This is a genomic window from Bradyrhizobium sp. i1.15.2, from assembly GCF_040548425.1.
Taxonomy (GTDB): domain Bacteria; phylum Pseudomonadota; class Alphaproteobacteria; order Rhizobiales; family Xanthobacteraceae; genus Bradyrhizobium; species Bradyrhizobium canariense.
The window spans coordinates 54,270-109,230 of record NZ_JBEPRQ010000014.1 but is presented as its reverse complement, the minus strand read 5'-3'; the positions used below and the strand labels follow the sequence as shown (position 1 = coordinate 109,230).

Annotated in this window: 56 protein-coding genes and 1 pseudogene (1 of these 57 running past the window's edge); 20 read left to right on the top strand and 37 right to left on the bottom strand. The window is 64.5% G+C overall.

The annotated features are described in order from the left end of the window. On the bottom strand, positions 1-695 hold the 5' portion of the coding sequence (locus ABIB80_RS24020) for an AzlC family ABC transporter permease (RefSeq protein ID WP_035994751.1). The gene continues 46 nt to the left of window position 1, outside the view; only the first 695 of its 741 coding nucleotides appear in the window; its start codon is at positions 693-695; its stop codon lies off the left edge, out of view. A 117-nt stretch (positions 696-812) separates the two neighbouring features. Continuing rightward, positions 813-1,760, bottom strand: coding sequence for a lytic transglycosylase domain-containing protein (locus ABIB80_RS24015; protein WP_007603254.1), 948 nt, complete (start codon positions 1,758-1,760; stop codon positions 813-815). Positions 1,761-1,874: 114 nt separating this feature from the next. On the opposite strand from ABIB80_RS24015, the gene ABIB80_RS24010 reads away from it, so the two are divergent. Then, complete coding sequence (locus ABIB80_RS24010; RefSeq protein WP_354128547.1) at positions 1,875-2,915, top strand: TRAP transporter substrate-binding protein; 1,041 nt, start codon at positions 1,875-1,877, stop codon at positions 2,913-2,915. 47 nt (positions 2,916-2,962) lie between these two features. Here ABIB80_RS24010 and ABIB80_RS24005 read toward each other — a convergent pair whose 3' ends face one another. Further along, the gene (locus ABIB80_RS24005; RefSeq protein WP_354128546.1) at positions 2,963-3,172 is read right to left on the bottom strand and encodes a hypothetical protein; all 210 of its coding nucleotides are present in this window, start codon (positions 3,170-3,172) and stop codon (positions 2,963-2,965) included. A gap of 606 nt (positions 3,173-3,778) precedes the next feature. Between ABIB80_RS24005 and ABIB80_RS24000 the strand changes: the two genes are divergently transcribed. Next, positions 3,779-4,417 carry an HAD family hydrolase gene (locus ABIB80_RS24000; RefSeq protein WP_354128545.1) on the top strand — a complete coding sequence of 213 codons (639 nt, stop codon included), beginning with the start codon at positions 3,779-3,781 and terminating at the stop codon, positions 4,415-4,417. 5 nt (positions 4,418-4,422) lie between these two features. On the opposite strand, the gene ABIB80_RS23995 is transcribed toward ABIB80_RS24000, so the two are convergent. Together ABIB80_RS23995 and ABIB80_RS23990 are read right to left on the bottom strand one after the other, a co-directional pair. After that, positions 4,423-5,463 (bottom strand): phenylacetaldoxime dehydratase family protein, encoded by a 1,041-nt coding sequence (locus ABIB80_RS23995; RefSeq protein ID WP_219684920.1) that lies wholly within the window; start codon positions 5,461-5,463, stop codon positions 4,423-4,425. 26 nt (positions 5,464-5,489) lie between these two features. Further along, positions 5,490-6,506 carry a carbon-nitrogen hydrolase family protein gene (locus ABIB80_RS23990; RefSeq protein ID WP_007603247.1) on the bottom strand — a complete coding sequence of 339 codons (1,017 nt, stop codon included), beginning with the start codon at positions 6,504-6,506 and terminating at the stop codon, positions 5,490-5,492. A 196-nt stretch (positions 6,507-6,702) separates the two neighbouring features. Here ABIB80_RS23990 and ABIB80_RS23985 point away from each other — a divergent pair, with 196 nt between their 5' ends. Then, a complete protein-coding gene (locus ABIB80_RS23985) occupies positions 6,703-7,659 on the top strand; it encodes an AraC-like ligand-binding domain-containing protein (protein WP_354128544.1) in 957 nt (318 codons plus the stop codon). 24 nt (positions 7,660-7,683) lie between these two features. Here the strand turns inward: ABIB80_RS23985 and ABIB80_RS23980 are convergent, their stop codons facing one another. Both ABIB80_RS23980 and ABIB80_RS23975 read right to left on the bottom strand, forming a co-directional pair. Next, positions 7,684-8,586 (bottom strand): amino acid ABC transporter substrate-binding protein, encoded by a 903-nt coding sequence (locus ABIB80_RS23980; protein WP_219684917.1) that lies wholly within the window; start codon positions 8,584-8,586, stop codon positions 7,684-7,686. Between the two features lie 19 nt (positions 8,587-8,605). Further along, on the bottom strand, positions 8,606-9,928 hold the full coding sequence (locus ABIB80_RS23975) for an aspartate aminotransferase family protein (protein ID WP_354128543.1): 1,323 nt from the start codon (positions 9,926-9,928) through the stop codon (positions 8,606-8,608). On the opposite strand from ABIB80_RS23975, the pseudogene ABIB80_RS23970 reads away from it, so the two are divergent. From ABIB80_RS23970 to ABIB80_RS23945, 6 genes and pseudogenes are all read left to right on the top strand, one after another. Further along, positions 9,927-10,276 (top strand): annotated as a pseudogene (locus tag ABIB80_RS23970) (LysR family transcriptional regulator); the annotation flags it as partial. The gene ABIB80_RS23975 and the pseudogene ABIB80_RS23970 sit on opposite strands and share 2 nt — an antisense overlap. A 93-nt stretch (positions 10,277-10,369) precedes the next feature. Next, the gene (locus tag ABIB80_RS23965; RefSeq protein WP_354128569.1) at positions 10,370-11,053 is read left to right on the top strand and encodes a LysR substrate-binding domain-containing protein; all 684 of its coding nucleotides are present in this window, start codon (positions 10,370-10,372) and stop codon (positions 11,051-11,053) included. A gap of 117 nt (positions 11,054-11,170) precedes the next feature. Continuing rightward, on the top strand, positions 11,171-12,196 hold the full coding sequence (locus ABIB80_RS23960) for an aldo/keto reductase (RefSeq protein ID WP_219684914.1): 1,026 nt from the start codon (positions 11,171-11,173) through the stop codon (positions 12,194-12,196). A gap of 86 nt (positions 12,197-12,282) precedes the next feature. Beyond that, positions 12,283-12,444 carry a hypothetical protein gene (locus ABIB80_RS23955; RefSeq protein ID WP_197031132.1) on the top strand — a complete coding sequence of 54 codons (162 nt, stop codon included), beginning with the start codon at positions 12,283-12,285 and terminating at the stop codon, positions 12,442-12,444. A 147-nt stretch (positions 12,445-12,591) separates the two neighbouring features. After that, complete coding sequence (locus ABIB80_RS23950) at positions 12,592-14,013, top strand: MFS transporter (protein WP_354128542.1); 1,422 nt, start codon at positions 12,592-12,594, stop codon at positions 14,011-14,013. 129 nt (positions 14,014-14,142) lie between these two features. Then, positions 14,143-14,592 (top strand): PEGA domain-containing protein, encoded by a 450-nt coding sequence (locus tag ABIB80_RS23945; RefSeq protein WP_354128541.1) that lies wholly within the window; start codon positions 14,143-14,145, stop codon positions 14,590-14,592. Between the two features lie 122 nt (positions 14,593-14,714). Here ABIB80_RS23945 and clpA read toward each other — a convergent pair whose 3' ends face one another. Together clpA and clpS are read right to left on the bottom strand one after the other, a co-directional pair. Then, positions 14,715-17,120, bottom strand: coding sequence for an ATP-dependent Clp protease ATP-binding subunit ClpA (gene clpA, locus ABIB80_RS23940; protein WP_007603241.1), 2,406 nt, complete (start codon positions 17,118-17,120; stop codon positions 14,715-14,717). 285 nt (positions 17,121-17,405) lie between these two features. Continuing rightward, entirely contained in the window at positions 17,406-17,738 is a 333-nt protein-coding gene (gene clpS, locus ABIB80_RS23935; RefSeq protein ID WP_018455182.1) for an ATP-dependent Clp protease adapter ClpS, read from the bottom strand. A 493-nt stretch (positions 17,739-18,231) separates the two neighbouring features. Here clpS and ABIB80_RS23930 point away from each other — a divergent pair, with 493 nt between their 5' ends. Next, positions 18,232-19,533, top strand: coding sequence for a vWA domain-containing protein (locus ABIB80_RS23930; RefSeq protein WP_354128540.1), 1,302 nt, complete (start codon positions 18,232-18,234; stop codon positions 19,531-19,533). Positions 19,534-19,608: 75 nt separating this feature from the next. Here the strand turns inward: ABIB80_RS23930 and ABIB80_RS23925 are convergent, their stop codons facing one another. Next, the gene (locus ABIB80_RS23925) at positions 19,609-19,947 is read right to left on the bottom strand and encodes a phasin family protein (protein WP_219684910.1); all 339 of its coding nucleotides are present in this window, start codon (positions 19,945-19,947) and stop codon (positions 19,609-19,611) included. 387 nt (positions 19,948-20,334) lie between these two features. Here ABIB80_RS23925 and ABIB80_RS23920 point away from each other — a divergent pair, with 387 nt between their 5' ends. Then, positions 20,335-22,182 carry a serine hydrolase gene (locus ABIB80_RS23920; RefSeq protein WP_354128539.1) on the top strand — a complete coding sequence of 616 codons (1,848 nt, stop codon included), beginning with the start codon at positions 20,335-20,337 and terminating at the stop codon, positions 22,180-22,182. A 224-nt stretch (positions 22,183-22,406) separates the two neighbouring features. Here the strand turns inward: ABIB80_RS23920 and ABIB80_RS23915 are convergent, their stop codons facing one another. The 4 genes from ABIB80_RS23915 to ABIB80_RS23900 form a co-directional block, all read right to left on the bottom strand. Continuing rightward, positions 22,407-23,132: a DnaJ domain-containing protein gene (locus tag ABIB80_RS23915; protein ID WP_007603236.1), complete on the bottom strand. Its 726-nt coding sequence runs from the start codon at positions 23,130-23,132 to the stop codon at positions 22,407-22,409. 70 nt (positions 23,133-23,202) lie between these two features. After that, positions 23,203-23,952 carry a vWA domain-containing protein gene (locus ABIB80_RS23910; RefSeq protein WP_007603235.1) on the bottom strand — a complete coding sequence of 250 codons (750 nt, stop codon included), beginning with the start codon at positions 23,950-23,952 and terminating at the stop codon, positions 23,203-23,205. Between the two features lie 120 nt (positions 23,953-24,072). Beyond that, complete coding sequence (locus tag ABIB80_RS23905) at positions 24,073-24,933, bottom strand: alpha/beta fold hydrolase (protein ID WP_007603233.1); 861 nt, start codon at positions 24,931-24,933, stop codon at positions 24,073-24,075. A gap of 343 nt (positions 24,934-25,276) precedes the next feature. After that, positions 25,277-26,200 (bottom strand): division plane positioning ATPase MipZ, encoded by a 924-nt coding sequence (locus tag ABIB80_RS23900; RefSeq protein ID WP_007603231.1) that lies wholly within the window; start codon positions 26,198-26,200, stop codon positions 25,277-25,279. A 282-nt stretch (positions 26,201-26,482) separates the two neighbouring features. On the opposite strand from ABIB80_RS23900, the gene panC reads away from it, so the two are divergent. Continuing rightward, positions 26,483-27,334, top strand: a complete 852-nt coding sequence (panC, locus tag ABIB80_RS23895; RefSeq protein ID WP_354128538.1) for a pantoate--beta-alanine ligase — start codon at positions 26,483-26,485, stop codon at positions 27,332-27,334. On the opposite strand, the gene ABIB80_RS23890 is transcribed toward panC, so the two are convergent. The 5 genes from ABIB80_RS23890 to ABIB80_RS23870 form a co-directional block, all read right to left on the bottom strand. Beyond that, positions 27,331-27,771: a DUF1489 family protein gene (locus ABIB80_RS23890; RefSeq protein WP_354128537.1), complete on the bottom strand. Its 441-nt coding sequence runs from the start codon at positions 27,769-27,771 to the stop codon at positions 27,331-27,333. The two genes, panC and ABIB80_RS23890, sit on opposite strands and share 4 nt — an antisense overlap. Positions 27,772-27,813: 42 nt before the next feature. Beyond that, the gene (locus ABIB80_RS23885; RefSeq protein WP_007603228.1) at positions 27,814-28,779 is read right to left on the bottom strand and encodes a hypothetical protein; all 966 of its coding nucleotides are present in this window, start codon (positions 28,777-28,779) and stop codon (positions 27,814-27,816) included. A gap of 159 nt (positions 28,780-28,938) precedes the next feature. Then, positions 28,939-29,142 carry a hypothetical protein gene (locus ABIB80_RS23880; protein ID WP_007603227.1) on the bottom strand — a complete coding sequence of 68 codons (204 nt, stop codon included), beginning with the start codon at positions 29,140-29,142 and terminating at the stop codon, positions 28,939-28,941. Between the two features lie 178 nt (positions 29,143-29,320). Beyond that, positions 29,321-29,689 carry a YidB family protein gene (locus ABIB80_RS23875; protein ID WP_354128536.1) on the bottom strand — a complete coding sequence of 123 codons (369 nt, stop codon included), beginning with the start codon at positions 29,687-29,689 and terminating at the stop codon, positions 29,321-29,323. A gap of 87 nt (positions 29,690-29,776) precedes the next feature. Then, positions 29,777-30,439 (bottom strand): glutathione S-transferase family protein, encoded by a 663-nt coding sequence (locus ABIB80_RS23870; protein WP_354128535.1) that lies wholly within the window; start codon positions 30,437-30,439, stop codon positions 29,777-29,779. 124 nt (positions 30,440-30,563) lie between these two features. Between ABIB80_RS23870 and ABIB80_RS23865 the strand changes: the two genes are divergently transcribed. Next, positions 30,564-31,277 (top strand): DUF599 domain-containing protein, encoded by a 714-nt coding sequence (locus ABIB80_RS23865; RefSeq protein ID WP_219684903.1) that lies wholly within the window; start codon positions 30,564-30,566, stop codon positions 31,275-31,277. Between the two features lie 929 nt (positions 31,278-32,206). Here ABIB80_RS23865 and tolA read toward each other — a convergent pair. The 4 genes from tolA to mgtE form a co-directional block, all read right to left on the bottom strand. Further along, positions 32,207-33,223: a cell envelope integrity protein TolA gene (gene tolA, locus ABIB80_RS23860; RefSeq protein ID WP_354128534.1), complete on the bottom strand. Its 1,017-nt coding sequence runs from the start codon at positions 33,221-33,223 to the stop codon at positions 32,207-32,209. Between the two features lie 49 nt (positions 33,224-33,272). Next, on the bottom strand, positions 33,273-34,091 hold the full coding sequence (locus tag ABIB80_RS23855; protein ID WP_007603220.1) for an aldo/keto reductase: 819 nt from the start codon (positions 34,089-34,091) through the stop codon (positions 33,273-33,275). Between the two features lie 172 nt (positions 34,092-34,263). Next, positions 34,264-34,611 carry a helix-turn-helix domain-containing protein gene (locus ABIB80_RS23850; RefSeq protein WP_035994747.1) on the bottom strand — a complete coding sequence of 116 codons (348 nt, stop codon included), beginning with the start codon at positions 34,609-34,611 and terminating at the stop codon, positions 34,264-34,266. Between the two features lie 163 nt (positions 34,612-34,774). Beyond that, entirely contained in the window at positions 34,775-36,196 is a 1,422-nt protein-coding gene (gene mgtE, locus ABIB80_RS23845; RefSeq protein ID WP_007603218.1) for a magnesium transporter, read from the bottom strand. A 116-nt stretch (positions 36,197-36,312) separates the two neighbouring features. Between mgtE and ABIB80_RS23840 the strand changes: the two genes are divergently transcribed. Both ABIB80_RS23840 and ABIB80_RS23835 read left to right on the top strand, forming a co-directional pair. Continuing rightward, the gene (locus ABIB80_RS23840) at positions 36,313-37,086 is read left to right on the top strand and encodes a polysaccharide deacetylase family protein (protein WP_219685664.1); all 774 of its coding nucleotides are present in this window, start codon (positions 36,313-36,315) and stop codon (positions 37,084-37,086) included. A 191-nt stretch (positions 37,087-37,277) separates the two neighbouring features. Further along, positions 37,278-38,597 carry a polysaccharide deacetylase family protein gene (locus ABIB80_RS23835; protein ID WP_219685665.1) on the top strand — a complete coding sequence of 440 codons (1,320 nt, stop codon included), beginning with the start codon at positions 37,278-37,280 and terminating at the stop codon, positions 38,595-38,597. Positions 38,598-38,600: 3 nt separating this feature from the next. Here the strand turns inward: ABIB80_RS23835 and ABIB80_RS23830 are convergent, their stop codons facing one another. After that, the gene (locus ABIB80_RS23830) at positions 38,601-38,975 is read right to left on the bottom strand and encodes a hypothetical protein (protein WP_007603215.1); all 375 of its coding nucleotides are present in this window, start codon (positions 38,973-38,975) and stop codon (positions 38,601-38,603) included. Between the two features lie 286 nt (positions 38,976-39,261). Here ABIB80_RS23830 and ABIB80_RS23825 point away from each other — a divergent pair, with 286 nt between their 5' ends. Beyond that, positions 39,262-39,519: a hypothetical protein gene (locus ABIB80_RS23825; RefSeq protein WP_007603214.1), complete on the top strand. Its 258-nt coding sequence runs from the start codon at positions 39,262-39,264 to the stop codon at positions 39,517-39,519. A gap of 20 nt (positions 39,520-39,539) precedes the next feature. Here ABIB80_RS23825 and ABIB80_RS23820 read toward each other — a convergent pair whose 3' ends face one another. The 12 genes from ABIB80_RS23820 to ABIB80_RS23765 all read right to left on the bottom strand — a co-directional run bounded on the left by ABIB80_RS23820 (position 39,540) and on the right by ABIB80_RS23765 (position 49,677). After that, entirely contained in the window at positions 39,540-39,728 is a 189-nt protein-coding gene (locus tag ABIB80_RS23820; RefSeq protein ID WP_219685666.1) for a hypothetical protein, read from the bottom strand. A gap of 11 nt (positions 39,729-39,739) precedes the next feature. After that, a complete protein-coding gene (locus ABIB80_RS23815; protein WP_007611368.1) occupies positions 39,740-40,069 on the bottom strand; it encodes a four-helix bundle copper-binding protein in 330 nt (109 codons plus the stop codon). Positions 40,070-40,170: 101 nt separating this feature from the next. Further along, on the bottom strand, positions 40,171-41,115 hold the full coding sequence (locus tag ABIB80_RS23810) for a cation diffusion facilitator family transporter (protein WP_219685667.1): 945 nt from the start codon (positions 41,113-41,115) through the stop codon (positions 40,171-40,173). An 18-nt stretch (positions 41,116-41,133) separates the two neighbouring features. Next, entirely contained in the window at positions 41,134-42,039 is a 906-nt protein-coding gene (locus ABIB80_RS23805; RefSeq protein WP_354128533.1) for an NAD(P)/FAD-dependent oxidoreductase, read from the bottom strand. Further along, positions 42,036-43,112: a flavodoxin family protein gene (locus ABIB80_RS23800; protein ID WP_354128532.1), complete on the bottom strand. Its 1,077-nt coding sequence runs from the start codon at positions 43,110-43,112 to the stop codon at positions 42,036-42,038. The genes ABIB80_RS23805 and ABIB80_RS23800 overlap by 4 nt, the downstream gene beginning before the upstream one ends. 80 nt (positions 43,113-43,192) lie before the next feature. Then, a complete protein-coding gene (locus ABIB80_RS23795; protein WP_007603207.1) occupies positions 43,193-43,393 on the bottom strand; it encodes a hypothetical protein in 201 nt (66 codons plus the stop codon). Between the two features lie 2 nt (positions 43,394-43,395). Beyond that, positions 43,396-43,602 (bottom strand): hypothetical protein, encoded by a 207-nt coding sequence (locus ABIB80_RS23790; protein WP_007603205.1) that lies wholly within the window; start codon positions 43,600-43,602, stop codon positions 43,396-43,398. Positions 43,603-43,960: 358 nt separating this feature from the next. After that, entirely contained in the window at positions 43,961-44,173 is a 213-nt protein-coding gene (locus tag ABIB80_RS23785; protein WP_007603203.1) for a hypothetical protein, read from the bottom strand. A gap of 135 nt (positions 44,174-44,308) precedes the next feature. Beyond that, positions 44,309-45,055, bottom strand: a complete 747-nt coding sequence (locus ABIB80_RS23780) for a Crp/Fnr family transcriptional regulator (protein WP_007603201.1) — start codon at positions 45,053-45,055, stop codon at positions 44,309-44,311. Further along, on the bottom strand, positions 45,055-48,222 hold the full coding sequence (locus ABIB80_RS23775) for a CheR family methyltransferase (protein WP_219685670.1): 3,168 nt from the start codon (positions 48,220-48,222) through the stop codon (positions 45,055-45,057). Before ABIB80_RS23775 ends, ABIB80_RS23780 begins: the two co-directional genes overlap by 1 nt. A gap of 170 nt (positions 48,223-48,392) precedes the next feature. Further along, positions 48,393-48,659: a hypothetical protein gene (locus ABIB80_RS23770; RefSeq protein WP_219685671.1), complete on the bottom strand. Its 267-nt coding sequence runs from the start codon at positions 48,657-48,659 to the stop codon at positions 48,393-48,395. Between the two features lie 10 nt (positions 48,660-48,669). Continuing rightward, positions 48,670-49,677: a chemotaxis protein CheB gene (locus ABIB80_RS23765; RefSeq protein ID WP_219685672.1), complete on the bottom strand. Its 1,008-nt coding sequence runs from the start codon at positions 49,675-49,677 to the stop codon at positions 48,670-48,672. 82 nt (positions 49,678-49,759) lie between these two features. Here ABIB80_RS23765 and ABIB80_RS23760 point away from each other — a divergent pair, with 82 nt between their 5' ends. Continuing rightward, positions 49,760-50,164 carry a response regulator gene (locus ABIB80_RS23760; RefSeq protein ID WP_219685673.1) on the top strand — a complete coding sequence of 135 codons (405 nt, stop codon included), beginning with the start codon at positions 49,760-49,762 and terminating at the stop codon, positions 50,162-50,164. Between the two features lie 346 nt (positions 50,165-50,510). Here the strand turns inward: ABIB80_RS23760 and ABIB80_RS23755 are convergent, their stop codons facing one another. Continuing rightward, on the bottom strand, positions 50,511-51,293 hold the full coding sequence (locus tag ABIB80_RS23755) for an SDR family NAD(P)-dependent oxidoreductase (protein ID WP_007603189.1): 783 nt from the start codon (positions 51,291-51,293) through the stop codon (positions 50,511-50,513). Positions 51,294-51,494: 201 nt separating this feature from the next. Between ABIB80_RS23755 and ABIB80_RS23750 the strand changes: the two genes are divergently transcribed. The 3 genes from ABIB80_RS23750 to ABIB80_RS23740 are packed head-to-tail and all read left to right on the top strand — an operon-like array spanning position 51,495 to position 54,870. After that, positions 51,495-52,670 (top strand): zinc-dependent alcohol dehydrogenase, encoded by a 1,176-nt coding sequence (locus ABIB80_RS23750; RefSeq protein ID WP_219683989.1) that lies wholly within the window; start codon positions 51,495-51,497, stop codon positions 52,668-52,670. A gap of 12 nt (positions 52,671-52,682) precedes the next feature. Beyond that, complete coding sequence (locus ABIB80_RS23745; protein WP_219683990.1) at positions 52,683-53,225, top strand: hypothetical protein; 543 nt, start codon at positions 52,683-52,685, stop codon at positions 53,223-53,225. 40 nt (positions 53,226-53,265) lie between these two features. Then, positions 53,266-54,870, top strand: a complete 1,605-nt coding sequence (locus ABIB80_RS23740) for an alpha-amylase family glycosyl hydrolase (protein WP_219683991.1) — start codon at positions 53,266-53,268, stop codon at positions 54,868-54,870. Positions 54,871-54,961 lie beyond the last annotated feature (91 nt).

The window sequence follows — 54,961 nt, the reverse complement described above, 5'->3', positions numbered from 1 at the left end:
CCGGCCACGAGGCCGCTGACGAGGATGTCGAGTCCGGAGTTCATTTTCGCGGCCAGCGGATACAGCAGAACCCCTAGCGCAAGTGCGACGACATCGGCGACCTCGCGGCTGTTGCGTGCGGTCGAGAACAGGAAGGACAGCGGCGTCAGCAAAAGGATCGCCGCCCCAAGCGTCTGGGTCAGATTCGCAGCAAGGAAATAGCCGACCGTGTTGGCGGTGAGACACACCGAGACAAGACCGAAGCCAAGTCCGTTGACGAAGGCGATCCGGCGTTCACGCGGCACCTGCGGCAGGAAGCGATGGCATTCGACCCACAGTGTCACTGCAGTGAGATGCGCCGCGAAAAACAGCTCGCGCCGTTTCGTCGTCGGCGTGCGCATCAGCGGCAGCACCGAGACCACCATCGGAAACAGGCGAATGGCGCTGACGGTGACCGCGATCGCCGACTGGATGACCGTCGCGCCGGAGCCGAGCGTGGTGATCAGGATGATCTGCGCCGGACCTGCCCAGACGAACAGCGTCGAGCAGAGCGCCCAGAGCAGGCTGAAATGGGTGTCGTGGGCGAGCGCGCCAATGCCGAGATAGGTCGCGAACAGGACGAGGGTGAGGATCGTCTGCGTGATCGAGCGCAGTCCCCACGCAAAGGCGCGCCAGGGACTTTGCCATTGAGGTGAATCGAGCGGAGGAAGCGCCACGGGAGTCTTGGCCGGGTGAGGAATCGTGCCTGCATAACGGGCAATACGGCGGCGGGCGTCAAGAAAGCGCGCGGCGGGGCTGGCATGCACGCGTGGTTGCCATTCGGGGCGCGTCCCCTACCCGCTCACACCGCGGTTCTTCAGCACGAAGCATGCCCCGCCCGCCTTGCGGATGCGACCGCAGAGTTCATCCGCCTCGCTCCGCGTATCGGCGCCGATGCGCACCTGGTAGAAGGCGCGCGTGCCTCGGCTGCGCATCACTGAGCTCAGCAGGCTCGGATCACGTTCGCCGATCACGGCGCCCAGCCGCGTGACCGCGCGGGAATACATAGCCAGTGCCCGGTTGCGGTCAAAGCCCGCGGCGAGCTGCACGCCCCAGATTTTTGCGGCCGCCAGCTCCACATGCTGTTCGAGCTCGGCGACGAAAGCATTTGGCGCGCGCTTCAAAAGCGCCATCAGATCGCGGCAGCTCGTCGGTGGCGCGCTCGGCGGACCCTTGCCCGTTGCGCCTGCCTTGGCCCAGGCATCGATGCTGGTGCCAGTGATGGCAAGAACGTAATTGCGGGTCTGCTCCGGCATGCTGCCGGTGCCGGCGAGCCATTCCTGCACCCGGCGCGGCCCGGCATTGTAGGCGGCCGCCGCCAGGCCGAGATTGCCGAACTGGTTGCGCAGCTCGTTCAGGAATTCCGCCGACTTCGGCAGCGCCTGCACCGGATTGAAGGGATTGAGCAGCCCGCGCTCGCTCGCGGTGCCCGGCATGAATTGCGCGATCCCCTGCGCGTGTTCGCCGCTGCGCGTCATGGGCCCCACCGCATCGGCCTGGAAGCGGCTCTCCTGCCAGATCACGCGGGCGAAGAACTCCAGCGGCAGATTGGCATCGCGCGCCGCGGCCTCGACGATCAGGCAGATCGATTCCCGCGTATCGCTCTCGCGCGCATCCGCGGGCTTCGCCGGCTGCACAGCGAGTTCTTCGACGCTGGGGACGGCGACGTCGGTTTTGGCGGGCGAACTGTCCCACGCAACAACCTGTGTCGCCGAGACAAGCAGCGCGGGGATGATGCACATCGCAATCTGCACCCATCGCGTGCAGACATGACGGTGGCGCGCCTCGGCGCGGCATGCGACAGTGTGATCTGCCATGTTGTGGCATCGTGCCATGGTTCGACGAGTTGCCAATATATGCTGCCTGACCTGCTTCTCCCAATGCGTTACCCCGCCAAACGGATCCGCGCGATCCTTGTCCTCGCCGCATTCATCCTGGGCGTCGCGCCAGCCGCCGCGCAGGTGACGTCCCAAGTCACCTCTCAAGTCAATTGGCGGATGACCACGGAATACCCTGAGAATAACATCTCCGGGATTGGACTCGCGACCTTCGCAAGCCGCGTCTCCGACCGTACCCACGGTTTCGTGACCGTGACGAACGCCTTCGATAACCAACTCAAGATCAACTCGGGCGAGATGCCGCGCGCGGCGCTGGACGGCCGGATCGCGGGCGGCGATGCCTTCGCGGGCGCGCTCTCGGGCCTCGACCCTGTGTTCGGATTGTCCACCCTGCCCTTTCTCGTGCAATCGGTCGACATCGCCCGCGTCACCAATCTGCGGGCGCGCCCGCTCTACGAAAAAGCACTCGCTGCGCGCGGCCTCAAGCTGCTCTATGTGACGATCTGGCCGGCCACGGGCCTGTGGTCGGAACGGTGGCTCGAAGGTGCCGACGACCTGCCGAAACTGAACTTGCGAACCTATGATGCCAATTCCACCGAGGTCATGCGCGCGGCCGGCGCGAACGCGCAATTCCTGCCGATGGACGCGGCGCTCGCCGGACTGAGGGAACACCGGCTGAATGCCTTCCTCACCTCCGGCGACGGCGGTGCGGGGCGCAAATTGTGGGACTTTCTGCCGCATTTCACGGCCATCAACTACGCGATGCCGATCTCGATCGCCTTCGTCCGCAGCGACGCCTTTGCCGAACTGTCCGAACCGATGCAGCGCGAGGTGCTGGCCGCGGCGGCCGAGACAGAACAGAGCCAGCTCGCGCTACTGACCCACCGCACCATCGAGAACTATGCGCGCATGCGCGACAATGGCGTCCATATCGCCGAGCCGGCGCCCGCGTTCCTTGTCACGGAGCTGCGGAAGGCAGCAAAGGACGCGATCGCCGCCTGGGGAACCCGGGCAGGCGCGGAGGCGACCGCAATCGTCGAATGGGCGAGACAGCAATGAGGGAGTGGTAGCGGAATCTGCAATCAACGTCCTGCCGGTGTCGCTGCCTACCGCCCTAGTTCTTGACCGGACCCGGGGATTTCGCCCCGGATGGCGCGGTCGAGGGCATCGATCAGCGCCTGGATCTCGATGAACTTGTTGCGCGCTCGCTCGGCCGTGTCGCGCACAAACGGAGCGGCCAGCACTTTCGCATGCGCATCCCTGTCCTCGATCATGCGATCACGGGCCTTCTTCAGAGTTTCAAGTCGCTCGCTCATCCGGCCTCTCCTGAAAAAAATCGTCCCGATCTCTCGTCCGGATTCGCCATTAACAAGACGCGGCGAACGAGCAACCCTCAACAGCCGCGGCAGATGTTCTTCAGCTTCGCTGCGGTTCTGGCCTCTTCCGCCACGAACGGGTCCTTGTAAGCACCACGGGACCCATCGTTCTCCGCAGCAGCGGGCTTTCTTTCCTTTGGAGGAAACGCAGCATCGTAGCAGGCGAGACGTCCGCTCGTGCTTTCGATCGCCCGGCAGTCCGGCCCTGCCGCGACAGCGCCTTGCGAAAGTGTGCCAAGTATCAATATGGCAAGCATCAATGCGACGAGAAGCGCTCTCCGGCGGATCCAGTCGACCAGACGAAATCGAGTCATACACGCTCCTGCTTAGTCGGCGGGAGCGCTGGTGACCCTCAGTCACCGGTCGATGCCAATGGAAGGCGGTGATGGCGCGACTCTACGCTTCCCTCCCGCGAATAGCGAGCTTTAAGGGATACGCGGTATCAAGAAGGCGATTTTCGGCCTGACAATGGTTGCGCGTTTGCCTTGGTCCGTGGCCTCGTTTAGGTCAAGCAATAGGCGGCGGTATCAACACAGGCGTGGCGACATGGTTACAATCTATTTCGATCTCGACGGCACGCTGACCGACCCGAAGCCCGGGATCACGCGCTCGATCCAGTATGCCCTGGAGCGGCTCAACGTCGCGGTGCCGAGCGAGGACGAGCTGACCTGGTGCATCGGCCCGCCGCTGCATGCCAGCCTGCAAAAGCTCACGGGCAGCGCGGAACTCGCCGACCGGGCGCTGCTGCTCTATCGCGAGCGCTTCAGCGATGTCGGCCTGTTCGAGAACGAAGCCTATGCCGGCATCGTGGACACGCTGACAACGCTTGCCGCGACAACACCGCGCATGTTCGTGGCGACCAGCAAGCCCGCGGTCTACGCCACCCGTATCGTCGAGCATTTTGGCCTGAAACCGTATTTCGAGCGCGTGTTCGGTTCCGAGCTCGACGGCACGCGCGTCGACAAGCGCGACCTGCTGCGCTACGCGCTCGACGAAACCAGGGTCGATCCCGCCAGCGCGATCATGATCGGCGACCGCAGCCATGACGTGGTCGGCGCCCGCACCAACGGCATGACCGCGATCGGCGTGCTCTATGGCTACGGCAGCGAGGCCGAGCTGCGGGACGCCGGCGCGCATCACATCTGCGCCGCGCATTCGGAGCTGCTCGGTCACTGCGTGGTCTAGGTCCATCAAGCGCTGACGGTCTCTACCGCCGCCAGCATGCCGGTCCTGGTGTGACAGTTCAGATACTCGAAGAACTGCTCGTCTGCAGCCGCCACAGTGACCTCGTGATAGAGCCGCAGTTTTGCTGAAGGGCCGAGCGTCGACAGGTACTTCATCGCGGCGCCGAATATCCTGACGTGGGTCGGATGCGATTCCGCCCACCGCTCCAGCGCCGCCAGGCTCTTCCACCAGCTTTGACCATAGGACTTTTCACTCGCGCTCCCGTCGGCTGCCAGCACGCCCATGTAACGGTTGGCGTAGCAGCCGATGCCGAGGCCCTCATCGCGCAGGAAATCCATGCCCTCGCGCAACACCGGTTCGACGTCGTCGAGATAGAGCTTTCGCTCCGAGGTCTCGGTATCGCTCCAATCCTGGCCTGATCGGATCAGGCAGAGATTGTCGTGCGCCTGCACGCGCAGCCGCGCGCCGTCGCGGATCAATTCGGGATTGCCGCCCGGCGACATTGGATCAGTCTGCGACAGCGGGATGCGATCACGCATGCCGCCCCAATAGGCGTGCTCCTGCACCTCGCCGCTCATGCCGCCGGCGATAGCGGCGACGCCCTCCGGCCGGCCGAGCGAGGAAAACAGCGTCTCGTGCCGCGCCACCGTGGGGCGCAGCACCTCGATGAAAGTGCCGATGCCCTCGCGCTGCGTTCCGGTCCAGGCCTCGCGCGCCGGTGCAAACCATTTGTCGAACCGCGCAATGTCGTCCCAATAGGCCACCGAGACGACGTTCTCGTAACCGGCCTGATCAACGTATTGCGCGCGGTCCCAATGCGAGGGCCTGCCTTCCGCGGCAAACCGTTCCGCGATGTCGGCGAGCGCGTCGGTCGCAGCCGCCGGCGCCGTGCCGCGATATTGAAGGCCGAAATAGGCCATCACGACCCGGTTCACCGCAGGCTTATAGCGCGCCACGAAGGACGGGTATGGCGGCTGGTAATCGTCCGGCACGCGCTTGTGGCGCGTGCGCGGGGTCTCGAGATGCAGAGGAATTGCGGATTCCATGAGCGTGCCTCCCTCGATTCCGGCGATCAGCTCGCCGCCGCGGCGATGTCCGTGGGCTCGACGGTGTCGACCGGCAGCGCAAACTGCTCGACGCGCTGGTAGCGCTTCTTGTTGAGCAGGAGCCGCGTCACGTCGGGGCGCGAATAATGCCCGGCTGGATCAGCGGCGTTCTTGGCGACACCGATGGCGCCAAGATCGATCTCGGCGATCAAGAGGCCCTCCTGGTCCGGCGCGAGCTTATCGCCGATCTGGCTGCCGTCGGGACCATAGATCGCAGCGAAGCCACCGCCGGCATGCAACAGCGCATGCTTGTCCGGTCGATCACACAGCTCGTCGATCATCGCTTGCGAGACCGTTGCGCAAGGGGCAAGCACGAAGCAGGAGCCCTCCACGGCATAGACGCGCGAGGCGGCGTTATTCACCTCGGCGCCGAGCGCCGGCGCGAACGGATCGTAGAGCGAAAAGCTCGGCCAGGCCGCCACATGGACCTGCTCGTTCTGGGCATACATCGCGTATTTCGACAGCGGCTGGAGATGCTCCCAGCAGCACAGTGCGCCGATGCGGCCGATGTCGGGCCGCGCATGCACGGCGAGATCGCTGCCGTCGCCCTCGCCATAGACCGTGCGCTCGGCATGGGTCGGCCGCAGCTTGCGGCGCTTTGCGATGGTCTCGCCATCCGGCCCGATCAGCCATTGCGCCAGATAAAGACTGCCGCCGTCGCGCTCGGACAGGCCGAGCACGGCAGTGAGCTTGGCCTTGTGCACGGCGTCGCGCAGCCGCTCGGCCTGCGGACTGTCATAAGACAACGAATTGTCGAAATAGCGCTGCACGAAGCCGCGGCCGATCGCCCAGGCCGGGGAATCCATCCAGATGTGCCAGGGGTAGCCGGGGATGAAGGCTTCCGGAAAGGCGATCAGCTTTGCGCCCTTCTCGGCGGCGTCCCTGATCAGGGCGATCGACTTGTCGATCGAGGCGTCGAGATCGAGCCAGGCAGGCGCCGCCTGCACCACCGCGACCTTGTATTTCGGATGTTCGATGCCCATTCCCACCTCCCTTGCCGGTTGATCGGAAGCCAGGTCCGATGCAGTCTATTTGACCAAGCCGGGACGGCGGGCGCTCGACCGCGGCGGAACAAAAACTCGACCGGACGGGATTCGCCGACCCGGTACGGGATTTGCCTTTCAGGCGGGACCTGCGCCGACACGCGATATTGCGGGATGTGAAAGGGAGGCTTTGCAGATGCCGATCCAGTTCACCACAGACGACAGCCCAGGCCACCGCCGCCTTGCGCTCTGGCAGGATATTGTCTGCGACGTCTTTGTCGGGCTCGACTGCAAGTCCGATCTTGGCAGCGCCTTTCGCGGCTCGGTCACCCGGGCGCCACTGGGCAAGGCGGAATGCTCCGAGGTCTGTTCCGACCGTCAGCACGTGTTGCGCACGCCCTCGCGCATCGCGCGCTCGGATCAGGATTTCATCCTGATCGCGCTCGGCAATCGCGGCACCGGCGGCGTGGTGCAGGACGGCCGCGAGGCCGTGGTGCACCCGGGAGAGTTTGCGCTCTATGACACCACCCGGCCCTACGAGCTGAAATTCGACGGCATCTTCACGCAGACCATCTTCAAGGTGCCGCGCGAGATGCTGCAGCGCCGGCTCGGCGCGACCGAAACCCTAACCGCCAGCGCTTTCGGACCAGACTCGGCACTGCAGAGGATCGCCTACGATTTCATCTACCGGCTTTGCCAGAGCGCGGATCAGATCGATCCGCACCACGCCGCCGCGCTGTCGGAACAGGCCGTCGATGTCCTGGCGATGGCGCTGGGCGAGCGGCTAGGCAAGACGCCGCTGCCGTCCTCGACCCATCGCTCCGCCCTGCTCTACCGATTGAAGGCGCATATCCGGGCTCATCTTGCCGATCCCGACCTCTCGCTGTCCGAGACCGCAGCGGCGCTCGGCATTTCGTCCCGCTATGTCAACGATCTCCTCGCCGACGAGGAAACCTCGTTCCAGCGCTACGTCCTCGGTGAGCGCCTCGCTCAATGCAGACGCGATCTCGTCTCCCCCGTGCTCGCTCACCGCCACATCAGCGAGATCGCCTTCGCCTGGGGCTTCAACGACCTCTCGCATTTCGGCCGCGTCTTCCGCGAGCATTTCGGGATGTCACCGCGCGACTACCGGCAGAGCCAGTCGCGGCATTGACGTAAGGTCTACCGAGAGCGTCGCCTACGGCACAAGCGCATCGCTGGGAGATGCGACGCGGGCCTTCATCGCTTCGCTCATGGGAAGCTGGAGGTTCTCCCCTTTCGGCGGAATCGGCGACTCGAACCACTTCGCGTAGAGCCTCCCGAATTCACCGGACGCCATCTTCTCCTTGATCGCGGCATCGACGACGGCCTTGAACTCGGGATCTTCCCTGCGGGTCACTAGCCCATAGTAAGAAGGCGCATAGGTGGCCGCCAACATCCGGAAAGCCCTGGGATCCGAGGCGTTCGCGACGAGACCGGCAACCAGGATATCGTCCTCGAACCACGCCGTGGCGCGACCCGTTCCCAGCATGAGGAGCGACTCGGCGTGGTCCTTGGCCTGCACGATCGTCACATTCAGCTTCTGGTCATCGAGGAGCTTCTTGGCGACCCCGAAATTCAGCGAGCCCTGCGTGATGACGACCGTCTGCCCGTCAAGTCCTTTCGGCTCCATCAGCTGCGACGAGGCCGACACCAGCCAGCGCGGCGATGCCACATAGGTCGCAACGGAGAACGCCACCTGCTTTTGCCGTTCGGCCGTATTGGTCGTGCTGCCGCACTCGACGTCGATGGTACTGTTCTGGAGCAGCGGGATGCGATTGGACGCATTCACCGGAACGTATTCGACCTCCAGCTCAAGCCGCTGCAACATGACCTTGACCTTGTCGGCCACTGCGGCACAGAGGTCGAGCGAGAGCCCGGTCGGTTTCTGATCTGCTCCGAGATAGGCGAACGGAATCGACGCCTCGCGGTAGCCGAAGCTGATCTTGCCGACCTCCCTGATCTTTTCCAAAGTCTGACTCGCCGCTTGCGCGGCCCCCATCTCGAGTAGCGCCAGTGATGCGGCGGCAATGGCGAGCTTCGGCGCGTGTACGCGGATCATGTCAGCCTCCAACCAGTTGCTAAGCAGTGGGATTTCGCGACAGCTCGTCGAGACTTTCTCTCAAAGCCCGATCAAGGATCTCAACGGCGCGGTCGATCTCCTCGGTCGAGACGGTCAACGGCGGCGCGATACGCCACACCGATCCGCGCTCGGGGCGGCGGCGGATGTTCATGCTCAGCCCGTACTCGAAGCACTTCTTCGTGGTGAGGCCGCCAAGCTGGTGGGCTGGGCGTCGGCTGTTGCAATCGCTGACCAGCTCGACGCCAAGCAGAAGGCCCATGCCTCTGATGTCGCCGATCTGCTCGTATTTCTGCTGGAGCCCTTCGAACCGGCCTCGCAGGTAGGCTCCCATCTCGTTGGCGCGTGCGACAAGTTTCTCCTCAGTGATCACGCGCAGCACCGCGAGCCCGACCTCGGCAAGCAAGGGATCGGACACGTGGCTGGTGTAATAGGTAAAGTGATCCTCGTGGAGCTTGCTCTCGATCGCCTCGGTGGTCGACACCGCCGCAAGCGGAAGCCCACCGCCGAGCGTCTTCGACATAGTCATGATGTCCGGAACGACCCCGAAATATTCGGATCCGGTCTTCTTTCCGATACGCCCGAAAGCAGTCTGGGCCTCGTCGAAGATCAGCAGCATGCCGCGCTCATCGGCCGCCTTTCGCAGGGCCTCCATGAACGCCTTCGGCGGCACCAGCACGCCGCCGGCGCTGATCACGGGCTCCGCGATGATCGCAGCACCCCTCCCGCTCGACTGCATGTCGAACATTTTCAGGGCGAGTTCGAGATTGGCGAGCGCAGACTCGTCATCGCTGCCCTTCGAGATGTAGGGCCGGTAGGCGTTCGGCTCCGGGATAACGAACACGCCGGGCGGCGGCACGCCATATCCCTTGCGGTCGCTCGCCATCGAGACCGAGGCCGCTCCGCCGGTGATGCCGTGCCACGAGCCGCCGAGAACGAGCACCTCGTAGCCGCCCGTGTACATCTTGGCCATCCGGAGCGCGACTTCGGTTGCTTCTGAACCGGTATTGATGAAGATCGAGCGTTTGAGATCGCCGGGCAGCCAATCCCTCGCCAGCACCTGGGCGAGCTCGGCGACCACTTCGGGGATCATCCCGCTGAAGAGATGGAAGGCCTTCTTTCCCGCGTTCTCCACCGCCGCGACGATGGCTGGATGGTTGTGGCCGATGGTGGCGCACATCTGGCCCGAGGTGAAATCGAGATAGTCGCGCCCATCGCTGTCGGTCACGATCGTCCCCTTCGCCGAGGTGAAGAGGTTCGGAAACACGTCTCCGCCATAGCGGACGAGGAATTCGTCGGCGGCCTGTTTCAGCGCTGAAGTCATGGGTTCTCCTCGGGCAAGCGGCAACGCCGCACAGCCGTGCGGTGTGGCGATGCACTCGCCGTTGTCGGGTCGGTCTTTTGGGGCACGAAGCTGTTGCTTCAGGGCGTTTGCGGTACAAGAATTGCCTGAGCAACAGATAAATTCGTACCGGGCAGACATGATGGGCGCCAGTTCAAAAAACTCAGCAGCCGATGAAGCGGGGTCAACACCGCGGTCGAGAATGCCGCCGCTCAAGGCGCTGTCGGCATTCGAAGCCGCTTCGCGCCACGGCAGCTTCAGCCGCGCCGCAGAGGAGCTCGGCGTTACGCCCCCGCGATCAGCCACCACATCCAGAAGTTGGAGGATTTCCTCGGCGTTCGTGTTTTTTCGCGGCACGCCGGCCGCGCGGTGCTCACCAATGCCGGTCGCGTCTATGCCGCCGAGATCGAGCGCGCATTTGGAATGATCAAGGGCGCGACGCGGCTGGTCGCGCCGCAGTCGCAGCGCAATCATCTGTTCATCGCGAGCGGCCCGAGCTTTGCCGCCAAATGGCTTCAGCCGCGGATCGGGAATTTCATCGGCGAGCATCCGGAGATCGGGATCAGGCTGTCAACTATCGCCGACTTGCGCGAGCTCGATACCATTCGCTTCGATCTCGCCATCGCCTATGGACGCCCGCCCGTCCTCAACGACCGGCAGATCGAGCCGCTCCTGGCTGAGCGTCTGCGTCCGCTCTGTAGCCCGCTTCTGATCGAGCAACTCGGACTTCACGAGCCCGGCGATCTTGCCCGGGCCACCTTGATTCATTCGTCGAACGCGCTGACCTGGACCGACTATCTGCGAAAGGTCGTCGGCACGACGATCAAGGCACGCCACGAATTGTGGTTCGATCGATCCACCATGGCCATCGACGCCGCGGTCGAAGGTCTCGGCGTCGTCCTGGAGAGCGAGATTCTCGCCGCCGACGAGCTGGAAAAGGGCACCCTAGTCGCGCCGTTCCATCAGCCCCAATTCGAGGTCGAGACCGTGTCTTATTATCTGGTGCGGTCCTCCGAGGCCAAAGGCCGCAGCCATGTCGACGCGTTCGAAGCCTGGCTGCGCGCGAAGATCACGGCTGCGAATTTGAAGGGGACAATCGTGGCGTAACGCGTGCGGCCCCAGCAGAGCCGCTATGTGAGCACGCAATAGGACACTGCGCGTGCTTGCTCTACCATCGGCACCAGGCCGCGGGGATCAATCAGCGGCCAGCCGAGGAGCAAATCGATGGAATACCGACGCTTGGGCCGCTCGGGCCTGATGGTACCCGCCTTGAGTCTTGGGACCGGTACCTTCGGCGGCGTTGGCCGCCTCGCTGCATGGGGCACGACTGACGCGACCGAAGCGCGGCGCCTTCTGGATATCTGTCTCGATGCCGGCGTGTCGATGTTCGACACCGCGAACGTCTATTCGCTCGGCGAATCCGAGCGCGTTCTCGGCGAAGCCATCAAGGGCCGCCGCGACAAGGTTTTGGTCTCGACCAAGGCGACGTTCCGCTTCGGCGACGGCCCCAACGACATCGGGTCGTCGCGGCAGCATCTGCTCACAGCCATCGATGCTTCGCTGAGCCGGCTCGGCACCGATTACATCGACCTGTTCCAGCTTCACGGCTTCGACGCCTTCACCCCTCCTGAGGAGGTGCTTAGCACGCTCGACGTGCTCGTGCGCGCCGGCAAGATCCGCTACGTCGGCGTGTCGAACTTTTCGGGCTGGCACCTGATGAAATCGCTTGGCGTTGCCGACAAGCATGGCTTCCCGCGCTACGTCGCCAACCAGACCTATTATTCACTGATCGGGCGCGACTACGAATGGGAGCTGATGCCGCTCGGCCTCGACCAGGGCCTCGGCGCGGTGGTCTGGTCGCCGCTCGGGTGGGGACGCCTCACCGGAAAGATCCGCCGCGGCCAGCCAAAGCCTGACGTAAGCCGCTTGCCCAAAACGGCCGAGTTCGGCCCACCCGTGCCGGACGAGCACGTCTACCGCGTCGTCGATGCGATCGACGAGGTCGCCAAGGAAACGGGCAAGAGCGTCTCGCAGATCGCGCTGAACTGGCTGCTACAGCGTCCGACCGTCTCGACGCTGATTATCGGCGCGCGCAACGAGACGCAGCTGCGCGAAAATCTCGGCGCGGTCGGCTGGTCGTTGACCAAGGACCAGATCGCCAAGCTCGATACGGCGAGCAAGGTGACGCTGCCCTATCCTTACTGGCACCAGCGCACGGCCTTCACCGACCGCAACCCGCCGCCGGTGTAGCGACCGCGCGCGGCGCAGTCCGGCTTGAGCTGCATCAATCCGGCCCGCGCCGACAGTGGCATCGTGCGCTCCCGCGAGGCCGCCCGATGCGCCGATTTGCCATGAAGGCCCTGTTCACCGCTCTCAATCTCAACCGCGCCGAGCGGAGCGGGATCGATTGGGACCGCACCATCCGGATCGTCTCGACCGCGGTGACGGTTGGGCTCGTCGCGCTCTATGTTTTCGGGAAGTCGACCTCGCGCTGGTGAGCCGCGAGGGCTGTGCGGACCCATGCCCGCGGTGCCGGGAGACCCGCGCCCGGCGCAGGAACCGCCCGTATCCTGCCGGGTTGCGATGCATCTCGCAATTTCCTAATCCGGAGACGAACCACGGCTCGAATCAAGCCCGCCGCCATCATGTCGCCAGCCCCCATGGAGCACGCCGACGGCCTGCCGCAGCCGCAGCGTGGCCAGGCGGTCCTGACGATTGCGCTCGGCATCATCATGGCAGTGGTCGACAGCGCCATCGCCAACGTCGCGCTGCCGACGATCGCGGCCGACCTCGATGCAAGCCCGGCGTTCTCGATCTGGATCGTCAACGGCTACCAGCTCGCGATCACGATCTCGCTGCTGCCGCTGGCTTCGCTCGGCGAGATCGTCGGCTATCGCCGCGTCTATCTGGTCGGGCTGGTGCTGTTCACGCTTGCCTCCGCATTCTGCGCGCTGGCGCACACGCTGCCGCTCCTCACGATTGCACGCATCGTGCAGGGGTTCGGCGCGGCCGGCATCATGAGCGTCAACGCGGCGCTGGTGCGCTTCACCTACCCCCGCAGCCAGCTCGGCCGCGGCATCGGGCTCAACGCCCTCGTCGTCGCCTTCTCGGCTGCGGTCGGCCCGACGCTCGCGGCCGGCATCCTGGCGTTCGGCAGCTGGCCCTGGCTGTTCGCCATCAATGTCCCGCTCGGCGTGGCGACACTGGTGCTGGGCTTGCGCAGCCTGCCGCACACCAGGCCTGCGAGCCATTCCTTCGACTGGCAGAGCGCGGGGCTGTCCGCGATCACTTTCGGCGTCGGCATCGCGGCCGTCGATAGCGTCGGTCATGGCGAAGCGGCGATCACCTGCCTCGTGCAGTTCGCCATCGCGCTCGTCGCCGGCGCACTGCTGATCTACCGCGAGACCCACATGGCCTCGCCGCTGCTGCCGATCGACCTGTTGCGCATCCCGGTGTTCGCGCTGTCGATTGCAACCTCGATCGCCTCGTTCTGCGGGCAGATGCTGGCCTTCGTCGCGATCCCCTTCTACCTCCAAAGCCGCTTCGGCTATTCGGCGGTGCATATGGGTCTCCTGATCACGCCGTGGCCGATCGCGGTCGCGTTCGCAGCACCCCTCGCCGGTCGCCTGGTCGAGCATTACCCGGCAGGCCTGCTCGGCGGCATCGGCCTCACGCTGTTCGCCTGCGGCCTCGCTGCGCTCGCCTTGCTGCCGGCGGCGCCCACGCCGCTCGATGTGATCTGGCGGATGGCGCTGGCCGGCGCCGGCTTCGGCCTGTTCCAGACCCCCAACAACCGCACCATGATCGCAGCCGCCCCGCGCGAGCGTGCCGGCGGCGCCAGCGGCATGCTGGGGACGGCGCGGCTGCTTGGGCAGACCACCGGCGCAGCGCTGGTCGCGCTGTTCCTCGGCCGCTATCCGATCGAGGGAACCAGGATCGCGTTGCTGACCGGCGTCGGCTTCGCGCTCTGCGGCGCGGCGCTGAGCATGTTGCGGCTGTCGCCCGCGGGCGCGCGCGGCGCCGAGCATGTTCGTGTGCAGGACGACCAGCGCCTGCGCGGTGACTAGCCGAGCCCACGCGCACGCTACCACCCTTCCTATACACAACCGGTGCGTAGCTTAACTATCTGAACCAATGACGTATTGCCCTCCCGCTGTGGTTGCGCTTCAATGGCGTCGGGGAATAAGGGGCACTTCATGCGATCATTTGGAATTGTGGCGCTCAGCGTCATGCTGGGCGGCTGCGCGTCTGTCACGCGCGGCACGACCGAAAATATCAGCATCTCATCAACACCGTCAGGCGTGGAAGCAATTGTCAGCGGAATGGAAGTTCCAACCACCTGCACCACGCCCTGCTCAGTGGTCGTCAAACGCAGCGCCGACATCTCGATTGCCTTCCAGAAGGAAGGCTATGAACCGCAGGTCGTTCCGCTCAGCCGAGACATACAGACCGGCGGAGCCGCCGGCTTTGCGCGCAATCTCTTGCTCGGCGGCGGCGTCGGCATGGGCGTCGATGCAGCGACCGGGGCGGCAACCGATCACAAGCCGAATCCGGTTATCGTAACCATGCAGCCCTCTGTCCCGCACGCAGCGCCGCGCGCTCCGAAAAAGCCGCGGCCGCCCCGCGCGCCGGAGGCTGGGAAGTAAGGTCGGCACGACGGGATCGGCTACCTGAGCCTAGTTCCTGCCCGGCCCCGCCACGAGGCAACATCCAGCGCCAAACAAAAGGCCGGCTTCTCAGCCGGCCTTTTCAATTCATCGCGTGCAGATCAAACCTTGACCAGCGGGCTCTTGGTCGGCCCCTTCGAGCCGCCGGGGCCACCGGGCTTGGACTTGCCCGGCGGGCGCTTGCGGGCACCCGGGAGCTTCTCCTGCTTCGGCGTGACCGGACCCTCGACGAACTCGAAGCCGATCTTGTCCTTGCTCTCGTCGGCCTCGTCCTTGATCAGAACGACGCGGACATGGCCGCCACCCTTGAGCTTGCCGAACAGCACCTCGTCGGCCAGCGGCTTCTTGATGTGCTCCTGGATCACGCGAGCCATGGGACGTGCGCCCATCTGCTCGTCGTAACCATGCTTCACCAGCCAGGTCTTGGCGGGCTCGGACAGCTCGATGGTGACGTCGCGATCGCCGAGTTGCGCTTCGAGCTGAAGCACGAACTTCTCGACCACCGTACCGATCACCTCGACGCTGAGATGGCCGAACGACACGACGGCATCGAGACGGTTGCGGAATTCCGGCGCAAACTGCCGGTTGATTGCCTCGTGGTCGTCGCCTTCCCGCTTCGAACGCGTGAAGCCGAACGCCTGCTTGGCGAGATCGGACGCGCCCGCATTCGTGGTCATGATCAGGATCACGTTGCGGAAGTTGACCTGCTTGCCGTTGTGGTCGGTGAGCCGGCCGTGATCCATGATCTGGAGCAGCACGTTATAGAGATCGGGATGCGCCTTCTCGATCTCGTCGAGCAGCACCACGCAATGCGGATGCTGGTCGACGCCGTCAGTGAGCAGGCCGCCCTGATCGAAGCCGACATAGCCGGGAGGCGCGCCGATCAGGCGCGACACGGTGTGCCGCTCCATGTATTCGGACATGTCGAAGCGCAACAGCTCGACGCCGAGCGACGCCGCGAGCTGTTTTGCGACCTCGGTCTTGCCGACGCCGGTCGGACCCGAGAACAGATAGCAGCCGATCGGCTTCTCCGGCTCGCGCAGGCCGGCTCGCGCCAGCTTGATCGAAGCGGCGAGCGATTCGATCGCCTTGTCCTGACCGAACACGGTGCGCTTCAGGGTCTGCTCGAGATGCTTGAGCACCTCGGCATCGTCCTTCGACACGCTCTTCGGCGGGATCCGCGCCATCGAAGCGATCGTGGTCTCGATCTCCTTGATGCCGATGGTCTTCTTGCGCTTGTTCTCGGCGACCAGCATCTGCGCCGCGCCGGATTCGTCGATCACGTCGATCGCCTTGTCCGGCAGCTTGCGGTCGTGGATGTAGCGCGAAGAGAGCTGCACCGCAGCCTCGATCGCCTCATTGGTGTATTTCAGCCGGTGGTAGTCTTCGAAGTACGGCTTGAGTCCCTTGAGGATTGCGATCGCGTCCTCGACCGTCGGCTCGTTGACGTCGATCTTCTGGAAGCGCCGCACCAGCGCGCGGTCCTTCTCGAAGTGCTGGCGGTATTCCTTGTAAGTGGTCGAGCCCATGCAGCGGATGGTGCCGGAAGCGAGCGCGGGCTTGAGCAGGTTCGAGGCATCCATCGCCCCGCCCGACGTCGCGCCCGCACCGATCACGGTGTGGATCTCATCGATGAACAGGATGGCGTTGGGATGCGCCTCGAGTTCCTTCAGCACCTGCTTCAGGCGTTCCTCGAAGTCGCCGCGATAGCGCGTACCGGCGAGCAGCGTGCCCATGTCGAGCGAGAACACGGTCGCAGCCGCCAGCACCTCCGGCACTTCGCTGTCGACGATGCGCTTGGCCAGGCCCTCCGCGATCGCGGTCTTGCCGACGCCGGCCTCGCCCACGAACAGCGGATTGTTCTTCTGCCGGCGGCACAACACCTGGATCGCGCGGTTGATCTCGGAATTGCGTCCGATCACCGGATCGATCTTGCCGTCGCGCGCCTTCTTGTTGAGGTTGACGCAATAGGTCTCGAGCGCCTCGCCCTTCTTCTTGGCGTCGTCGCTGCCCTTGGTCTCGGTCTCTTCGTCGACGCCGCGCACGGGGCGTGCCTCGGAGACGCCCGGTCGCTTCGCGATGCCGTGGCTGATGTAGTTGACGGCGTCGTAGCGCGTCATGTCCTGCTCTTGCAGGAAATACGCGGCATGACTCTCGCGCTCGGCAAAGATCGCGATCAGCACGTTGGCGCCGGTCACCTCTTCGCGACCGGACGACTGCACGTGGATTACCGCGCGCTGGATCACGCGCTGGAAACCTGCGGTCGGCTTGGCGTCGTCGGCGCCGTCCGTCACCAGGTTCTCGAATTCGGTCTCAAGATAATTGACGAGGCTCGTACGGAGCTTGTCGAGGTCGACGCTACAGGCGCGCATGACGGCGGCTGCATCGGAGTCGTCGATCAGGGAGAGCAAAAGATGCTCGAGCGTCGCGTATTGGTGATGACGCTCGTTTGCGATCGCCAGTGCACGATGCAGGGATTGTTCAAGGCTTTGGGAAAAAGTCGGCATTCGCGTCCTCTATGGCCCCCACCATCATGATCGCCATCGCCCGGTCAGGCAACAACAACCTTTGTCACATATAGTTATACAAGATCGCGGCGAAAGACCGGTTCCGCGACTCAGGCGGCTGCACAGCTGCGGTATTTTTCGATGCAAAACCCGTTCCGGTTTGGGCACGATCGGCAGCGGTCCGAAATTCCGTAGTTTTGCCGTCTGCAACGAACATCGCGCGCAGACATCACGCGGCAATCACACTGCGACATGCACAAGAACCGCCTTCAAACGCGCCGTGTCTTACTTCTTTTCCATCACGCATTGCAGCGGATGCTGGTGCTTGCGAGCGAAATCCATCACCTGCGTCACCTTGGTCTCGGCGATCTCGTAGGTGAACACGCCACACTCCCCGATCCCGTGATGATGTACGTGCAGCATGATCTTGGTTGCGGCCTCGGCGTCCTTCTGGAAGAATTTCTCCAGCACATGAACGACGAATTCCATCGGCGTGTAGTCGTCGTTCAGGATCAGCACACGGTACAGGTTCGGCCGCTTCGTCTTCGGCTTGACCTTGGTGATGACGGACGTGTTTGGCGCGGAGGGACCGCCCGAACGGTTCTCGTCGTTGCTCATCAGCGGAGCGTGGGCGTGGGCGGCGGCGGCCGCGGACGGATCTGGTCTGGAAGACAGTTGCGGCATGGCTCAGGCGTTCAAATTCCCCACGGAAGCGTATGGCGGTTCGCCGCGCAGCCCCGGCCTTCGGAGCTTCGCACAGGCGCACCGCCTTGTTGGATCGCCGCTTCCAGCCGGTCCGGTCCAAGCCGGATCGGCTTCACCGAATATGGGCCTGCCCCCGGCTCGCCGCAAGCGTGCGACAGCTGGGTCGATGCGGCCCCGGCGGTCCCGATTCCCGGTCCGGGCGATCCTCACCAAGGTTAATCAATCCGGACTGATTTGACAAAAGCTTCCGCCCCGCCGGTTTAGAAGATGTTGACCAGGAACCCGGCCGGTAACGCGGCTGCGGCGGCTTCGCGCGGGTTATCTCCGGTTTTCTACGGACCCATTTACCCTGCCTTCAATGGCGTGGCGCGAAAACGGGCAAAGTCACAGATTTCCGGGAATCGTCATGTCTAGCCTGCCCCTCGTCAGCCGTATTGTTGGTCGACACCTCTCCCGGTTTGCAGCGGCCGAACAAGGCAATATCGCCGTGATCTTCGCTATCGCGCTGCTCCCGGTTCTAGGCTTCGTCGGAGCTGCAATCGATTACAGTCGCGCGGCCCAGGCTCGTTCCGCAATGCAGGCGGCCCTCGATTCGACCTCGCTGATGGTCTCCAAGGATCTGTCATCCGGCACCATCACGACCTCGCAGATCAGCACCAAGGCGCAGGCTTATTTCAACGCCCTGTTCACCGCCACCAGCTCCCTGCCGTCGGTCAGCATCGCGGCCACTTACACCGCAAGCACCAGCATGGGCTCCACCATCCAGGTCACCGGCACCGGCACCTACACGACCACCTTCATGAAGGTCGCAGGTTTCCCGACACTCGACGTCGGCGCCGATTCCACCAGCGCCTGGGGTCTGGTGCGCATGCGCGTGGCCTTGGTGCTCGACAACACGGGGTCGATGGCGGACGACGGCAAGATGGCGGCGATGCAGACCGCCGCGAAGAGCCTCGTCGACCAGCTCAGCCCGCTCGCCAAGACCGATGGCGACGTCTACATCTCGATCGTTCCGTTTGCCAAGGACGTCAACGTGGGTGCCAGCAACTACAACAAGTACTGGGTCGATTTCACCGATTGGGACGCGGCCCGCGGCACCAGGTCCGCCAACCACAACAGGTGGACGGGATGCGTGGTCGATCGCGACCAGGACTACGACACCAAGAACACGACGCCCACGAGCGGCAACGCGGGAACGCAGTTCCCGGCCGAACAGTACTCCTACTGCGACACCGGCAGTTCATCCTATCTGCAGCCAATCATGCCGCTGAGCTACGACTGGAGTTCACTCAAGAGCCGGATCGACGCCATGAAGCCCACCGGTAACACCAACCAGGGCATTGGCCTCGCCTGGGGCTGGATGACGCTGTCGACCGGCGATCCCATGAACGCGCCGGCCAAAGACGCCAACTACACCTACAAGGACGCGATCGTGCTGCTCTCCGACGGTCTCAACACGCAGAACCGCTGGTACGGCAACGCTTGGCAAATCGACGCGCGGCAGAAGAAACTGTGCGACAACGCCAAGGCGGCGAACATCACGATCTATACGGTGCAAGTGAACACCGGGAGCGATCCGACGTCCAGCGTACTGCAATATTGCGCGAGCGGCACCGACAAGTTCTATCTGGTGACGAAGGCAGATCAGACCGTCTCGGTGTTCAAGGACATCGGCACGTCGCTGTCCAAGCTGCGCGTGGCGCGCTGAGATCGACACGCCACGACAAACAAAAAAAGCCCGGCTGCTTCAGCCGGGCTTTTGATTCCAGGACGTCAGGAAACGTTAGCTGGCGGCCGGAGTGAACTTCGACACGATGGTCTCGACCGGCTTGAACGCCTGCTTGGCGAGGTCGCCGTAAAGGCCTGCGATCTTCTGCGATTCCGCGACGAAGGACTCGTAGGCGGAACGGGCGAATTCGGTCTGCGCTTCGACGGCCTTGTCCAGCGACTTCACGCCGGAAAGCTTCTCGACGAAGGACTTGGTGTCTTCGAACGACTTCTTGGTGTAGTCGCCGTAGGCGCTGGCGATCGCCTGAAGGCCGTGCTGCATCGAGGTCGCGGAGGCGACGTACTGCTCGAAGTGCTCTTTCCCGTAGCCTTGAAAGTCTTCAACCTTGAACATTCGGAATCCTTTTCCCTAGCTCTCGTCGGGAAGCCCCGGCTCCCTGACTCTGCTCACAATTAGTGCAACGCACAAAAAAGTCAAGAATTTTGTGCATCGCACAAATTACATACAAAATTCGCCGCGATTCCCGGGGTTTCCCGCAATGGTTCCTTAAGCTTTTGGAAACCGCAGCGCCCTACCTTGATTCCCTGGACGTGTTCTACTTCCACAAGCGGCCAAAAGCCGTTGGAGAACATCACCTTAGCCAGAACAGCGGCTCAGGCCCAACGTCACCCGCGGCCAACACCTGCGGAGGACAGCCTGAGCAGGTAATGATCCAGGGTCCCATGGGCACAATTTCGCCTCACGAGCCGGTGATCAAGTCAGAAACGGGGACGGGGTTTCATGCTTCGTAAAAACTTGTCTTCCTCGCGCTTGGCGCGGGTTGGCGTTTTTGGGCTTCTTGCGGTTACCAGTGCGGTCATCTTCACCACAGATGCTGCCGAGGCGCGGCGCCACCGGCGTCACTATGCGCAACACCGCGTGCAGCGCGATGTGTCCGAGAGTTCCAGCCCGAAATTCGCATCGATCATCGTCGACGGCAATTCCGGCTCCGTGCTTCAGGCAACGAGCCCCGACGGGATCCGCCATCCGGCCTCGCTGACCAAGATCATGACGCTCTATCTGCTGTTCGAGCGTCTCGAGTCCGGGAAGATGAAGCTCGACACCGAGATGCCGGTCTCACAGCACGCCGCCGATCAGGATCCGACCAAGCTGAACCTGCGTGCCGGCCAGACCATCCGCGTCGAGGACGCGATCAAGGGTCTCGTCACCCGCTCCGCCAACGACGCAGCCGTTGTGATCGCGGAAGCGATTGGCGGCGACGAGGACGACTTCGCCCAGATGATGACGCGCAAGGCGCGTTCGCTCGGCATGTCCAGGACGGTTTACCGCAACGCCAACGGCCTTCCCAACGACGAGCAGGTCACGACCGCGCGCGACCAGGCCACGCTCGGCCGCGCCATCCAGGAGCGCTTTCCGCGCTACTATCGCTATTTCGCGACCTCGACCTTCAACTGGCGCGGACAGTCGATCCGGAACCACAATCATCTGCTCGGGAATGTCGAGGGCGTGGACGGCATCAAGACCGGCTATACTCGCGCCTCCGGCTTCAATCTCGTGACCTCGATGCGCCGCGGCAACCGCCACCTGATCGGCGTGGTGCTGGGCGGCCGCAGCGGCGGCTCGCGCGACGCCATCATGCGCAACCTGCTCGCGGAGAACCTCGATAAGGCCGCGACCACCCACACCGTCGCCGCGGTCACCGAGCGCAACGGTTCCGATGCCGCTGCCGAAGTCGCCGATGCGTCGGATAGCCCGACCCGCTCCGCTCCGCAGGTCCAGGCTGCGGCTGCCCCTGCTCCCGAAGCAGCCCCGTCGCGTCTCGCCGCGCGCCTCTCGACGCTTGCGGCTGCGACTGCCGCGGTGCCGCCGGCTCAGCCCAGATCTGAAGCCAACAGGCCTGAAGTTCGGCCGACAGAATCCAGGATCGAGCCTGCGCCGCTCACCAATGGCGTGATCTCGAGCCAGCCGCTCTCGATCATCCCCGGCTCGTCCGAGCCGATGAAGCCGGTCAGGGTCAAGACCGTCCAGGTCAAGGCCGGCGCCGTGAAGGTCGCCTCCGCCGCCCCGGCTCAGATCGCACCGCAGGTCACGAGCACGATCGCGTCCCGTTCCGACGTCGCCGAAACCTCCGGCGCCGTCGTCGCCCGGGCAGACCTCATCAACAAGCCTGAGGTCGCCAGCCAACCGGAAGCTCCGAGGGCCGAGATCGCCCGTACCGAGCTGCCGCGGCAGCCGGCGGGCTTCGGCACCGGCAACGGCGTCCTCGGCGTCTTACCGGCCGCAACCGCCGCCGCACCTGCCCCGGCTGCTGCGAAGCTCGCGTCAGCCGACCCGGCGCTGCAGCCGATCATGAGCGCCACCACGAAGCCGGTCGTCACCCACAGCGGCTGGATCGTCCAGGTCGGCGCGCTCGAGAGCGAGAACGAAGCCCAGCAGCGCATCGACGCGGCGCGCAGCTCGGCCCGTGGCCTGCTCAGCAAGGCCGACCCGTTCACCGAGCCGGTCGTCGCGAAAGACAATCGCAAGCTCTACCGCGCCCGCTTCGCCGGGCTCGACCGCGACCAGGCCGAAGCCGTCTGCCGCACCCTGAAGCGCGCCGATATCTCCTGCATGACCGTCCGCAACTGATCTTTCGCACCGCTCCAATGAAAATGCCCGCGCCTTGCGCGGGCATTTTCATTTTCGGGACGCGGTGGCCGACGAGGCTGTTCCACGACAACCTCTCGTCAAGGATTTACGGTTAAAACTTTACGCAAGGGATCGACCACGCCGACAATGGCGGGCATCGGGGCGACGGCAAACAGAGCAAGCAGAGCTCACACGGGACGAGCGTTTGTAGCGTGGTGCCGGAGTTAGCCGTTATGCGTGCGAAGCAGAGTATCCTTGGCCTCGTTTACACGGGCAGCGAGATACGTCGAGCCCCCCTGGTCGGGATGCAGTTTCTTCATCAGGGACTTGTGAGCCCGGCTGATGTCGTCACGCCCCGCCCCCGGCTGCAGGCCAAGGATCTGATAGGCCTCCTCCGTCGTCATTTTGCCGGTCGCCACCGTGCGGCGCTGCCCCCCTGCCGCGTCGCCCTGCGCGTTCTGACGCCAAGCGGGAAACCGGCGGTCCAGATAGCTTTCAAGTAGGGCCACGCTCTCGGCGTCGAACGCCGGGACCATTGCCAGCAGGGCCGCGAGATCGAACTCATCGAGATCGCGCCCGGCGTGAGGCCCGGCGACGATCCGGCCTCCGAGCTGGCCGGAATCGTGATCGAGCCGCATATCCAGGAATTGCGAGCGCACGCGCGAGGCCTGACCGGCCGGGCGCGTCGCGCCCCCGCCGAACAGCCCGCCGATATTGCCGAAGCCGGCGTTTGCCATCGGTGTCCAACCCAGGAGCCCGGCGCCGAATATCCCGAGGGGGATCGCAACCACCAGTTCGCCCTTCAGGCCCGTGAACGCTGCGACAGCCAGCGCGACCACGCCGCCACCGAACCTGATCGCGCGTGCCAGCACGGCCGGATTGGCCGAACGGAACATCTGGAGCAGCAGATAAAGGGTAATAACAGCGATAGCGCCGGCAATCAGGGTCATGGCCGGAATATAGTCGGCCTACCGCCAAAAAGCATCGTGTCCTTGCGCCCCCGCCGACCGCGCGCCAGCGCTACTTCATCTGGCCGATCAGCCTGGCCGCGCCACTTGCGGTCTTCGCCAATTGCAACAGCGCCTCGCGTCCGCCGGCCGCGTAGGCGGCGGCTGCGCGCAACAGCTCGCGCAACTGCGCCGCCGCGCCCGGATCGAACCGGCACCAGGCACCACCTGTCAGACGCGCGATCTCGCGAAAGGCCTGCTCGGCCACTGAGTCATGGCCTTCCTGAAATACGAACACAGGCACCTTGAGCATGCCGAGCTCGCCTGCCTTGGCGCAGAGCTCGTCGACGTTCTCCTCCATGGCGTCGCCGACGAAGACAACGGCGCGCACGCCGGATGCGACCGCCTCGCGCCGCGACTCGCTCAGCACCTTGCCGATCTGGGTGTCGCCGCCACGGCAATCGATCTTGCCCATCAGCGTCGCAAGCCTGGCGCTGTCGGAGATCCATCCCGTGGCGCGGCACTCGTTGAAGCCGCGATAGTAGACGAGCCGGATGTCGAGACTGCCGAGCGCGGCGGTCTCACGGAACATGTCGGCCTGAAGCGCGCAGGCCATGTCCCAGGTCGGCTGCCGGCTCATCGTCGCATCCAGCGCGAAGATCAGCCGCCCTTTCGCACCGGGCGCATGCGGTGACAGCGCGCGCGCGTTTGCGACGAAGGCGGCGATGTCCTCCGAGGTCGAGGTCCCCGCCTGCGGCACAGCGCCATCTGGTTGTGCCGAGACGGCATCGCGGCCGCGCGGTTTGATGGGTTCGCCGGACATTCCTTGACCTTTCGTGAGCGGCTAATGTGGTCAGCGCACGCAGCTAGGTCAATGTGCAAAGCCCCCGCAGGCGGCAGCCGGCGGAGGCTTTGAATATCGCTATCGACGACGAGGAAGGCGTCAGCTCTTGGCAGGCGCCATCAAAGCGACCGGCCCGGGCTCGAGAATCTTGGGCGGGGACGATTGCGTATCGACCGGCGCCACTTCGCTGTCGGTCGCGCTCAGGAACTTGTCGAGCATGCCCTGGATCGAGTTCTTGGCCGCGTCCGGACCGGTGTCGCGCATGTCGTTGTGCTGGAATTCGGTCTTCACGACCTGGATGCCGGCCTTCTCGCATTCCTCGTCGGTCGGGATCACGCCCGCATCGGCCTTGAACTGCGGATCGGTGGAGCGGAACGACAGGATCTTGAACTTGCCGGCGGTGACGAAGGGCACGCGAAGATTGTCGAGCGTGACGACCTTCTTGACCTCATCCGGATACTGCTTGGCGAAATACATCGTGATGTCGCCGCCCATGGAGTGGCCGACCATTGTCACCTTTTCGTAGTCGGCGTTGGGCTGAACCTTCTTCATCTCCTGCATGGCGAGATGGATGTTGGCGACGCCGCGCAGGATCTGCGGCAGCCGGCCGACATAGATCTCACCGGGCTTGGTCACCATCGGAGGATCGGTCGGCAAATCATGCTGCGGGCTGACGACGAGGTAGCCGCGCGCGGCGAAAATGTTGGCGAGGAAGCCGTACTCGGTGTTCTTGACGGTGTTGCCGTGGTTGATCACGGCGACCGGCATCGTGATCATGCCGGCATTGGCCTGCATTTCCTTGTCACGACGGATCGCGATATCGACGGGCACCGCACGGTTGTCGCGCGAGGCATCGTAGAAGGTGATGGTCTCGTGCCTGATTGCCCACTTGCTCGCCGTGAAATAGGCGACACCACAGAGGGCACTGACCGAAACCAGAACGGCAATTCCACGCTTCATTTTCGTCCTCAGCCTCAGGCTCTTGCGGCCTGAATCCCTGTTGAAAATCGTGTTCTTCCGGAGCTCTTCGGCCCCTGGTCGCCTATTCCCTAATATATGTCACAGGCGCGTGACAGGAAGGCTAAATATTGTGAACCATCAGCCCTTTCATTGTGCGGCGCACACGTTTCTTGGGCACCCGGTTCTCATACGGCTACGTCAGGGTGCACGTCACCTTCCGACGCAACCTGTCTCGATCGGGTTCAATTTTGCAGTAAACGCGGGGTGAAAACGGTTGAGTGCGGGCTCGGTTCCCGTGGGAACCGGCTGCTTGATCGACTGGAAGTAGCGATATACCGCCGCCTCAGGCGCCGAGGATGTCGTGGACCTCGAGCGGCTTGTCGACCTGATTGAACCACTCGGCGCGGTTGGCGGCGCGGCGACGTCCGCGCTCGTCGAGCGGAAGCTTGAGCTGGCGGAGCAGGCTCGTCACCTCCTCGCGTGCGGTGAGATGGCCGAGATTGGGCCGCATGCCCAGCGTCGCCTCGTCGATCTCGTCAAGCGCGGTCAGGCCGCGCGGGAAGAACTCGCGATAGACGACGCGTTCGGCGAAGCCGTCGACGTAGCGGAAGCCGAGCCGTAGCGATAAATCCTTCAACCCCTCGGCAACGAGCTGCTTGTTGCGGGAGCCGAGCATCGACAGCCGGTTGCGCACCACGATCCAGTCGGTGGTCGCGCCGTCGAGCTGGCGGCGCTTGCGCCTGACATCCCGCACCATCTCGGCGTAGTGGCTTTCGCCTGTCACCGCGTAATTGGCGGGATCGACGGTGCCGAGCACATCGAAATCGAGGAAGCTGTCGTTGATCGGGGTCACCAGCGTGTCGGCCATCGAGTGCGCAAGCCGCATCAAATAGCTGTCGGTGCCGGGCGTATCGATGACGATGAAGTCGAAACTGCTCTCGACCGCCGAGACCGCCTCCATGAACTGAAGGAACTCCGAATTCTCATTCTCGGCGACCTGCATGGTCTCGCCGAGCTTGATGCAGCGATGCAGCGGCAGTTCGAGGTCGAGCTTGGTGCGGCGCGCCCAGGCGGAACGGTTGTTGATGTAGTGAGTAAAGCTCTGCTGACGGCAGTCGAGGTCGATGGTGGCGACGCGCTGGCCGGCTTTTAGAAGCGCGACCGCGATGTGCAGGGCGGTGGTCGACTTGCCGGAGCCGCCCTTCTCGTTGCCGAGCACGACCACATGCGCCGAGCCGGACTGGCCTTGGCTAGCTTGCACAAGCATCGCGATCCTCAACACCCCTAACGAATATCTTCGAGTTGGCCGCGTCTGCGGTCAAGTGAAATGCGTGACAGGCAATACAAATCGCGGCGCGCCGTCCTTCGTCATGAATCGCCGCGCCGCTTCGCGTCTGTGATCCAGCCCACAATGTCGCGACCTCTTGCGCGGCTTTGCGCGGGATGCTGTGCCGCATCCGGATGCGTGGCGTCCATGGTCGCCGCTTGTTAAGGTTAGCCTGCCGGGCGCCGGGACGCGCCCGCCGATTCCAAACCCCGTCGAGTTCTGATGTCACGCAGCCCCTTGATTGCCCGCACGGTCCCCACCTTGCGACGCGCCGTCGACAATCTTCGCAAGCGAAAGGCCACGATCGCGCTGGTCCCGACCATGGGAGCGCTCCATGACGGTCATGTGTCGCTGGTGCGCCTGGCCAAGCGGCGCGCGAGCCGCGTCGTGGTGTCGATCTTCGTCAATCCGACCCAGTTCGCCCCGACCGAGGACTTTGGCGCCTACCCGCGCACCTGGAAATCCGACATCGCCAAGCTCGCCGCCGAGGACGTCGACATCGTCTGGCACCCCGGCGCCGAGGCCATGTATCCGGAGGGCTTTGCCACCCGCATCGTACCGGAGGGACCGGCGCTGGCCGGCCTCGAGGACCGCTTCCGCCCGCATTTCTTCGGCGGCGTCGCCACCGTCGTCGGCAAGCTGTTCACGCAGTGCCGGCCGGATGTCGCGATCTTCGGCGAGAAGGATTTTCAGCAGTTGCGGGTGGTGGCGCAGATGGCCCGCGACCTCGACCTCGGCGTCAAGGTGATCGGTTCCCGCACCGTGCGCGAGCGCGACGGGCTCGCGATGTCCTCGCGCAACGTCTATTTGTCGCCACGGGAGCGGCAGACCGCAACGACGCTGTACCGCGCCATGAAGGAGAGCGCCGGGCGCATCCGCACCGGCGAAGCGACCGCAGCCGCAATGGCCCGCGGTGCCGCGATGATCACGGCAGCCGGCTTTGAGCTCGACTATTTCGAGGTCCGCCATGCAGCGACCCTGGCACAGGTCAGCTCGCGCAAGGACGGGCCGTTGCGCATCCTGGTCGCGGCCAAGCTCGGCACGACCCGGCTGATCGACAATATCGCGGTTTAGAGCAGCCCGAGATCGCGCAGCTCGCGCCGCATCGGCTCCGGCATCGCCGCGATCGAGCCGGCGGCCGACTTGCCGAGATCGGGCGGCACCGAATCGTCGGCAAGGTAGCGCCAGCCCTGGAACGGGCGCATCGGCCGCGGCGACACCGGAATCACCTTCGGCTGCATCACGATCCGGCAGCGTCCGATGCCGTCCTTGTCGCGGAACGGCTCGATGCCGATGATCTTTTCGCGTGCGGCGACCTCGCCCTTGATCACCCAATAGAGCGAGCCCCCCGACAGGATCTCGGCGTCGCGCTTGGGCACCATGCGGGTGATGTGGATGTGATGTTGCGGCAGACCCTTCCTCTTGGCGGTCTGTATCCGTTCGGCGGTCCACTCCTTCAATTCCTTGACGGATTCGCAGCCGACGGCGAGCTTGATCAGATGTAGTGGCATGCCCCAGCATTAGCCGGGCAGCCGCGCATTTGGAATGCCGATCTACTCGTTATCCGCAGCCGGGGGAGCCGCGGCCGGCGGCGTGAGCGGAACCGGTGCTGCCGCTGGTGCCCGCGCAGCCTTCGGCGCAGGCGGCTTCTTCGCGGCGGGAGCTGCGGCCTGTGCCGAGGCCGCTGCCGGGGGGCGCGGAGCCGCCGCGTTCGCGGTGGGCGCCGCCTGACGCGTCGGCGGCTCCGGATTCATGATGCTGACCGGCGGCGTCGACGAGGCACTCGGGAACTCCGCACTGGTCGGCTTGCCCGTCGGCATCGACGGCGGCAGTCCGGCAAGGGCGGCAGTGGCGGGCAACGATTGCGCTGCTGCAGGCGCATTCCAGGTCGGGGCGTAGCGCGCGACCAGCGTGTCGTAGAGATGGGAATCCATGTTGGCGGCGACCTGCTGCTGGTCGGTCAGCGAGCGGAAGGCCGCACAGTCGAACTGCGTGCAACCGTCGCGCACGACCAGCACCTGCGCGACCAAGCCATAGCGATCACGTTCCAGCGATTTGCGCAGCACCTTGATGTCGGGCGTCAGGCTCTTCTCGGCGGTCGCGGCATCGCCGAGCGCCATCAGCCGGTCGATCCTGGCCGCGGTCGTGGAGACGGCCGCAGCGGCCACGTCCGGCGCGCCGAACAGCGCCTTCTCGCAGCCGATGGCCACGGCATCGCCGGCGAGATCGTCGAGACAGGACAACGCCGGCAGGCTCGCGGTCATCGCGGCCTGCGCGCGCGCCTCGGTCGGGGTGGTCTGCCCTGCCGGTCCATCGACGCGCACAACAGCAGCCATCGCGATGGTGATGGCGAGCAGCGTAACAACGGTCAGCGCGCCGTTGGCGACCGACCGCTCGGCGCGCTGCAGCGTGACCAGGAGGATCAGTCCGAAGAAGCCGGCAGCCGCCAGCATCATCCACATTGGAAAGGCCGGCGAGCGCCAGATTTGGTCGAGCGACGAGGCCCATGCCCAGTTCATGCGCGACGTCCCCTCACGCGAGCAGAGAGCGAATGGTCAAAGCGAGCACCGAGAGTCGGCAGCTGCCCCCGGCCCACCTTTTGAAGGTGAAGCGGGCCTTTTGACGGCGGCAGAATACAAATTCCTGGGGACGCGCCAATGCGCGGGTAGCGTCGGTCTTCAGGACAGCGCGAGCTGGCTTTCCTTGGCGACGCGTTCAAAAGCCTCGGTCGAGCTCTTGATCCGGTACTGGCAGTCGTCACCATCCGTCGGCAGCAAGCGGATGATCTCATACGAGCCGCTGGCAGCAGGGCGTGCGACATTGCTGGCCGTGAACAACACGCGCGATCCAATAGGGAATTTGTGCTTCAACACCCTCTCCATCACTCAAACAACGCCTGCCACGCCCGTGGTCCCACTGCGTCGGCCGGCCGGAAACCCGGCCGCTGTATAGCATGCGGCGGGCTTTTTTGGCCAGCAGTATGCGACATGGCAAACGTGCAAATTTTGCAGTTATTTCAGAGTGATGCCGCCAGCCGGTGATACCGCTGGGACCGGTTCCTCAGGCGCTATGGGGCAAATGGCCGTCGGGGCTTGCGTGATCCACGGCCTTGGGCAGTTCCTGGGCCAGAATCTGGCCCAGCTGGTCGACCGGGATGTTGTAGCGCGCAGCCAATTGGCGGACGGTATCGCTGCCGAGCACGGTGCGGAGCTGGTCGGCCGAGATCGGCAGGTTCTGGCCGTTGCCGAGCCAGGATTTGACCTGGTCACCGAACCCCGCCTGCTGGAGCTTTGCGACGATCGCGCCGAGGCCGCCCTGATTGTTGCTGCCGAGCACCTCGCTCAGCACAGCCGGCAACACGGCTGCCCCGAGCTGGCCGAGCGCGCTCCGCAGCGCCGGGTTGTTCTCCAACGAGTCCAGGATTCCCATGATAACCCCTCTTCTTGCCCGCAGCTCCGCCGCGATTGAGCGCCGTCACGCGCCGTGCCGTCAAGCCGCGCTCAATCACATTCGCGACTACACGTTCTCGAACTTTTCGATGACAAGCGTTTCGGCGAGCCCGTCCCGGGTCCATTCCTGCAACGCCGGCAGCGCCAGCATCGTGTCCATGTAGGCCTTGGTCTCCGGCGTGACCTCGATCGCGTAGGTGCGGAAGCGGTGCACGACCGGGGCATACATCGCATCCGCCGCGCCGAAGCGCCCGAACAGGAACGGTCCATTGGCGCCATACCGGGTCCGGCATTCGCGCCAGATCTCCTGCACGCGCGCGATATTGGCCTCGGCGTCCGCCGACAGCGTCACGGGGCGCACCGGGCGGTGCAGGTTCATGCCGCATTCGTTGCGAAGGGCCATGAAGCCGGAATGCATCTCGGCGCACACCGAACGGGCGTGGGCGCGGGCGGCGGCGTCGTCCGGCCACAGCTTCACTTCCGGATAGCGCTCGGCGATATATTCGATGATGCTGAGCGAATCCCACACCGTGATGTCGCCATCGACCAGCACCGGGACCTTTCCGGCGCGGCTGAACGAGATGATCTGCTCCTTGTCCGCGGGATTGTCGGTGTAGAGCGGGATAAGAGTCTCCACGAACGGAATGTCGTTGGCGCGGAGCGCGAGCCAGGGCCGCATCGACCATGACGAGTAATTCTTGTTGCCGATTGCGAGTTTCAGCGCAGCCATGTCATCAGTCCTTCCCGATACGCCTTGAAGCGAGCCGCTTTTAACGCCATCGCCTGCCGCCAATCAATCGTTGCTGCACCTCGCCATGCGTGGCAAGCGTTGCGATCCTCTCCAGGAGACTGACATGAGCAGGCATTGGGTCGATATCACAGCCGTCGGCTTCTTCATCATCGAATGGCTGGTCTACGCCCTGACGCTGGAGCATTCGGCCTACGGCCGCGACAGCCTGTCGGCGCGCATGAACCGCTACCGCGAGGTGTGGGTGCGCCGGCTGCTCGACCGCGACGCGCGCATGGTCGACATGCAGATCATGGCCTCGCTGCAGAACGGCACCGCCTTCTTCGCCTCCACTAGCCTCATCGCGCTCGGCGGCGCGCTGGCGCTGCTGCACGCGACCAACGACGCGATCACGATCTTGAGCAAGCTGCCGATCGATCTCAGCACCTCGCCCGCCATGTGGGAGCTGAAATGCGTCGGCCTTGTCCTGATCTGCGTCTATGCCTTCTTCAAATTCGCCTGGTCGTACCGCCTGTTCAACTATGTCGCGATCCTGTTCGGCGGCATGCCGGCGGCCTCGCAGCGTGACACGCCGGAGGCCGAAGCTCATGTGATCCGTACCTCGCGCCTGTTCGAATCCGCCGGCCGCCATTTCAACCGCGGCCAGCGCGCCTTCTTCTTCGCACTCGGCTATCTCGGCTGGTTCGTCAGCCCCTGGGTGTTGTTCGTCACCACGGCAGCCGTGGTGATCGTGACCTGGCGGCGGCAATTCGCCTCGAGCGCGTGGGAGGCGATGGCGCCGGAGTTGGTGGATGGTGATGAGATGAAGCGCGGTCGTTGACTCGCGCGTGTCCCGCACGCGACGGAATGCGCATTCGTAGGATGGGTAGAGCGAAGCGAAACCCATCACGCTTCTTCTTCGCGGAAGCATGATGGGTTCCGCAAGTGCTCTACCCATCCTACGCTTTCCAGACACAGCTTTGCATCCTCGCGGCGCGTTTCGCCCGAGCTTTGCTTCGTCGCTCCACCCTCAAAGCCAAGAGGGCGCAGGGAAGGCCGGGTGCTGACCTCGCACCCGCGGTCCGCTGCGCGAAAAGCACACGCAGAAAAACCGCACAGCAGCATACAGGTGGTGCCAATCACTCGGCCTTCCCTGCGCGATGGTTGGACGGCTTATGCCGTGCTCTCCCGGGAGCCGAACTTTCCTTCTGGCCTCCCTCGCCTCGCGAATTGGATGATGCTGTCTGCCCGGTTGGGCTCGCACACACCTCCGCGAAAGTTTGACCGTAGCAACGACGGCCAGGACCACACGGTTTTGCCGTACGCGCCTTCGCCATTTCGCCGCAGGGTTCGACGGCCTCGTGCACGTGGCCATCGAAATACCGACGAGACGAACTTCACAGCGCCGCTCGTCCGCAGGCGGTTGCGGGCTCACAGGGACTACCCGCCCTGCCCGCACCTCTCATGCCGACGCTGCCGCGTCCACCGCAAGCCCGGCTCGCAATCAAGACGACAACGAGATCGCCCCTCAAGGATGAGCCGGGATGACCGACACATACGCCAAAACCGAATTTCGGTAAAGCGGAATATATTTGCGTGAGCGGATTGACAGAGGAGCGACACAGGCGCGGTCGCGTAGCCCGGATGGAGCGCAGCGTAATCCGGGAAGGTGCGAAACGCAGCGCGAGCGGCCCTGGATTGCGCGGAGCCTGTCATCGGGCGGCGCTTCGCGCCGACCCGTTGGCTCCATCCAGGCTACTTGACTACCTGCTATCCGCCGAAATCCCGCGGGCTGAACGGCAGATCCATCACCTTCCATTCCCCGTATTTGTCGGCCGGCAGCATCTTGTAGGGCTGGCAGGCCTGAAGCGCGCTCATGGCGGACTTCACGAGCGCCACGCCCTTTGCGGATGGCGGGGCTTCGATCAGGATCGGCTCGCGCGCCAGTGTGCCGTCGGTCGCGAGCACCGTGCGCAGCTTGATGTTGACGGTGTCGGTCGGCGCGACCCCCGCCGGCAGCTTGGCGCAGCTTCGCAAGTGACGACGCAGCTCGGCGATGATTTCGGCCGGCAGCTTGGCCGCGATTGAATCCTTGGCATCGCCGCCATCGTCCTTGGGGGCGTCTTTCGACAGCTCCGTCGGCAATTCCGGCGGCAGGCCCAGCATGACGCCGTACTTGACGGTGACGTCGGGCTCCGGCGCCTGATAGGCCGGGGGCGGCACGGCCTCTGGCTGCTGCATCGCTTGTGGCAGGAGCTGTGGCGCCGGAGGCTGAGGTGGCTGCGGAGTCGCCTGAGGCGGCGGCGACTGCGATGGCTGAGGCTGTGGCTGTGGCTGTTGAGGCTGCGGTTGCGTCTGCGCATTCGCCTCGCGCTGCTGCTGCGGCGTCTGTGAAGGCTGTGGCTGCGGCTGTTTCTGCTGCGGCGGTTCAGGCGAGGCCTGCTGCTTTGAGGCTTGCTGCTTCGAGGATTGTGCCGCGGCCTGCTGCTTCGCCTCGGGCTTTGGCGCGGTTGCCGCCTTGTCCTTGTCGGTGAAATCCAGTTTCGGCAGTTTCAGGTCAGGGATCGGCTCCGGCGGCTTCGCCTTGAGTTTTTCTTCGGCCTTTTCCTCGGCCTTGACCTCCTCCTGCTTCACCTGCTCCGGCGTCACGATGCTGACGGAAACCGATTCGGGCGGGTTGGCGTGAAACGGATGGACTTCGCTGATCACGATGATCACCGCGACCAGCGTCAGATGGGCGATCGCCGACGCTGCAATGTCCGTCCGTATGATCTTCCGCAGTTCCATCGCCTGACTTCAGGTTGCCAAGCTGGTCCTAGCATACGGCAGCCCCCTCTCAATCCCATTTTGGCGCGAAGCCGAAATCGGTCAGGCGGCCCCTGGGACTGGCCAGCGCAGCGATCTGGGCCATCTCGTCATCCGAAAGCTCGAAATCGAAGATCTCGATGTTTTCCGACAGGCGTTCGACGCGCGAGGTGCGCGGGATCGCAGCGACATTCTGTTGCACCAGCCAGCGCAGGCAGACCTGCGCCGGCGTCTTGTGATGCAGACGCCCGATCTCGGCGAGCGTCTGGTCGGTCTTGATCCGCCCCCTGGCGATCGGGCTGTAGGCGACCAGCGCGAGCCCGTGCTGATCGCAGGCAGCCCTCACCTTCGCCTGGTCGAGATAAGGGTGGTATTCGACCTGGTTGCAGGCCAGCGGCTCCGGCGACAACGCCACCGCCTGCTCGATCAGCGCAACAGTGAAATTGGAGACGCCGATGTGGCGGGTCAGGCCCATGCGCTTGGCATGCGACAGCGCGCCCAGCGTCTCCTCCAGCGGCACGTGCGAATTGGGCCAGTGCAACAGCAAGAGATCGACGGAGGGAAGCCGCATGCGCACCAGACTCTCCTTGACCGAGCGTTCGAGATCGTGAGGCGCGAAATGGTTGGTCCAGACCTTCGTCGTCAGGAAGATGTCGTCGCGGCGCACGCCGGAGGCGCGCAAGCCGTCGCCGACCTCGCGCTCATTGTCGTAGACCTGTGCGGTATCGATGTGGCGATAGCCGAGCCGCAGTGCCTGCTCGACCACACGCGCGCACATGCGCCCGCTCAGCTCCCAGGTTCCCAGCCCGATGGCCGGTATTCTTGCGCCATTGGTCTCGACGAACAGCATGAGGAATCCTCTCTGTCGCGGTCGCCCCAAATCATGATCCAGGCGTCATTATGAACCCGGCTGGCAACGCTGCCAACGGGCGGCACCGACCGCCGGGCCGGATCTTGCGCGCAATGCTAACGGGAGGTTCGCGCCAGACCTTGACGCCAAGCCTCGACGACAGGCCTTCAGCTCAGGCTTTGGCGAGCGCCTGGAACACGGTCTCGGGCGCATGCGCGATCACGGCGAGCAGCGCGCGGGCGGGTCCCCGCGGGGCGCGCTTGCCCTGCTCCCAGTTGCGGATGGTCTCGACGGGAACGCCGAGTTTAGCCGCGAACTCCATCTGGGTCAGGCAGGCGCGGCGACGCAAATCGCGCACGGCGAGCGAGCTGGCTTCGGCCGGCGCTGCGCTGGCCGCAGGCTGGATTGGCAAGGGCTGGATCGGAAAGGGCTGGATTGGAAACGGCTGGACCGGAAACTCCTGCCCATCCCGCAACTCGACGATCCGTCCGTCCGCCTTCAGCCGCACACGCATGCTCATTCCCCCAAGCGGGAACGATGATGCGGCAGCTCGCTTAAGTTCGGATTAAAGATGATGGCCAGTAGCCCGGATGGAGCGCAGCGCGATCCGGGGCATCTCTCGAGCCGACGCAGCGGCCCTGGATTACGCTTCGCTCCATCCAGGCTACGGATTTCAACAGCTCCTACCTCAGCCCGAACCATAAGGTCGCGATGCCGAGGAAGGAGAAGAAGCCGACGACGTCGGTGACCGTTGTCACGAACGTGCCTGACGCCACCGCCGGATCGGCTCGCACACGTTCGAGCGCCATCGGGATCAGGATGCCTCCGAGCGCGCCGGCGAAGAGGTTCACGATGATGGCGAGCCCGATGACCATGCCGAGGCCCGGGATCCTGAACCAGGCCACCGCCGCGATTCCCGTGATCACGGCAAAGGCGAGACCGTTGACGAGGCCGACCAGGCCCTCGCGCACCACCACGCGCCAGGCATTGGAGGAGCCGAGCTCGCGCGTCGCCAGCGCCCGCACCGCGACCGTCATGGTCTGGGTCGCGGCATTGCCGCCCTGGCTCGCGACGATCGGCGCCAGCACGGCGAGCGCTACCATCTTCTCAAGCTGCCCCTCGAACAGGCCAAGCACGGAGGACGCCAAGAAGGCGGTGGCGAGATTGACCAGCAGCCAGTTGAACCGTGCGCGTGCAATGGTGAACACGGTGTCGGACAGCTCTTCGTCGCTGTTGACGCCGCCGAGCGCCTTGAGGTCCTCGTCCGCCTCTTCCTCGATGACGTCGACGACGTCGTCGACGGTGATGACGCCGACGAGGCGGTCCTGGGTGTCGAGCACCGGGGCTGCGACGAGATTGTACTTGCCGAACATGCGCGCCACCTCCTCCTGGTCCTCCAGGACGGAGACGCGGCGGCGATCCTCGTCGGTCAGCTCGGCAAGCGCCACCGGGCGGCGGGCGCGCAGCAGCACGTCGAGCGAGACCGCGCCCTGCCAATGCTGCTCCTTGTCGACGACGTAGATCTCGTAGAAGCGGTCAGGCAAATCCGGCGTCTCGCGCATGTAGTCGATCGCCTGCCCCACGGTAAAATCCTGGGGCACGGCGATGAACTCGGTCTGCATCCGGCGGCCGGCGGAGTTTTCCGGATAAAGCAGGCTGCGCTCGAGCACGACGCGCTCCTTGAGCGGCAGCTTCTCGAGGATCTCCTCCTGATCGGCCTGATCGAGCGTTTCCAGCAGCTCGACCGCGTCGTCGGATTCGAGCTCGAGCACACCTTCCGCGACCGTCTGCGGCGGCAGTTCCTCGAGGATCTCCTCGCGCACGCCCTCGTCGAGCTCGTTCAGCGCGGAGAAGTCGAAATCGCGCCCCGTCAGTTCGACCAGGCGGACCCGATCGTCAGGCTCGAGAGCCCCGATGAGATCGCCGAGATCGGCCTCGTGCAGTTCGGCAACGCAGGCGCGCAGCGCGGCGCTGTCGCCGGCCTCGATCGCATGGGCAATTTCCGCGACGAATTCGTGACGAATCTCGCCGTCTTCATTGCGCATCGGCACGTGGTCGAGTACCGATTCCGCAGCAGACGCGGCACCGTCCAGATGTTCATCCATGGCGCGCCTCGCCGTTCGACAGGTTGAAACGAGTGGTCTGAGCTGACGGTTCAGGCAATACCCACAAGGCAACTCTGAGCGCAATGACAAAGATGCTTCGATTGAGGTGGACCTCGATGTCGGCAGGCGCAGCGCTCGCCGCCCTCGCCGGCACCGCCTCGACTGAAGCCGCCGAGTGCCCGCGCAAGGACGCGCTCGGCACCTCCCGCATTCTGAGCGTCGACGCCAAGACCACGCCGCGCGTGGGCTTGAAGAGCTTTCCGCAGACGTTGCCGCTCGCCGATCACGAGGTCGTGCTGACCTTCGACGACGGACCGCATTCGCCGACGACGTCGAAGGTATTGGCGGCACTGGCGCAGGAATGCGTGCGCGCGACTTTCTTCCTGATCGGCCTGCACGCCTCCGAACACCCCGACATGGTCAAGCACATCGCCCGCGAGGGCCACAGCATCGGTCACCACACTTTCTCGCATCCGTTCATGGCGCGGATCCCGTTCGACAAGGCGAAGAGCGAGATCGATCGCGGCATTGCCGCCGTCGAGATGGCGCTGCACGGCACGCCGACGACGACACCCGCGACCCCGTTCTTCCGCTTCCCCTATTTCGAAGCCACGCAAGCCGAGCTCGACCTGCTCCAGTCCCGCGGCATCGTGGTGTTCGGGGCTGACCTGTGGGCCAGCGACTGGAACGAGATGACGCCGGAGCAGGAATTGAAGCTCGTCACCGAGCGCCTAGCCGCCGCCGGCAAGGGTATCATCCTGTTCCACGATCCCAAGGCGCGCACGGCCGCGATCATGCCGGCCTTCCTGCGGTATCTGAGGGAGAACGGGTATCGGGTGGTTCACATCGTGCCGGCGGGCACATCACAGAAGAGCGCCGACGCCCGTTGATGCCGGAATGTCACGCCGGCGCAAAATGGGGTGATTTTGGCCCTATTAACAGTCTGTTCATGCTAAGCCATGCAAGTATCAAGGGGACTTGTCGCGGCAGAGTCCTGGGTAACGGTTCCTTGCGCCTGAACCGTTTGCAGATGTCTCCGACCTACTATGGCGGCAATCGCGTAAGAGGGCAGACCGGGTTCATGATCGGAAGTAGCGTTGTTGCTCGGACGCGATCGTGGATCGTCCTTTGCCTTGGCGGATTCCTAGGCGGATTTTTGGGTGTCCTGACCATCGGCTCGCCGGCCATTGCGGCCGACTGCCCCGGCCGTCCGGACGCACTCGGCACGTCCCGCACCCTCGTGGTCGATCCGCACGAGCATCCCCGCATCGGCACCATGCAGTACCGCGAGACGCTGCCGCTGAAGGATCATGAAGTCGTCCTGACCTTCGACGACGGTCCGTTGCCGAAATATTCCAACCAGGTGCTGCAGATCCTCGCCGACGAGTGCATCAAGGCGACCTTCTTCATCATCGGCGAACAGGCCAAGGCGAACCCGGACGGCGTGCGCAAGCTGGTCGCCGCGGGCCATACCGTCGGCACGCACAGCATGACGCATCCGCTCACAATGGACCGGATGCCGCTCGACAAGGCCGAGGCGCAGATCAATGGCGGCATCGAGTGGACATCGGCCGCAATGACCGATCCGTCCAAGCTCGCGCCGTTTTTCCGCATTCCCGGCCTGATGCGCGCCGACGGCGTCGAGAACCTTCTGATCTCGCGCGGGATCCAGGTCTGGAGCGCCGATTTCCCGGCCGACGACTGGCGCCATGTGTCCTCCGATCGCGTCTATCAGCTCGCGATCCAGCGGCTCGAGGCCAAGGGCAAGGGCATCCTGCTGCTGCACGACATCCAGGCCCGCACGGTGGCGGCCCTGCCGAAGATCATCCGCGACCTCAAGGCGCGCGGCTATCGCATCGTGCACGTGGTGCCCGCGACCGCCGAGCAGCCGGCGACGCCGACCACGCCGGTGGAATGGCTGCTGCATCCGCCGACCGAGACCACACCGATCGCGCGCTGGCCCGCCGTGCCGAATTTCGTGTTCGCGCAGACCAAGACGCTTCCGGCGCCCTCGCTGGCCGACCTCAACGCGCAGACCGCGCATCAACCGCTGCTGCCGCGCAAGACCATGGCGCTCGCCAATGTCGCGGCCACCCTGCCCGTGCCCGCCCGCGATCTCTTTGCAATCCCCGAGGGCTCTGTCGAGGTGCTGCTGTCGACGACGTTGTCGCGGCGCGTCGCGACACGCCTGGCAATGGCGGCCGAGACGCCCCGTGCGGCCAAGGGCAAAGCCGGCAAGGCGCGCGCTGCCCGCACCGCGCGCGCTGCTCACGGCACACCGAAGCATGCCGCAGAGACCGAGGGCACTGCCCCCAAGAGCACTGCGCCCAAGAGCGCCGCGCCAAAGAGCACTGCGCCGCGCCCGACCCGTGTGGCGAGCCTGAAGAAGCGCGCGCAGTAGAGCCTACTGTCGCATGATGTTGGCGACGCAGAGCAACACGATCAGCGCCAGGAAGAACAGGTCCATATAGGACTTGACCTCGCCGTCGCGCCGCAGCCGGGCGACGTCAACCACGACCTGCCTGCGCGCGTTCGTTCCGCCCGCGCCGTCATTGATCGGGCCCTGCAGCCGCTTGGTCTCAGCCTCCAGCCGCTCGATCTTCTGGTAGAAGTAGAAGGCCCGCAGCGTCGAAGCTGCGCGCATGCCGGTATAGATCAGCACCAGAATCGCGATGATCGCCCGGTTCTGGTATTTCTCCATTAAATTCAGGCTGAAATAGACCATCGCCATGAATGCGAAGTTGGTCACGAAGCGGTAGACGAAGCTTAGAAAGACCATGCGGGCTCAAGCCTTGAAGGGTGGTGCAACCGGACCGTGTTGCGAATGCGGGGATCAGGGGGCCAGACCGGAATAGCCGGCCCGAATGCCATGCAGGCCGGTCTACGCCAACTTTGTTTCACCAAAGATACTATTGCCCCGGCAATGCCGCCTTTTAGCCACGCCCGGCCATAATGCAAGCCGGAGCACGGCCGCCGGCCCCTTCCGCGCCTGCTGGCTGCAACGGCTCCATGGAGATTTGGCGGAAGTCCCGATAGACTGGCGCCGCCACATATGGGGTCTGCCGATGCCGAAGAAGGGAATCACCGGCCACGACGACTGGGTTCTGACCGAGGCGCTGGCGACCGCGCTGGTCGCGCTGGAGCAGCTCGACACCAAGCACCAGCCGAGCGCGCATATGGACGACATCCGCAAGATGCTCTCGAACGGCAAGGAGCCGGCGGCGGTGAGCCTGCATCTCGCCCAGGCCAAATGCCGGCTGTTTCCCGACCTCGATCCGCTGGAGATCTACCGGGAATACGGCATCGGCGAGGAATATGGCTGAGGGCGCGTTGACGGCCGGACTTAAGGCCCGCCGGCGACCGATCCCGCGATCACCATGACCAGCGCGGCCAAGTCGATCTTGCCGTTGACGATCAGCTCCTCCGAGGCTTTCGCATCGTCCGCGCGTTCGACCTTCAGCAATTGCGGCCGGTTGGCCGCCTGCCGCTGCAGCTCCGCGACGATGGCTTCCGTGAGTTTCTCTTCCAGCATGGGCTTCGTCCTCAGGCCGCCATCGCACGACAGGATTGCGCGCAGGAGCGGCACATGGCGACGCACTCGTCCATGCCGCCGACCCGCTCGCAATCCTCGGCGCATTCGCTGCAAATTTCCGCGCATTCGCCGCATGTGTGCCGGTGATGCGGCGTGTTGATCAGCATGAAATGCGCCGCTGTCCGGCACATTTCGGCGCACGCCATCATCAGACGGAAATGCTTGGGCTCGACGTGCTTGCCGCCGGTCTCGAGACAATGGTTCATCGCGGTGCCGAGGCAGGTCTGGTAGCAGCTCATGCAGAGCGCGATGCAGCGCGTCATGTCTTCGGATTGAGCCATCCGGTTTCTCCAGTGCTCGCCCCCTGCCCCGGTCAACCAGGGGGATGTTGTGATCGTTCCTGCCGTCGTGCCGATTGTGACGTCGGGGGAACTTCGCGCAGCTAGCCGTAGCGCCTCGCGCGCACCGCCCGGTAGCGGGCGTCGGTCTGCGGCTTGATGAACAGCGCCGCCACGCTCGGATGGCGTTTGCGTATCTCGGTCTCGATCGCGACGACGCATCGCTCGATGTCGTCGGCGCGCTTGTCATCCGCAAATTCGATGCTGAGGGCCGCAACGACCTCGACCGGCGACAGCTGCACCGTCAGAAGGCCGTTGGCCCTGAGCACGCCGGGCGAACGCCTTGCGATGTCGAGGACCGATCGCGCAAGCTCCGGATCGGCAGGCTCGCCGATCAGCAGGCTCTTGCTCTCGCGCGCGAGACCGATCGACACGATCGCCAGCAATATCCCGATCAGGATCGAACCGATCCCATCCCAGACCGGCTGGCTCAGCACTACGGCGGCCGCAGTGGCCGCCGCAGCAATGGCGATGCCGACCAGCGCCGCGCTGTCCTCGAGCAGCACCATGAATGCCGGAGGATCCTTGCTGCGAACGAAGGCCTGATAATATCCGAACCGCTGGCCGTCGGAGCTGAAGCGCCGCAGGGCAACCAGCCAGGAGCCGCCTTCAAACAGGAACGACAGCCCAAGCACCACGAAGCTGACGATCGGACTTTCGATCGGCTCGGGTGCGGCGACATGCAGAATGCCCTGATACAGCGAGACACCGGCGCCCAGCGCGAAGATCAGCAGCGCAACGATGAAGCTCCAGAAATACAGCTCGCGCCCATAGCCGAGCGGATGGGATTCGTCGGGCGAACGGCTCGCGCGCCGATAGCCGTAGAGCAGCAGGATCTCGTTGGTGGTGTCGACGAGCGAATGCACCGCCTCGCTCGTCATGGCCGAACTTCCTGTCCACGCGGCGGCGCCGATCTTCGTGACCGCGACCAGGACATTGCCGAAGAGCGCCGCATAGACCGCGGTCTTCGAGGATGATTCTGTTGCCAATGTCCGATACCCCGCTCCTCATGCCAGCCGCCGCGGCAGGCTGTGGTGGATCGTGCAGGCGGCGACCGCGGCGTGGCCGAACGCGACCGAGATCTGGTGCAGGTCGGTGACGATGTCGCCGATGCCGTAGAGGCCGTCGACCGAGCTGCGCTGATGATCGTCGACTTTCAGGTAACCCTCCCCGGTATGTTGGGCCCCCAGATTCGTCGCGAGATGCGAGCGCACCTCCGCACCCATCACGGGATAGACCATGTCGAATTGCGCCGTCCGGCCGTCGGCGAAGACGGCTTCGACGCCGTCGTCTCTCCGCCTCAGGCGCAGGCCGGGCGCGACGACGATCTCGACACCCGATTCATTCAGCTCCGGTGCCGCGGCCTTCCCGTCATCCTCGCCCGTTGCCAGCAACGTCACGTCGCGCGAGTAGCCGCGCATGAAGAGCGCCTTGCCGGCGGCACGGTGAAGCGGACCGACGATGCCGATGCGACGGCCGATCGCCTCGTAGGCGTCGCAAACGGGGCAGTAGCGCAACAGCCCGTCTGCGACCGCCGCGCGCCATTCGTCGAACGGCGGATGGGCGTCGACGATGCCGCTGGCAAGGATGACGGTAGCAGCCGTATCCGCGCCGCCGTTCCAGATCGCCTGAAAACCCTGGTCGTCTCGCCGCAAGGCGGTGACTTCGGCGGCCACCCGCGTGACCGCGAGCTCGCCCAGTTGCGCGGACATGCGCGCGAGCAGGTCGGTGCCGGACAGGCCGTGGACGAAGCCCGGCACATTGTGACTGCGCGGGATCAGCGCCGCCCGGCTCGCGCCCGCGTCCACGACACAGACGCGGCGCCGAAATCGCGCGAGATAGATCGCGGCCATCAGCCCGGCGGGGCCGCCGCCGACGATCAGGCAATCATACGGCTGATCATTCGCCGTCATTTGGGGTTTGGATCCGACAGGCCCGCACCGGGCGCGCGAAGCTGTCCGCTCCGCGCCAGCCGGACCGCATTGCCGAGCGCGCGCGCGACGTTCTTCACCTCCGTCTGGAATGCCCTGTCGTCATCGAGGTCGCGGTGCGAGGTGGCGTATGGCTCCATGTAGCCAACATAGCCATCGAGCTCGGCGAAGCGGCCCGCCGAGATCAGCTGCATATCGGTCAACCAATCCGACAAGGCCCGGCGCACGCCCTCGGCACCGACCGCATCGCCGTGAACGACGAGGCCAAAATGACGGCCGGCGAGATGGCGCGGATAAGACCAGCCCTTCAGCTCCAGCGCCTTGGCTTCGTCCGCCTTCTTGCCGTGGGTCGAGGTCGGATCGGGATTGCCGCCGTCGGCGCAGACCATGCGATCCATCATCGCCTTGAGCCCGGCGGGCACGTGATACCAGTTCACCGGCGTCACGATCAGGATGCCGTGGGCCGCGATCCAGAGCGGATAGATATCGTTCATCCGGTCGTCGGTCTGCCCCAGCGAATAGTTCGGATAACAGCTGCACGGCCAGTGGCAGAGCGGCATCGCGGTTCCGACGCAGGATTTGCAGGGATGGATCGTCTTGCCGAACTCCGAAGCCAGGCGCGATAGATCGAGGACGTCGACGGCAAGCCCAAGCTCGGCAAAGACCGGCTCGGCGAGCTCGACCAGACGCCAGGTCTTGGACATCTCGCCGGGACAGGTGTGCTCGCTACGGGCCGAGCCGTTGATGATGAGGATGCGCGGCGTCTCGTCCGCGTCGTCATGGCGTCGCTGCGCCGCCAGGATCTTCGCGCGCGCATCGAGCCAGTCGACGGCGATGTCGTAATCGGGATCGGAGAATCCTGCGCCCGCCTTTCGCGTCAGCGGGGCCTTGCGTGAATTGCTGTAGGCATCCCAGGCCGCGCCGACGATGGCGTCGAGCTCGCGCTGGAGCGGTGCAAAGGCGGGATCGACGAACCGGCTCCGGTAGCGGCGCTCGAAGGCCTCGCGCGAGAGCTTGACGGGCGGCATCCCCTTGCGAATGTCGGCTTCCGTCATGCTGGCTCCTCGCGAGGTCGGTACAGTCCGACCAACCCGGGGCGCAGCGCGCGGTTCCTTCTCGCTCTCCTCTCGTCGCCCTACTGGCGGACAACTTCCGGCGGCACATCGAACTGCGCGATGCGCTGGTCCAGCCGCCACAGTTCGATGCGGTGCACCAGCACGAGCGAGGCGGCCTCGCGCTTGGCCTGCTCATCATTGTCGCAGACCAGGTTGATGCATCCAAACACATGCCCGTCCGGATCGATCTGGAACGCGCGGTAGTGCTTGATGCTCCGCATCGTCACCCTCCCCGTCTCGGGTATACGGGTTCGCTCAGCCAGTCCGTCAGGTTGGAGGTCACCTCGTTCTGCTTGGCGCGCCGAAGCAGCATGTCACGCTCCTTGCCGGGCGGCAGGCTGCGCGCGCGCTCGCGAGCGGCTTCGGCGAATGCCACCAACCGCTCCTGGAGCGATTGGGTCTGTTTCCTGCGGTTGCGTTTCGCGGTCATTGTACTTTCACAAAGCCCTTCAGATGGAAGGAATTGGGAGGAATTGGCCCCGGCGGGAGGTCGGCGCCGGGGCCAGAGTTTCGTGCCGGTCGGGGCGGCCCAGCCCGGCAGCGTTCACAGCTTCGGCCGCAACCGCAGGTTCCGGCATTTCAATAAGTTAACGGTGCGTGATTTTGCCGATGCGAAACGAAACGGCGAAGCATCACCCGGTCGCGGCCATTCGCAGCAAGGCGCAGCGCGAAGGCATTTCGCTCAAGCCCGTCAACCGCTCGCCTTACAACAGGCGATCCAAAGCAGCGAAGCGGCGCTGAGCGAGGCACCCATCCCGGCGCATGCTAGCGTTTGATGTCGTCGGCTCCTATTCCGACGGCACGCGGTGTCTGAGATCCTGCTGTTCCCGGTTGTCGCGAAGGGCCTTGAGCTCCGAGCGCAACATCGCGCTTTCCATCACCACCCGGCGCACCTCGCGCGTGGCGTCATCAAGCTGATCCGCGACCGCTCTGCGCTGCGCCCGGAGGGCGCGGCTCGCTTCGATCGCGCGCTCAGCGCGGGCAAGCAGGACGTCGTTCATCGAACGACGATAGAAGATTCGGGATGAAACCGCCTTCACGTAAGTTACGTCAATTACTCAAAATCAGCCATCCGCTCAAAAAACATCCGCGAACGCTAACCTGGATCAAGTATCTCGGAACAGCCGAGAAGACGCTTAGGCCCGTCGATAGAGTTGCAAATAGCTCGGCGAGAACAGCGCCGCGTCCTTGAGCGCATCGAGATCGGTGATGGTCAGCGTGCGATCGCGCAGCACGATCAGGCCGGAGGCACGCAGCTCCTGAACCGTGCGGTTGAGATGGACCACCGACAGGCCGGTGGCGTCCGCAAGATCCATCTGCGTCACCGGCATCACGCAGGAATTGCCCTCGACCATCCCGACAGGACGCAGCCGCTCGATGATCTCGCAGAACAGATGGGCCACGCGTTCAAAGGCCACCCGGCGGCCGAGATTGATGGCCCATTCGCGCTGGATCGCGTTGTTGACGAGCGTCTCGCACCAGAATGCTTCCGCCAGCGCGCGGTCGGCAGCCACGAGACCTTCGAACCGCGCGCGCTTGATTTCGGTGTAGACGACCGGCGTCATCGCCGCGATGGAATGATCCATCACCGACAACAGGAACGCGTGCGCGTCGCAACTTTCGCCGGGAAAGAGAAAATTGACAATTTGGCGCCGGCCGTCCTCCAGCGTCTTGTAGCGGCAGAGCCAGCCCGACAGCACGAGGCGCACGCTGTCGACCGGATCGCCCTCCGAGATCAGATCCTCGCCCGCCCCTGCACGCTGGATTCCTTCGAGCATTGCGTATTCGAGCGAGGTGCGGGCCTCCATCGACAACGGCCTCAGCACGTTTAGCCGGCGAATGACCGGGTCCACCTGGCTGCGATCTAGCGTCGACAAGGGCATCAGTTGGCCACCGCCGGTGTATGAAACGCCCGCTTGCTGAGGGGCATGGTGATCGTGCATTCCAGTCCCCTCGGATTGAATGCCAACCTGGTCTGCCCCTTGAACTCGAACGCGAGTGTGCGCTCCAGAAGCTCGGCCCCAAATCCTTTGTGCGGCGGCGGCGCAACCGGCGGCCCACCGCGCTCCCGCCACTCGAACACCAGCTCCGCCGGGTCGGTGCCCTGCTCGAGGCGCCAGGAAATCTCGATGCGACCAGTCGGCCGGCTCAGGGCGCCGTATTTGAGCGCGTTGGTCGCCAATTCGTGAATGGCAAGGGCGAAGGTTTCCGCGGCCTTCGACTGAAAACGCACCGTGGGGCCGCTGACCCGTACCTGCTCACCTTCCCTGGCATTATAGGCCAGCAGCTCCTCGACCGCGAGGTATTCGAGATCAACGCCGCCCTCGGGATCGCGGGTCACCAACGCCTGGGTTCGGGCGAATGCGTTGAGCCGGCCATCGAGATGGGACGCAAACTCCTCGACCGTCGAACTGCTATCGGCCGTGCGACGGGCGATCGAGCGGACCACGCCGAGCGTGTTACGGACCCGATGCTGGAGCTCGGCCAGCAGCAGGCGCTGCCGCTCCTCGGCGCGGGTAATGGCGGTGATGTCGACGAAGGTGATCACGACCCCCGCGATGAAGTTGTCGATGCTGCGATAGGGCAGGATGCGCACGATGTAGCGCGTGCCGCTGTCCGGATCCCTCAGCTCGCGCTCGGCGATGGCAAGCGTCCGCAGCACGCCGCGAATGTCGTCATAGAGCTCCTCGATCGGGATGCGGGCCTTGATGTGCGCGATGGGGCGGCCTCTGTCGGTTTCGACGAGATGCAGAACCTGCGTAATCGCCGGCGTGAAGTTCATCACGCGCAAATCGTTGTCGAGGAATACGGTCGCGATCTGCGTGCTCTCCAGGAAATTCTCGAGGTCGCTGGTGGCGCGCGTCAATTCCTGGACGCGGTGAGCCAGCTCGCCGTTGACGGTGGTCAATTCCTCGTTGACCGACTGCAGTTCCTCGCGTGAGGTTTCCAGTTCTTCGTTTGCGGACTGAAGCTCTTCATTGAGCGACTGGTATTCCTCGTTCGAGGACTTCAGCTCCTCGTTGGTGCTTTCGAGCTCTTCGATGGTTGCCTGAAGGCGCTCCCGCGTCGCCCGCAACTCGCCCTCGATACGCTCGACATGCTCGGTCTGCACCAACGCATTGGGCTTGCCTTCGTCGGCATCGATGGCGCGCACCGGGCCGTCCTTGAACAGGACGACGAAATTGCGATCGCCACTGCCGCCCTCTTGGATCGGCTCCACCGTGATGTCGACGGGAATGTGCTGGCCGTTGGCGCCGAGCTGAACCTGCTCGGCATGGGCCGGCTCGTTCGTCTCCGACGCGCGGCTGAGCACCGCGCGCAGGTCCAGGCGGAGATCGCGGTGGACGAGTTGGAGCAGATCGAGCGTGGCGGCGCCTGCCGTCGGCTCGATGTAGCGTCCGGTGCGCCCGGAGAAGTGCAGGACCTGAAAGTTGCTGTCGGCAATGACATAGGCGGGCGCATAGCGCTCCGCGATCCGCTGCGCGCGACGCTCCAGCCCAATGTCGGGGCGGAAGGAGCGCGCTGGCGCTATCTCGAGGTTTGCCTTCCCCGCGGCGGTCGTGATCGGAAATTCCGGCGGCAGCCGCGTTCCGGTCTCGAGCTTCTTGAAGATGCGGGCGCGGCGGTCGACCGGTACGAACAGTTTTGGATGCCGCGTCACGTTCTCGGAATTGCCGAGGAACAGGTAACGATCCGGCAGAAGCGCGAAGTGAAAGAGCGGGATCACCCGGTTCTGCAATTCGGCATTCAGATAGATCAGCAGGTTGCGGCAGGAGACGAGATCGAGCTTCGAGAACGGTGCGTCCTTGATGACGTTGTGCTGCGAGAAGATGCACATCTCGCGCAGCTCCTTGACCACGCAATAGGTATCACCCTCGCGCACGAACCAGCGCGCCAGGCGCTCGCCGGTCATCTCCGCTTCGATCTTGGTGCGATAGCGGCCGACGCGCGCAGCCGCCAGCGCCCGTCCGTCGATGTCGGTCGCGAAGATCTGAACCTGCGGTGGCGAGTCCATTTTGGCCATGTACTCGCGCAGGAGGATAGCGATCGAATAGGCCTCCTCCCCGGTGGCACAGCCGAGCACCCAGACGCGAACCTGCTGGCTCGCGTCCTTGCCTTCGAAGAGCCTCGGGACGATCTGGCTCTCCAGCACCTCGAATTCGCGGTTGTCGCGGAAGAATTCGGTGACGCCGATCAAGAGGTCGTTGAAGAGGTGCTGCGCCTCGTCCTGGTCGTTGCGCAGGAAATCGACATAAGCGGAAATGTCGCCGATCTGGACCACCTGCATCCGCCGCTGCACGCGACGCAGGAAGGTGTTCTGCTTGTAGCCGTGGAAATCATTGCCGGTCTTGCTGCGCAGGATGTCGGCGATGCGCGACAGCGAGGTCGCTGCAGCGGCCAGCACCTCGTCGAACCCCTGCTTCTCCTCCAGCCGGCGCAGATGACGGGCATAGACCTGAATGTGCTCGGCGATGTCTTCGGCGGTCAGCACGTAGTCGGCGATCGCGGCCGGCGTATCGGCGTCCTTCAGATGATCCGCCTCGTCGCTCGCGCCTTTTTCGGCGATGGCAAGGCCACCGTGGTCCTTCAGTGTCGCGGTACCCAGTGTGCCATCGCCGCCGATGCCGGACAGGATCACGCCGATCGATTGCTCGGCGCGTTCTTCCGCCAACGACACCAGGAAGCTGTCGATCGTGGCCCGCTCGCCGGGCGCCTGCTCGGCCGGGCGGACGCCGAAGCGACCGCCGTGGATCGTCGTGATCATCGCGGGCGGGCACAGATAAATCGTGCCACCCTCGATGGTCTGGTCATTGCCGACGTCGGAAATCTTGCCACCGTGGGAATTTCGCACGATCTGGCGCAGCCGCGGCTCGTCGAGGGCCTCATGATGCTGGAACGCCAGCACGACGGCCTGGTCGGCGCCCACGGTCAGCTTGGAAAAGAACCGCTCGACGCTATCCAGAGCTGTCGGCGCGGCGCCCACCCCGATGATCAGCGGAGACCTGGTCTGGCGCTCTCTTTCGACCGGCTGGTCGCCGATTTCATGCATGGTCTCGATAGCCTCATTCAGTGACGGGAACCAGAGGACGCCCGCTCGCCGGAAATAGCAGAATTGATATTATCCCAACAGGCGCAAGGCGGAAACGTCACGCTGCGTTCCGTACGGCGAGCATTGGGTGTTCGGCATGGAGCTTAGGCGGCCTGCCAACGCCCCCTGGATCACTCCGGACCGACTTGCTGCCGGAGATAGCTAATCCGCTGCTCGATCAGGATGCGGTGGCGGAGCCATTCCGTCAGGGTCTGCTTCAGCACCTCGACCAACCGCTCCGCCTGGCCGGCGTCGTGGCCACCGGCACTGAGTTCACGGATCCGATCCTCCTGATCGCGGATGCGCTGCGAACCCTCCTCGATATCCCGATCGGCTTTGATCAGATGGCGGCGCTCGGTATCGAGCTGCTCGGTCCATTCGGCGAGGGAAATGGTCATGGCGACCTCCTCAGGCCTCCCGCTTGCGAACCGGAGGATCGAGCGACTTTAGCACGACCCTCCGGATCATGTCGGCATATTCGCGATATTCGGCAGCCCGCGCCTGGTACATCTCGGCAACCGCAGGCCGGCCGTTGCGCCGTCCGTCCGAGGCCATGCGCTGCACCAACTCAGCCCGCTCCTCAATGATGCGCAGTGCGACCCGCAGGGCTTCATCCACTTGCCCCTCCTGCTCTTTTGCGAGGATGTCGGCGGCAAAGGCGTGGCCCACCTGGCAACGGAAGCGCATCGGGTGCGATTCCTTCATCTCGGACAGCACGCCCCCGCAGGCCGGACAGGTCAGCGCAACCGGATCGGCCATCGAGACGAGACTGTCACTGCCGATCCGCTCGCCCGCCGCGATCTCGACCTCGAGCCGGATCTCGGGCGGGATCGGCAGCGCGGCACCCGCAACCTCCCTGGCGAGATCCGACAGAACGTCGCCCATGCCGGCGCCAGGGACGCAAAGATCGATGATGGTCGCCTCCAGGGCGCTTCTTGGCATTTCATCGGCGATGGCGTCCGAGGGGTCCTGAACCACCGAGGTTCCGCCGCAACGCTTGATGGCGTTGAGACCGGCCGCACCGTCGGACAACAGGCCGCTGAGGAGCACACCGATGACGCGCGGGCCGTAGTTGATGGCGGCCGAGCGGAACAGGGCGTCGATGGCCGGCCGGACCATGTTCTCGCGCGGACCGCGCCCGAGGAACACGTGATCCTCGGATAGCAGCAGATGATGGTCCGGTGCGGCCAGATAAACCTGGCCGGGCTCGATCTTCATGCCATTTTCGGCCTGCCGGACCGGGAGCGGGCCGGCGCTGCTGGCGACCGTCGAGAGAATGCCGATGCCCTGCGCCGGGATGTGCAGCACGATGAACACCGCCGCGGGCAGATCGGGCGGGAGACGGCCGAGGATCTGCTTCAGCGGCGCGGTCGCGCCGGCCGAGCCACCTATGACGATGATGTCGCGGTTGCTCATGGAACCCACTATCGGTTGTATCGTTATACCAAGGCGGGTCACCGCCCAATGTTCCTATGGAAGGCAAGGGATGGAAGGTACCATGGCGATTTCGGCTGGATCGTCAGGTCCACGGTCGCCGCTCAGCGGGCGGCGCATCTTCATTGTCGAGGACGAATATTTTCTCGCCGATGACATCGGCAAGGCATGTCAGGCGCTCGGTGCAGAGGTCGCGGGGCCGGTCGGTGATCTCGATGACGCGCTCAGTATCCTGCGTGACGGCGGCATCCTGGATGCCGCTGTGCTCGACGTGAACATCCGCAGTGAAATGATCTTTCCTGTGGCGCGCGAACTGAAGGCAAGGAACATACCTTTCATTTTTACGACCGGATACGACAAGGTCGCGATCAGTCCGGAATTCCACGACGTGCCCATCCTGGAGAAACCGATCGATCTGCCTGCGATGGCGCAGCGGCTGGCGGCGCTCATCTCCGATCCGAACGGTTGAGCCGGACGGCGATCAGAACAGATGCGCGAAAGCGAGCCAAGCGGTCACCGCCAGGCACAAAAGCACCGCAGCATAGGGCAATGCGATCCGCAAACAGCAGCCCTCCCCGGTATCAGCCCATCATCATCCAGACGATCGCCGCCATCATCACCAGAAAACCCGTGATTGCCGTTGCGACAAAGGCCTGTTCGACGCGATCCATCGGCATCGCAGCCCCCTTTTTCCAGCCGAACCAGTCTGAGGGCTCGGGGAGCTTTGCGCATTAGGCTATGTGAATCGGCGTGCTCCTTTGTGTCTGTCTGCGGGATCGGCCGCACCGCCCAGCAGAGATTGCGAGAGCATCGTTCTACGACTTCGCCGTGCCCGGCTCCGCCATCTTGCGATGTTGCTTGGCCAACATCTCGTTCGGCGTGACGTTGGCGATTGTGGTCTGGATCTTGTTCTTCATTCCCGTCACGATGTCGGATTCGCCGCGCAACATGGCGTCGAAGCCGGCCTTCGCGACGTCGTAGGCACTATCCTTCTGCTCGGTGCCGACCTTGGTGTCCATCATGTCGGCGCGGCGGAAGAACTCCGTTTCGGTGGCGCCCGGCATCAGACAGGTAACGGTGACGCCGCTGTCGCGCAGCTCCTCGCGGAGCGCAAAAGAGAATGAATCGAGAAACGCCTTGCTGGCGTTGTAGACCGCCTGAAAACTGCCCGGCGTGAATCCGGCAACCGAGCCGGTGATCAGGATACGGCCCGAATTGCGGCGGAGCATCTCGTTGCCGGCGCGATGGATCAGATACAGCGTGCCGGTGATGTTGGTGTCGACGACGTGCTTGATCCTGGCAAAATCCTGATCGAGGAATGCCTTGCCGAGGCCGACGCCGGCATTGGCCAGCAGCGCGTCGATCGGCCGGTCGCCGACCGCGGCGCAGAGCTTGTCGACGCCGTCGGTGGTAGCGAGATCTGCCTCGACTGGCTCGACGCTGGCGCCGAGCCTGCGGAGATCGACGGCCACCCTCTCGATCTCGGGCTCATCCGCCGCGATGACAAGGTTGAAACCTGCCTGGGCACAGCATCTTGCGAGTTCCAGGCCGATGCCGGTGGAGGCGCCGGTGACGACGGCAAGTTGATTGGCGGGCATGAGCGTATCCTTCTCGTATTCTCGCGATGACGTTGATGACGCTCCAATGGCTGCAACCGCCTCTCGTTCCTATCCAGGCCAAACCTCCCGCCGAAGCAAACCTCCCGCCGAAGACTGTGCGGTGCGAAGATTTTCCACGTGCGATAGCAACCATCGTTCGTTGTTCGACTTGGATGCCTCGTAGCTCGCGGGAGGACAGAGATGAAGGCGCTGGTTTGGCACGGCAAGGAAGACATTCGCTGCGACACCGTCACCGATCCTGAGATTCAGGATCCGCGTGATGCCATCATCAAAGTCACGAGCTGCGCCATCTGCGGCTCGGACCTGCACCTCTTTCACAATTACATTCCGGGCATGCTGCCCGGCGACATCATGGGCCACGAGACCATGGGCGAAGTGGTCGAGGTCGGCTCCGGCGTCGACGGCAAGCTGAAGAAGGGCGACCGCGTCGTCGTTCCCTTCACCATCATTTGCGGCGAATGCGACCAGTGCAAGCGCGGCAATTTCTCGGTCTGCGAAACCACCAATCGCAAGAGTCATCTCGCGGAAAAGGCGTTTGGTCATTCGGGCGCCGGCCTGTTCGGCTATACGCATCTGACCGGCGGCTATCCGGGCGGTCAGGCCGAATATCTGCGCGTGCCGTTCGCCGATGCCACCCATATCAAGGTGCCCGCCGGCATTCCCGACGAGCAGCTGCTGTTTCTCAGCGACATCTTCCCGACCGGCTGGCAGGCAGCCGTGCAATGCGACATCGAGCCGACCGACACGGTCGCGATCTGGGGCTGCGGGCCCGTGGGACAGATGGCGATCCGCAGCGCCATCCTGCTCGGCGCCAACCAGGTGATCGCGATCGACTGCCTGCCCGAGCGGCTCAGCATGGCCGAAGCCGGCGGCGCCACCACCATCAACTTCGAAAACGAAAGCGTCCTGGAGCGGCTCGAGGAGCTCACCGACGGCAGAGGCCCCGAGAAGTGTATTGATTGCGTCGGGATGGAGTCGCATGTGATGGCCTCCCTGCCCGACACGCTGCTCGACCGCGCCAAGCAGATGGTGATGGTGGAGAGCGACCGGCCGCATGTTCTTCGCGAGATGATCTATGTGTGCCGGCCCGGCGGCATCATTTCGGTGCCGGGCGTGTACAGCGGATTCTCCGACATGCTTCCGATGGGCGCCTTCATGAACAAGGGCCTGACGATGCGCACCGGCCAGACTCACGTCAACCGCTGGACCGACGACCTGCTCCATCGCATCGAGGAAGGCCAGATCGATCCGTCCTTCGTCATCACCCACACCGTCCCGCTCAGCCAAGGCCCCGAGATGTATCAGGTGTTTCGCGACAAGCGCGACTCCTGCGTCAAGGTCGTGCTGAAGCCCTGAGGAGCAATATCCATGTTCCATTTCTCCAACATCGTTCGCACCAAGGGCGACCCCAAGATCGTCGCCGGCGGCCCGAGCCTGAAGCGGACCGAAGACCAGCTCGCGCGTGCGCTCGGCTGGTTCAGCATTGGCCTCGGCGTCGTCGAATTCTTCGCGCCGCGGCGCGTCACGGAAACGCTGGGCATGGAAGGCCATGAGACGCTGGTCCGCGCCTTCGGCGTGCGCGAGATCCTTGCCGGGATCATGTCGCTCTCCGTCGACAAGAACGCCGGCTTGTGGGCCCGCGTCGGCGGTGACGGCCTCGATGCCGCCGCGCTGCTCTCGGGGCTGACCGCGGACAATCCCAAAAAGGGCAATATCGCGCTGGCGCTGCTGATGGTCGGCGGCATCGCGATGCTCGACTACCGCGCCGCGCAAGACACCAAGCCGCGGCGGCCACCGCGCGATGCGGGGCGCAAGCTGTATCCGAACCGCAGCGGCTATCCCAAGGGCATCGAGGGCGCCCGAACCGCTGCCAAGCAGATCGCAGCGCACGCCACGGCGGGGCGGACCTGACGAAGCACGACGAGGTGATGCAAGACAGTGATGCAAGGCAATGAGCGAGGCGTCCCGTAACGAAGGTGCGTGGTGGGAATCCGCCGTCATCTACGAAATCGCACTGATCTCGTTCCAGGACTCGGACGGTGACGGCAAGGGCGACCTTGCCGGCCTGACATCGCGCATCGACTATCTGAAATGGCTCGGCGTCGACGCGGTGTGGCTGACGCCGATCTCCAAGAGCCCGTTCCGCGACCTCGGCTACGACATCTCGGACTACTGCTCCATCGACCCTGCGTTCGGCAGCCTCGATGCGTTCGACCGCCTGCTCAAGGCCCTGCACGCGGCGGAGATCCGCCTGATTCTCGATCTCGTGCCCAACCATACCGCGAACGATCACGCGTGGTTCGTCGAGAGCAGCAGCTCACGGAACAGCGCGAAGGCCGATTGGTACATCTGGGCCGACGCGGCCGAGAATGGCGGCCCGCCCAACAATTGGCTGAGCCGCTTCGGCGGCAGCGGTTGGGAATGGTGCGAGGCGCGACGGCAATATTACTACCATTCCTTCCTGGTCGAGCAGCCCGATCTGAACTGGCGCAACCCGCAGCTGCGCGCCGCGATCGCCGATGTCATGCGCTTCTGGCTCGATCGCGGCGTCGACGGCTTCCGCGTCGACGCCAGCGCGGTCCTGATCAAGGACGCGCTGCTGCGCGACAATCCGCATAACCCGCGAGCGAAAGGCAAGCCGCCGCCGCAGCGCCAGACGCCCGTCTTTACCGACGATCGCCCGGAGACGATGGATTGCATCGAATTCATCCGCGAGGTGATCGACGGGTATCCGGGACGAATGTTGTGCGGCGAAGTCCAGGGCAAGACCGACCGCATCGGCCACTTCTACGGCAACGACCGACCGCGCCTGCATCTACCGCTCAATTTCGCGCTGCTGGACTCGCAATGGGACGCGCTGTCCCTGCAAGCAACGATCGACGCGTATTTCAACGCTATCCCGGATCATGCATGGCCGGTCTGGGTGATCGGTGGCCACGACAAGCAGCGAATCGCGAGCACGATCGGCGACGCGCAAATGCGCGTGCTGGCGATGCTGTTGATGACACTGCGGGGAACGCCGTTCTTCTTCATGGGCGACGAGATCGGCCGCAAGCGCGTTCCCATTCCGCCCGACCGCGTCCACGATCCCTTCGAGAAGCTCGTGCCGGGGTATGGCCTTTGCCGCGATCCCGAACGCGCGCCGATGCGATGGGATGACAGCAGCAACGGCGGCTTTACAACCGGCGATCCATGGCTGCCGCTCGAGCCGCCCGACGGCGCGGCCAACGTGGCCACGCAGCAGCGCGACCCAAGTTCGATCCTGGCGCTGTTTCGCGCGCTGATGACGCTGCGGCGCGAGCACGCGTGCCTGCGCCACGGCGGCTACGAGCCACTACGCGCGCAGAACGACGTTCTGGCCTACAGGCGGACGCATGGCGGCAACGACATTCTGGTTGCGCTCAACATCGCCGCCGAGCCGCGGAAATGGCACTGGCAAGGTCGCGGCCGTCTGCTGATATCCACGCATCTCGACCTGCCGTCCGAGCCGTTGCCGGACGCCTCCATCCTGCTCCGCGGCAATGAAGGCGTGATCATTGCACTCGACGCACGATGACGGCCGAGGAACCATCAGCGAGTCAGAGAGTCTCATTCAACGCTTCCGACGTCCCCCCTGCCGGAGGCCGAACAGACGAAACCGCGGCCCT

Coding starts and splice junctions, on each gene's coding strand:
- ABIB80_RS24015 (WP_007603254.1), bottom strand. CDS start 1,760: ATGTGCATCATCCCCGCGCTGCTTGTCTCGGCGACACAGGTTGTTGCG.
- ABIB80_RS24010 (WP_354128547.1), top strand. CDS start 1,875: ATGCTGCCTGACCTGCTTCTCCCAATGCGTTACCCCGCCAAACGGATC.
- ABIB80_RS24005 (WP_354128546.1), bottom strand. CDS start 3,172: ATGAGCGAGCGACTTGAAACTCTGAAGAAGGCCCGTGATCGCATGATC.
- ABIB80_RS24000 (WP_354128545.1), top strand. CDS start 3,779: ATGGTTACAATCTATTTCGATCTCGACGGCACGCTGACCGACCCGAAG.
- ABIB80_RS23995 (WP_219684920.1), bottom strand. CDS start 5,463: ATGGAATCCGCAATTCCTCTGCATCTCGAGACCCCGCGCACGCGCCAC.
- ABIB80_RS23990 (WP_007603247.1), bottom strand. CDS start 6,506: ATGGGCATCGAACATCCGAAATACAAGGTCGCGGTGGTGCAGGCGGCG.
- ABIB80_RS23985 (WP_354128544.1), top strand. CDS start 6,703: ATGCCGATCCAGTTCACCACAGACGACAGCCCAGGCCACCGCCGCCTT.
- ABIB80_RS23980 (WP_219684917.1), bottom strand. CDS start 8,586: ATGATCCGCGTACACGCGCCGAAGCTCGCCATTGCCGCCGCATCACTG.
- ABIB80_RS23975 (WP_354128543.1), bottom strand. CDS start 9,928: ATGACTTCAGCGCTGAAACAGGCCGCCGACGAATTCCTCGTCCGCTAT.
- ABIB80_RS23965 (WP_354128569.1), top strand. CDS start 10,370: ATGATCAAGGGCGCGACGCGGCTGGTCGCGCCGCAGTCGCAGCGCAAT.
- ABIB80_RS23960 (WP_219684914.1), top strand. CDS start 11,171: ATGGAATACCGACGCTTGGGCCGCTCGGGCCTGATGGTACCCGCCTTG.
- ABIB80_RS23955 (WP_197031132.1), top strand. CDS start 12,283: ATGCGCCGATTTGCCATGAAGGCCCTGTTCACCGCTCTCAATCTCAAC.
- ABIB80_RS23950 (WP_354128542.1), top strand. CDS start 12,592: ATGTCGCCAGCCCCCATGGAGCACGCCGACGGCCTGCCGCAGCCGCAG.
- ABIB80_RS23945 (WP_354128541.1), top strand. CDS start 14,143: ATGCGATCATTTGGAATTGTGGCGCTCAGCGTCATGCTGGGCGGCTGC.
- clpA (WP_007603241.1), bottom strand. CDS start 17,120: ATGCCGACTTTTTCCCAAAGCCTTGAACAATCCCTGCATCGTGCACTG.
- clpS (WP_018455182.1), bottom strand. CDS start 17,738: ATGAGCAACGACGAGAACCGTTCGGGCGGTCCCTCCGCGCCAAACACG.
- ABIB80_RS23930 (WP_354128540.1), top strand. CDS start 18,232: ATGTCTAGCCTGCCCCTCGTCAGCCGTATTGTTGGTCGACACCTCTCC.
- ABIB80_RS23925 (WP_219684910.1), bottom strand. CDS start 19,947: ATGTTCAAGGTTGAAGACTTTCAAGGCTACGGGAAAGAGCACTTCGAG.
- ABIB80_RS23920 (WP_354128539.1), top strand. CDS start 20,335: ATGCTTCGTAAAAACTTGTCTTCCTCGCGCTTGGCGCGGGTTGGCGTT.
- ABIB80_RS23915 (WP_007603236.1), bottom strand. CDS start 23,132: ATGACCCTGATTGCCGGCGCTATCGCTGTTATTACCCTTTATCTGCTG.
- ABIB80_RS23910 (WP_007603235.1), bottom strand. CDS start 23,952: ATGTCCGGCGAACCCATCAAACCGCGCGGCCGCGATGCCGTCTCGGCA.
- ABIB80_RS23905 (WP_007603233.1), bottom strand. CDS start 24,933: ATGAAGCGTGGAATTGCCGTTCTGGTTTCGGTCAGTGCCCTCTGTGGT.
- ABIB80_RS23900 (WP_007603231.1), bottom strand. CDS start 26,200: ATGCTTGTGCAAGCTAGCCAAGGCCAGTCCGGCTCGGCGCATGTGGTC.
- panC (WP_354128538.1), top strand. CDS start 26,483: ATGTCACGCAGCCCCTTGATTGCCCGCACGGTCCCCACCTTGCGACGC.
- ABIB80_RS23890 (WP_354128537.1), bottom strand. CDS start 27,771: ATGCCACTACATCTGATCAAGCTCGCCGTCGGCTGCGAATCCGTCAAG.
- ABIB80_RS23885 (WP_007603228.1), bottom strand. CDS start 28,779: ATGAACTGGGCATGGGCCTCGTCGCTCGACCAAATCTGGCGCTCGCCG.
- ABIB80_RS23880 (WP_007603227.1), bottom strand. CDS start 29,142: ATGGAGAGGGTGTTGAAGCACAAATTCCCTATTGGATCGCGCGTGTTG.
- ABIB80_RS23875 (WP_354128536.1), bottom strand. CDS start 29,689: ATGGGAATCCTGGACTCGTTGGAGAACAACCCGGCGCTGCGGAGCGCG.
- ABIB80_RS23870 (WP_354128535.1), bottom strand. CDS start 30,439: ATGGCTGCGCTGAAACTCGCAATCGGCAACAAGAATTACTCGTCATGG.
- ABIB80_RS23865 (WP_219684903.1), top strand. CDS start 30,564: ATGAGCAGGCATTGGGTCGATATCACAGCCGTCGGCTTCTTCATCATC.
- tolA (WP_354128534.1), bottom strand. CDS start 33,223: ATGGAACTGCGGAAGATCATACGGACGGACATTGCAGCGTCGGCGATC.
- ABIB80_RS23855 (WP_007603220.1), bottom strand. CDS start 34,091: ATGCTGTTCGTCGAGACCAATGGCGCAAGAATACCGGCCATCGGGCTG.
- ABIB80_RS23850 (WP_035994747.1), bottom strand. CDS start 34,611: ATGAGCATGCGTGTGCGGCTGAAGGCGGACGGACGGATCGTCGAGTTG.
- mgtE (WP_007603218.1), bottom strand. CDS start 36,196: ATGGATGAACATCTGGACGGTGCCGCGTCTGCTGCGGAATCGGTACTC.
- ABIB80_RS23840 (WP_219685664.1), top strand. CDS start 36,313: ATGTCGGCAGGCGCAGCGCTCGCCGCCCTCGCCGGCACCGCCTCGACT.
- ABIB80_RS23835 (WP_219685665.1), top strand. CDS start 37,278: ATGATCGGAAGTAGCGTTGTTGCTCGGACGCGATCGTGGATCGTCCTT.
- ABIB80_RS23830 (WP_007603215.1), bottom strand. CDS start 38,975: ATGGTCTTTCTAAGCTTCGTCTACCGCTTCGTGACCAACTTCGCATTC.
- ABIB80_RS23825 (WP_007603214.1), top strand. CDS start 39,262: ATGCCGAAGAAGGGAATCACCGGCCACGACGACTGGGTTCTGACCGAG.
- ABIB80_RS23820 (WP_219685666.1), bottom strand. CDS start 39,728: ATGCTGGAAGAGAAACTCACGGAAGCCATCGTCGCGGAGCTGCAGCGG.
- ABIB80_RS23815 (WP_007611368.1), bottom strand. CDS start 40,069: ATGGCTCAATCCGAAGACATGACGCGCTGCATCGCGCTCTGCATGAGC.
- ABIB80_RS23805 (WP_354128533.1), bottom strand. CDS start 42,039: ATGACGGCGAATGATCAGCCGTATGATTGCCTGATCGTCGGCGGCGGC.
- ABIB80_RS23800 (WP_354128532.1), bottom strand. CDS start 43,112: ATGACGGAAGCCGACATTCGCAAGGGGATGCCGCCCGTCAAGCTCTCG.
- ABIB80_RS23795 (WP_007603207.1), bottom strand. CDS start 43,393: ATGCGGAGCATCAAGCACTACCGCGCGTTCCAGATCGATCCGGACGGG.
- ABIB80_RS23790 (WP_007603205.1), bottom strand. CDS start 43,602: ATGACCGCGAAACGCAACCGCAGGAAACAGACCCAATCGCTCCAGGAG.
- ABIB80_RS23785 (WP_007603203.1), bottom strand. CDS start 44,173: ATGAACGACGTCCTGCTTGCCCGCGCTGAGCGCGCGATCGAAGCGAGC.
- ABIB80_RS23780 (WP_007603201.1), bottom strand. CDS start 45,055: ATGCCCTTGTCGACGCTAGATCGCAGCCAGGTGGACCCGGTCATTCGC.
- ABIB80_RS23775 (WP_219685670.1), bottom strand. CDS start 48,222: ATGCATGAAATCGGCGACCAGCCGGTCGAAAGAGAGCGCCAGACCAGG.
- ABIB80_RS23770 (WP_219685671.1), bottom strand. CDS start 48,659: ATGACCATTTCCCTCGCCGAATGGACCGAGCAGCTCGATACCGAGCGC.
- ABIB80_RS23765 (WP_219685672.1), bottom strand. CDS start 49,677: ATGAGCAACCGCGACATCATCGTCATAGGTGGCTCGGCCGGCGCGACC.
- ABIB80_RS23760 (WP_219685673.1), top strand. CDS start 49,760: ATGGCGATTTCGGCTGGATCGTCAGGTCCACGGTCGCCGCTCAGCGGG.
- ABIB80_RS23755 (WP_007603189.1), bottom strand. CDS start 51,293: ATGCCCGCCAATCAACTTGCCGTCGTCACCGGCGCCTCCACCGGCATC.
- ABIB80_RS23750 (WP_219683989.1), top strand. CDS start 51,495: ATGAAGGCGCTGGTTTGGCACGGCAAGGAAGACATTCGCTGCGACACC.
- ABIB80_RS23745 (WP_219683990.1), top strand. CDS start 52,683: ATGTTCCATTTCTCCAACATCGTTCGCACCAAGGGCGACCCCAAGATC.
- ABIB80_RS23740 (WP_219683991.1), top strand. CDS start 53,266: ATGAGCGAGGCGTCCCGTAACGAAGGTGCGTGGTGGGAATCCGCCGTC.